Origin of the sequence: Pandoraea sp. NE5 (assembly GCF_024363545.1) — a bacterium.
Lineage (GTDB): Bacteria > Pseudomonadota > Gammaproteobacteria > Burkholderiales > Burkholderiaceae > Pandoraea > Pandoraea cepalis.
The window spans coordinates 4,860,259-4,917,627 of record NZ_AP025517.1; the positions used below are offsets into that span (position 1 = coordinate 4,860,259).

The 57,369-nt window shown below is 64.4% G+C and carries 51 protein-coding genes, 1 other RNA gene and 1 pseudogene (1 of these 53 only partly in view); 28 read left to right on the forward strand and 25 right to left on the reverse strand.

Annotated elements, in window-relative coordinates:
- The 4 genes from rplS to rpsP form a co-directional block, all read right to left on the reverse strand.
- A protein-coding gene (gene rplS, locus PanNE5_RS22030) for a 50S ribosomal protein L19 (protein ID WP_017234868.1) crosses the window boundary here: on the reverse strand, nt 1-69 show its 5' portion. The gene continues 318 nt to the left of window position 1, outside the view; 69 of the gene's 387 nt are visible here — the first part of the coding sequence; its start codon is at nt 67-69; its stop codon lies beyond the left edge, outside the window.
- A 103-nt stretch (nt 70-172) separates the two neighbouring features.
- Nucleotides 173-943: a tRNA (guanosine(37)-N1)-methyltransferase TrmD gene (gene trmD / locus PanNE5_RS22035; RefSeq protein WP_150563103.1), complete on the reverse strand. Its 771-nt coding sequence runs from the start codon at nt 941-943 to the stop codon at nt 173-175.
- Between the two features lie 60 nt (nt 944-1,003).
- Nucleotides 1,004-1,654, reverse strand: coding sequence for a ribosome maturation factor RimM (rimM, locus tag PanNE5_RS22040; protein ID WP_232424674.1), 651 nt, complete (start codon nt 1,652-1,654; stop codon nt 1,004-1,006).
- Between the two features lie 129 nt (nt 1,655-1,783).
- The gene (rpsP, locus tag PanNE5_RS22045) at nt 1,784-2,035 is read right to left on the reverse strand and encodes a 30S ribosomal protein S16 (RefSeq protein WP_017234865.1); all 252 of its coding nucleotides are present in this window, start codon (nt 2,033-2,035) and stop codon (nt 1,784-1,786) included.
- 328 nt (nt 2,036-2,363) lie between these two features.
- Here rpsP and PanNE5_RS22050 point away from each other — a divergent pair, with 328 nt between their 5' ends.
- From PanNE5_RS22050 to PanNE5_RS22070, 5 genes are all read left to right on the forward strand, one after another.
- Nucleotides 2,364-3,440: a PQQ-dependent sugar dehydrogenase gene (locus PanNE5_RS22050; RefSeq protein ID WP_261939890.1), complete on the forward strand. Its 1,077-nt coding sequence runs from the start codon at nt 2,364-2,366 to the stop codon at nt 3,438-3,440.
- A 196-nt stretch (nt 3,441-3,636) separates the two neighbouring features.
- A complete protein-coding gene (locus PanNE5_RS22055; protein ID WP_198288715.1) occupies nt 3,637-4,437 on the forward strand; it encodes an META and DUF4377 domain-containing protein in 801 nt (266 codons plus the stop codon).
- 9 nt (nt 4,438-4,446) lie between these two features.
- Entirely contained in the window at nt 4,447-4,896 is a 450-nt protein-coding gene (locus PanNE5_RS22060; protein WP_130025498.1) for a hypothetical protein, read from the forward strand.
- Nucleotides 4,897-4,905: 9 nt separating this feature from the next.
- Complete coding sequence (locus PanNE5_RS22065) at nt 4,906-5,838, forward strand: Rossmann-like and DUF2520 domain-containing protein (protein WP_261938813.1); 933 nt, start codon at nt 4,906-4,908, stop codon at nt 5,836-5,838.
- Between the two features lie 187 nt (nt 5,839-6,025).
- Nucleotides 6,026-7,180, forward strand: coding sequence for a PA0069 family radical SAM protein (locus PanNE5_RS22070; protein WP_261938814.1), 1,155 nt, complete (start codon nt 6,026-6,028; stop codon nt 7,178-7,180).
- A gap of 66 nt (nt 7,181-7,246) precedes the next feature.
- On the opposite strand, the gene PanNE5_RS22075 is transcribed toward PanNE5_RS22070, so the two are convergent.
- Nucleotides 7,247-7,735 (reverse strand): Lrp/AsnC ligand binding domain-containing protein, encoded by a 489-nt coding sequence (locus tag PanNE5_RS22075; RefSeq protein WP_017234859.1) that lies wholly within the window; start codon nt 7,733-7,735, stop codon nt 7,247-7,249.
- A gap of 104 nt (nt 7,736-7,839) precedes the next feature.
- On the opposite strand from PanNE5_RS22075, the gene PanNE5_RS22080 reads away from it, so the two are divergent.
- The 6 genes from PanNE5_RS22080 to ssrA all read left to right on the forward strand — a co-directional run bounded on the left by PanNE5_RS22080 (nt 7,840) and on the right by ssrA (nt 16,513).
- On the forward strand, nt 7,840-9,126 hold the full coding sequence (locus tag PanNE5_RS22080; protein ID WP_017234858.1) for a D-amino acid dehydrogenase: 1,287 nt from the start codon (nt 7,840-7,842) through the stop codon (nt 9,124-9,126).
- A gap of 105 nt (nt 9,127-9,231) precedes the next feature.
- Entirely contained in the window at nt 9,232-10,365 is a 1,134-nt protein-coding gene (gene ald / locus PanNE5_RS22085; protein ID WP_261938815.1) for an alanine dehydrogenase, read from the forward strand.
- 217 nt (nt 10,366-10,582) lie between these two features.
- Nucleotides 10,583-11,281, forward strand: a complete 699-nt coding sequence (gene ubiG / locus PanNE5_RS22090; RefSeq protein WP_026132131.1) for a bifunctional 2-polyprenyl-6-hydroxyphenol methylase/3-demethylubiquinol 3-O-methyltransferase UbiG — start codon at nt 10,583-10,585, stop codon at nt 11,279-11,281.
- Nucleotide 11,282: 1 nt separating this feature from the next.
- Nucleotides 11,283-12,008 carry an HAD-IA family hydrolase gene (locus PanNE5_RS22095; protein WP_261938816.1) on the forward strand — a complete coding sequence of 242 codons (726 nt, stop codon included), beginning with the start codon at nt 11,283-11,285 and terminating at the stop codon, nt 12,006-12,008.
- 111 nt (nt 12,009-12,119) lie between these two features.
- The gene (locus PanNE5_RS22100; protein ID WP_261938817.1) at nt 12,120-16,124 is read left to right on the forward strand and encodes a DUF748 domain-containing protein; all 4,005 of its coding nucleotides are present in this window, start codon (nt 12,120-12,122) and stop codon (nt 16,122-16,124) included.
- A 30-nt stretch (nt 16,125-16,154) separates the two neighbouring features.
- Nucleotides 16,155-16,513, forward strand: a transfer-messenger RNA (tmRNA) gene (ssrA, locus tag PanNE5_RS22105).
- 172 nt (nt 16,514-16,685) lie between these two features.
- Here the strand turns inward: ssrA and PanNE5_RS22110 are convergent.
- From PanNE5_RS22110 to PanNE5_RS22130, 5 genes and pseudogenes are all read right to left on the reverse strand, one after another.
- A pseudogene (locus PanNE5_RS22110) lies at nt 16,686-17,138 on the reverse strand (Fic family protein); the annotation flags it as partial.
- 153 nt (nt 17,139-17,291) lie between these two features.
- Nucleotides 17,292-18,914, reverse strand: coding sequence for an acyl-CoA synthetase (locus PanNE5_RS22115; protein WP_261938818.1), 1,623 nt, complete (start codon nt 18,912-18,914; stop codon nt 17,292-17,294).
- Entirely contained in the window at nt 18,911-20,080 is a 1,170-nt protein-coding gene (locus PanNE5_RS22120) for an acetyl-CoA acetyltransferase (protein ID WP_150564655.1), read from the reverse strand. Before PanNE5_RS22120 ends, PanNE5_RS22115 begins: the two co-directional genes overlap by 4 nt.
- 34 nt (nt 20,081-20,114) lie before the next feature.
- Nucleotides 20,115-20,873, reverse strand: a complete 759-nt coding sequence (locus PanNE5_RS22125; protein WP_261938819.1) for an SDR family NAD(P)-dependent oxidoreductase — start codon at nt 20,871-20,873, stop codon at nt 20,115-20,117.
- 114 nt (nt 20,874-20,987) lie between these two features.
- Nucleotides 20,988-21,809 (reverse strand): SDR family NAD(P)-dependent oxidoreductase, encoded by an 822-nt coding sequence (locus PanNE5_RS22130; protein WP_261938820.1) that lies wholly within the window; start codon nt 21,807-21,809, stop codon nt 20,988-20,990.
- 253 nt (nt 21,810-22,062) lie between these two features.
- Between PanNE5_RS22130 and PanNE5_RS22135 the strand changes: the two genes are divergently transcribed.
- The 7 genes from PanNE5_RS22135 to PanNE5_RS22165 all read left to right on the forward strand — a co-directional run bounded on the left by PanNE5_RS22135 (nt 22,063) and on the right by PanNE5_RS22165 (nt 31,257).
- On the forward strand, nt 22,063-22,956 hold the full coding sequence (locus PanNE5_RS22135) for an IclR family transcriptional regulator (RefSeq protein ID WP_261938821.1): 894 nt from the start codon (nt 22,063-22,065) through the stop codon (nt 22,954-22,956).
- A 71-nt stretch (nt 22,957-23,027) separates the two neighbouring features.
- The gene (locus tag PanNE5_RS22140; RefSeq protein ID WP_261938822.1) at nt 23,028-23,930 is read left to right on the forward strand and encodes a DNA-binding protein; all 903 of its coding nucleotides are present in this window, start codon (nt 23,028-23,030) and stop codon (nt 23,928-23,930) included.
- Nucleotides 23,927-26,269 carry a molybdopterin-dependent oxidoreductase gene (locus PanNE5_RS22145; RefSeq protein WP_261938823.1) on the forward strand — a complete coding sequence of 781 codons (2,343 nt, stop codon included), beginning with the start codon at nt 23,927-23,929 and terminating at the stop codon, nt 26,267-26,269. Before PanNE5_RS22140 ends, PanNE5_RS22145 begins: the two co-directional genes overlap by 4 nt.
- A 55-nt stretch (nt 26,270-26,324) precedes the next feature.
- Nucleotides 26,325-27,344 (forward strand): TRAP transporter substrate-binding protein, encoded by a 1,020-nt coding sequence (locus tag PanNE5_RS22150; RefSeq protein ID WP_261938824.1) that lies wholly within the window; start codon nt 26,325-26,327, stop codon nt 27,342-27,344.
- A 58-nt stretch (nt 27,345-27,402) separates the two neighbouring features.
- Nucleotides 27,403-29,265 (forward strand): TRAP transporter large permease subunit, encoded by a 1,863-nt coding sequence (locus tag PanNE5_RS22155; RefSeq protein ID WP_150564648.1) that lies wholly within the window; start codon nt 27,403-27,405, stop codon nt 29,263-29,265.
- Nucleotides 29,266-29,374: 109 nt separating this feature from the next.
- Complete coding sequence (locus PanNE5_RS22160; protein ID WP_261938825.1) at nt 29,375-30,232, forward strand: transketolase; 858 nt, start codon at nt 29,375-29,377, stop codon at nt 30,230-30,232.
- A gap of 50 nt (nt 30,233-30,282) precedes the next feature.
- Nucleotides 30,283-31,257: a transketolase family protein gene (locus PanNE5_RS22165; protein WP_217425922.1), complete on the forward strand. Its 975-nt coding sequence runs from the start codon at nt 30,283-30,285 to the stop codon at nt 31,255-31,257.
- A 127-nt stretch (nt 31,258-31,384) separates the two neighbouring features.
- On the opposite strand, the gene PanNE5_RS22170 is transcribed toward PanNE5_RS22165, so the two are convergent.
- The 4 genes from PanNE5_RS22170 to PanNE5_RS22185 form a co-directional block, all read right to left on the reverse strand.
- Nucleotides 31,385-32,497, reverse strand: a complete 1,113-nt coding sequence (locus tag PanNE5_RS22170; RefSeq protein ID WP_217425921.1) for a linear amide C-N hydrolase — start codon at nt 32,495-32,497, stop codon at nt 31,385-31,387.
- A 168-nt stretch (nt 32,498-32,665) separates the two neighbouring features.
- Nucleotides 32,666-34,066 carry a c-type cytochrome gene (locus tag PanNE5_RS22175; RefSeq protein WP_410007600.1) on the reverse strand — a complete coding sequence of 467 codons (1,401 nt, stop codon included), beginning with the start codon at nt 34,064-34,066 and terminating at the stop codon, nt 32,666-32,668.
- A gap of 14 nt (nt 34,067-34,080) precedes the next feature.
- Nucleotides 34,081-35,856, reverse strand: a complete 1,776-nt coding sequence (locus tag PanNE5_RS22180; RefSeq protein WP_261938826.1) for a GMC family oxidoreductase — start codon at nt 35,854-35,856, stop codon at nt 34,081-34,083.
- Between the two features lie 3 nt (nt 35,857-35,859).
- Nucleotides 35,860-36,582, reverse strand: a complete 723-nt coding sequence (locus PanNE5_RS22185) for a gluconate 2-dehydrogenase subunit 3 family protein (protein WP_017235146.1) — start codon at nt 36,580-36,582, stop codon at nt 35,860-35,862.
- A gap of 33 nt (nt 36,583-36,615) precedes the next feature.
- On the opposite strand from PanNE5_RS22185, the gene PanNE5_RS22190 reads away from it, so the two are divergent.
- On the forward strand, nt 36,616-36,780 hold the full coding sequence (locus PanNE5_RS22190) for a hypothetical protein (protein ID WP_157211532.1): 165 nt from the start codon (nt 36,616-36,618) through the stop codon (nt 36,778-36,780).
- Nucleotides 36,781-36,905: 125 nt separating this feature from the next.
- On the opposite strand, the gene PanNE5_RS22195 is transcribed toward PanNE5_RS22190, so the two are convergent.
- Both PanNE5_RS22195 and PanNE5_RS22200 read right to left on the reverse strand, forming a co-directional pair.
- Nucleotides 36,906-38,567, reverse strand: a complete 1,662-nt coding sequence (locus PanNE5_RS22195; RefSeq protein WP_261938827.1) for a hypothetical protein — start codon at nt 38,565-38,567, stop codon at nt 36,906-36,908.
- Nucleotides 38,568-38,752: 185 nt separating this feature from the next.
- A complete protein-coding gene (locus PanNE5_RS22200; protein WP_261938828.1) occupies nt 38,753-39,595 on the reverse strand; it encodes a helix-turn-helix domain-containing protein in 843 nt (280 codons plus the stop codon).
- 415 nt (nt 39,596-40,010) lie between these two features.
- On the opposite strand from PanNE5_RS22200, the gene PanNE5_RS22205 reads away from it, so the two are divergent.
- The 6 genes from PanNE5_RS22205 (at nt 40,011) to PanNE5_RS22230 (ending at nt 46,205) form a co-directional block, all read left to right on the forward strand.
- The gene (locus tag PanNE5_RS22205) at nt 40,011-41,063 is read left to right on the forward strand and encodes a porin (RefSeq protein WP_261938829.1); all 1,053 of its coding nucleotides are present in this window, start codon (nt 40,011-40,013) and stop codon (nt 41,061-41,063) included.
- 168 nt (nt 41,064-41,231) lie between these two features.
- Entirely contained in the window at nt 41,232-41,558 is a 327-nt protein-coding gene (locus PanNE5_RS22210) for a hypothetical protein (RefSeq protein ID WP_232424694.1), read from the forward strand.
- Nucleotides 41,559-41,818: 260 nt separating this feature from the next.
- Entirely contained in the window at nt 41,819-42,970 is a 1,152-nt protein-coding gene (locus PanNE5_RS22215; RefSeq protein ID WP_232424696.1) for an MFS transporter, read from the forward strand.
- Nucleotides 42,971-43,019: 49 nt separating this feature from the next.
- The gene (locus tag PanNE5_RS22220; RefSeq protein WP_246174161.1) at nt 43,020-43,952 is read left to right on the forward strand and encodes a dihydroorotate dehydrogenase electron transfer subunit; all 933 of its coding nucleotides are present in this window, start codon (nt 43,020-43,022) and stop codon (nt 43,950-43,952) included.
- Nucleotides 43,945-44,895 (forward strand): dihydroorotate dehydrogenase, encoded by a 951-nt coding sequence (locus tag PanNE5_RS22225; protein WP_017235153.1) that lies wholly within the window; start codon nt 43,945-43,947, stop codon nt 44,893-44,895. The genes PanNE5_RS22220 and PanNE5_RS22225 overlap by 8 nt, the downstream gene beginning before the upstream one ends.
- Nucleotides 44,896-44,951: 56 nt before the next feature.
- Nucleotides 44,952-46,205 carry a hydantoinase/carbamoylase family amidase gene (locus PanNE5_RS22230; RefSeq protein WP_261938830.1) on the forward strand — a complete coding sequence of 418 codons (1,254 nt, stop codon included), beginning with the start codon at nt 44,952-44,954 and terminating at the stop codon, nt 46,203-46,205.
- 117 nt (nt 46,206-46,322) lie between these two features.
- Here the strand turns inward: PanNE5_RS22230 and PanNE5_RS22235 are convergent, their stop codons facing one another.
- From PanNE5_RS22235 to PanNE5_RS22270, 8 genes are all read right to left on the reverse strand, one after another.
- Complete coding sequence (locus PanNE5_RS22235) at nt 46,323-47,783, reverse strand: M20 family metallopeptidase (protein WP_261938831.1); 1,461 nt, start codon at nt 47,781-47,783, stop codon at nt 46,323-46,325.
- 241 nt (nt 47,784-48,024) lie between these two features.
- Complete coding sequence (locus PanNE5_RS22240) at nt 48,025-48,360, reverse strand: hypothetical protein (RefSeq protein WP_157211533.1); 336 nt, start codon at nt 48,358-48,360, stop codon at nt 48,025-48,027.
- A gap of 29 nt (nt 48,361-48,389) precedes the next feature.
- A complete protein-coding gene (locus PanNE5_RS22245) occupies nt 48,390-48,557 on the reverse strand; it encodes a hypothetical protein (protein WP_017235157.1) in 168 nt (55 codons plus the stop codon).
- Nucleotides 48,558-49,776: 1,219 nt separating this feature from the next.
- Nucleotides 49,777-50,058, reverse strand: a complete 282-nt coding sequence (locus PanNE5_RS22250; RefSeq protein WP_017235159.1) for a hypothetical protein — start codon at nt 50,056-50,058, stop codon at nt 49,777-49,779.
- A 106-nt stretch (nt 50,059-50,164) separates the two neighbouring features.
- Nucleotides 50,165-51,097, reverse strand: a complete 933-nt coding sequence (locus tag PanNE5_RS22255) for a DNA/RNA non-specific endonuclease (protein WP_232424695.1) — start codon at nt 51,095-51,097, stop codon at nt 50,165-50,167.
- 51 nt (nt 51,098-51,148) lie between these two features.
- A complete protein-coding gene (locus PanNE5_RS22260) occupies nt 51,149-51,307 on the reverse strand; it encodes a hypothetical protein (RefSeq protein WP_017235161.1) in 159 nt (52 codons plus the stop codon).
- 118 nt (nt 51,308-51,425) lie between these two features.
- Nucleotides 51,426-52,070, reverse strand: a complete 645-nt coding sequence (locus PanNE5_RS22265; RefSeq protein WP_261938832.1) for an FMN-binding negative transcriptional regulator — start codon at nt 52,068-52,070, stop codon at nt 51,426-51,428.
- 109 nt (nt 52,071-52,179) lie between these two features.
- Nucleotides 52,180-53,802 (reverse strand): restriction endonuclease, encoded by a 1,623-nt coding sequence (locus PanNE5_RS22270; RefSeq protein ID WP_017235163.1) that lies wholly within the window; start codon nt 53,800-53,802, stop codon nt 52,180-52,182.
- Between the two features lie 573 nt (nt 53,803-54,375).
- Between PanNE5_RS22270 and PanNE5_RS22275 the strand changes: the two genes are divergently transcribed.
- The 3 genes from PanNE5_RS22275 (at nt 54,376) to PanNE5_RS22285 (ending at nt 56,331) form a co-directional block, all read left to right on the forward strand.
- Nucleotides 54,376-55,065 (forward strand): phosphatase PAP2 family protein, encoded by a 690-nt coding sequence (locus PanNE5_RS22275; RefSeq protein WP_017235164.1) that lies wholly within the window; start codon nt 54,376-54,378, stop codon nt 55,063-55,065.
- Between the two features lie 137 nt (nt 55,066-55,202).
- Nucleotides 55,203-55,733: a glycine cleavage system protein R gene (locus PanNE5_RS22280; RefSeq protein ID WP_017235165.1), complete on the forward strand. Its 531-nt coding sequence runs from the start codon at nt 55,203-55,205 to the stop codon at nt 55,731-55,733.
- A complete protein-coding gene (locus PanNE5_RS22285) occupies nt 55,702-56,331 on the forward strand; it encodes an SRPBCC family protein (RefSeq protein ID WP_017235166.1) in 630 nt (209 codons plus the stop codon). Before PanNE5_RS22280 ends, PanNE5_RS22285 begins: the two co-directional genes overlap by 32 nt.
- Before the next feature lie 105 nt (nt 56,332-56,436).
- Here PanNE5_RS22285 and PanNE5_RS22290 read toward each other — a convergent pair whose 3' ends face one another.
- Nucleotides 56,437-57,195 carry an IclR family transcriptional regulator gene (locus PanNE5_RS22290; protein ID WP_017235167.1) on the reverse strand — a complete coding sequence of 253 codons (759 nt, stop codon included), beginning with the start codon at nt 57,193-57,195 and terminating at the stop codon, nt 56,437-56,439.
- Nucleotides 57,196-57,369: the final 174 nt, after the last annotated feature.

Here is a 57,369-nt window from a genome sequence, read left to right on the forward strand (position 1 = left end):
TTCGGGAATCGTCTTGTTCGCGGTCAAACGCGCGATTTCTTCCTGCTCGATCTTGGCGATCAGATTCATTTACCACTCCTTGTGCCATCGTATCGGCGTTATATACCGGCATGCCGGCCCCGACAGAGGATGGGTGCAAACCGAATGCCGTCCCCATGACGACACCCGCTACCTACTTGGCCGACGTATCGACCCGCAGGCTTGCCAGCCATGCCTCATCGGCACGACTGAGCAATCCGTTGGCGCGTGCGCTCTCGATCAGATCGGGGCGTTTGCGCCAGGTATTGGTCAACGCCTCGCGGCGTCGCCATTTTTCAATCTCTGCATGATGCCCGCCCAACAGCACGTCGGGCACGCGCACTCCTTCGTACTCTTCGGGTCGCGTGTAATGCGGACAATCGAGCAGGCCATTGACGAAACTGTCCTGCTCGGCCGACTGCTCGTCGTTCAGTGCCCCCGGCAGCAGCCGGATCAGCGAGTCCATCAGTGCCATGGCGGGCAACTCTCCGCCCGACAGCACGAAATCGCCAACACTGACCTCTTCGTCCACGACGCGATCGATCAAACGCTGATCGATGGCTTCGTAGCGCCCACAGAGCAGAATCAACCCCTGCTCCTGTTCGCGCAGTTCCACGACACGACGATGCGTCAGTGGCTTGCCTTGCGGCGACATCAGCAACACCCGGCCGCGCGGTACGCCGGCTTGCGCCTGCGCAGCCTTTGCGGCCTCGATGGCGTCGTCGAGCGGCTTGGCGAGCATCACCATGCCCGGGCCGCCGCCGTACGGTCGATCATCGATCGTCCGGTAGCTGTTATGCGTGAAATCGCGAGGATTCCAAAACCGCAGACCGTAGCGCGACTGCTTGAGCGCCCGGCTGGTGACGCCCCAGTCGGTCAGTGCCCGAAACATCTCGGGAAAGAGCGTGACGACGTCAAACTGCATCAAACCGGTTCCGTCCAGAGGTGCCCGGACACCACAGCGGCCGGGCGATCAATCGGTATCTCAGTAGTCAAGACCCCAGTCGACCACAATGCGCCCCGCCTCGATATCGACGGATTGCACATATTTGGCGACGAACGGGATCAGACGCTCAGCGGTCTTCGCCGACTTGTCGTCGACGGCAGGCGCCTCGTAAGCGACACGCAACACAGTGTGCACGCCGTTGTCGAGCAACCCGACGACCTTGCCCAGCGATTCGTCCTGCAGATTCGTTACCTGGGCGCCAATGAGGTCCACCCAGTAAAACTCGTCTTCACCGGCGGTCGGAAACGCACTGCGCGGCACCCAGACCTGAAGGCCCTTGAGCGCCTCGGCGGCCGACCGGTTTTCGCTGCCGCGTAATTGCGCGACCACGGTACCGGAATGCCCTCGACTGTGCAGTACATTGGCCTTGGTGTAGGCCGACTCACCGGGACGACGAAAATACCAACAATCGGCGGACAAGAGCCCTTCGCCCTCGCCCGTATGCGGCTGCACCTTGATCCAGCCACGAATTCCGTAGGCGTCGCCAATGTAACCCAGCTCGACGAGATCGTCGGGCACTTCGGTCACCGGGGCGAGCACCTGCTCGGCACGCATGCCGGCGGCGCGGCGCGCCTCAGCACCGATTTTCAGCGGTACCCGCTCACGTGCGGGTCGAGCGGAACGAACCATGCCAATCCAACGTTGTGACGAACACACGGCGATGACCGCCCCAGATCGCTCGGGAGCAGGCACCGCCGTTCAATTCTCATGCCATCGGCAAACCGACGGCAATGCTGATAGCTTGACTAGCCGAAGCGCTTAGGCAGCGGCCTTGGCGCCTTGCTTGATCAGACGAGCCACGGTCGGCGACAGTTGTGCGCCAACGCCTTGCCAGTACGTCAGACGGTCTTGAGCGATACGCAGACCTTCCGTGCCTTCGGCAGCGACCGGGTTGTAGAAGCCAATACGCTCGATGAAGCGACCATCGCGACGGTTACGCGAGTCGGTTGCAACGATGTTGTAAAACGGGCGCTTCTTCGCGCCGCCGCGAGCCAGGCGGATAACGACCATAATAAATCCTTGTGAATCCAGAAGTGTTCGGACAGAAAACGCGACATTATAGCGCAAAACCCTCGTCAAAACAAACACTTCCCCGGACACCGGCGGCGCCCCGCCAAGCCGCGCCCGGATTGGGGGACAAGACCGCCGCGTTGGCTCCGGGAGGCACTGGTCTACAATGCACGCATTCTGTGCGTGAAGCGAGTCCAGCATGCAACGATTGACCGGTGGATGGCAACGCCCCGCTCGGCCGCAATGGCCAGTGCGGGTCGCCGTGCGAGTCATCCATCTTGTGAAGCATGTGCGTCGGGTCGGTTTGTTTTTCGGCGCCGCGCTGGCGATGGCCCCATGCCTCGCCACGGCGCGCGACGCCCTTCCCATCGAACGTCTCGTCCTGCCGCCCGGCTTTCACGTCGAAGTCCTCTCCGACCGGGTGCCCGGCGCCCGCGGCATGACGCTTGGCCCGAAAGGCACCTTGTTCGTCGGCAGCCTCGCACAAGGCGTTGTCTATGCCATCACACTCGATCCGTCGCGCGCCTATGCGGCCAGGGTCCAGACCATCGCCTCCGGGCTGAACATGCCCGTCGGCGTGGCATTGCGCAACGGCGCACTCTATATCTCGGCCGTCTCGCGCATCGTCAAGCTCGACAATATCGAAAGCCGGCTCGACAATCCCGGCAAACCGATCGTCGTCTACGACAAGCTTCCTGGCGAAAGTCACCACGGCTGGCGGTACATCGCATTTGGCCCCGATCAGCGCCTGTATGTCGGCGTGGGCGCACCGTGCAATGTCTGCAAGCGCGACGGCGACCGCTTCGCGATGATCGGCAGCATGAAGCCGGACGGCACCGACTGGCAGGTCGTCGCCCGTGGCGTGCGCAACACCGTAGGCTTCGACTGGCAACCCAGGACACGCACGCTCTGGTTCACCGATAACGGTCGCGATCAACTCGGCGACGACGTGCCGGACGACGAGCTGAACCGCCTCACACGCATCGGCGAACACTTCGGATTCCCTTACTGCCATGCCGGCGACATCGCGGATCCCGAATACGGGCGAGAGAAACGCTGTGCGGACTTCACGCCCCCCGTGGCAAAGCTTGGCGCCCATGTGGCCGCGCTCGGCGTACGCTTTTACACCGGCAAACAGTTCCCCAAGGACTATCGCGGCAGTCTGTTCATCGCAGAGCACGGCTCCTGGAACCGGAGCCGCAAGGTCGGCTACCGGGTCGTACGCGTCGTGCTCGACGCCAAGGGCAACGTCGCCAGGCAGGAAATCTTCGCGCAAGGTTGGCTGGGCGACGACGAGTCGGTCTGGGGCCGCCCTGTCGACCTCCTTACGTTACCAGACGGCTCACTGTTGATCAGTGACGATGAGGCCGGCGCGATCTACCGCATTACTTATCGGAAACCGTGACGCGGCCGCACGACGACGACCGACATCGACTCGGGAATCTCACCGCAATGACGATGCAAGGAACTGCACTGACCGGCATTCGGTCAACCTTTCATGGACTCAGGGCTGCGCACGGCGTCCGCCGCCTCCGTGTGCCGCGACACTTTCGCTGATCGTGCCCTCCCGGCACGCTCGGCAATTCCACCAAGACATGATCATGACCCAACGCCGACTCTCTTTCCTGCCCGCCTCGTTCGCCACCTATATGGCAACGCTCCTCGTGCCGGCGGCCATGTTGGCCGGCTGCGCCGCCCCGTCGGGCGGCGCCGGTCCATCGCAGGCGTCGCCCGGCGCGCCAGCCGCCGCCACCGCCCCCGCCGACATCCTCGGCACCTGGCAACTGATGCGGTGGGAAGGTGTCGACGATTTGCCAAGTCTGCCGGAAAGCCGCGCCATCAACCTGACCTTTAACGACAAAGGAGCGTTCTCTGGCTCCGGCGGATGTAACCGGATCTTCGGCCAGTACTCGGTGGGGCCGGCCAAGGGCCAGGTCAGCCTTCAGGCGCCGGCCGCCACACGCATGGCTTGCCCGGACTCGATGGCCTTCGAAGCCCGCTACCTGACGACGCTTCCCCGCGTCACCCGTTTCGAACGCCGCGACACGCAGTTGATTTTGCGCACTCCGAATGGCGAGACCCTGACCTACGCCTCGCAGACGTTGCTGGATCGTCCGGTCGCCAGCGCCACCAAGACGGAAGACCGTATTGTCGACGTCGATTCGCAAATGGCGGATTGCGTGGGCGCCGCGCCGCGAAAGTGCCTGCGCGTGCGCAACGCCGACGATTCCGGGAAAGCGCCGTGGGAACTCTGGTACGCCCACATCGATGGCTTCTCGTGGAAGCCCGGCGTAGAATACCGCGTGAAAATCCACGGCGAACCCGTCGTCAATCCGCCCGCCGATGCGTCGAGCATGCGCTGGACGCTGGTCGAAGTCATTCGCGAAACGCCAGCCCGATAACCCATCCCAATGAATGCAGTCGCCTATAAATCCAAGACCCTGACCGCGGGCCTGGCAATGCTGTTCGGCACGCTGGGCCTGCATCGTTTCTATCTGTATGGTCTGCGCGATCGCTTCGGGTGGGCCCATGTCGTGGGATCGGCCTGCGGTGTAGCGGGTTGGGGGCTGCTGGTCACGAGTGAGCTGCAGTCTCCCGCCGGATGGGGCCTGACGATTCTCGGCGCCATCTCGCTGTTTTCCGCATTCCTGGCGGCGATTGTTTACGGACTTCGGCCCGACGAGCGCTGGGATGCCCAGTTCAACGCCAGCGCCCAGCGCAAATCGCGCTCGGGGTGGATCGCCGTCATCATCGTGAGCGTGTCGCTGTTCGTGGGTGCGATGTTGATGATGGTCGGTCTCGCCGTGGCGTTCCAGACCTATTTCGAAACGCACGACACGCCGAACCGTCTGTCGCAGTAACGCGTGAGCATGACCACACTCGTCGTCGCCCCCTCCCGACCGACGCTGGGCTTCATCGGCGCCGGTCGCGTTGCATGCGCCCTCGCGCTCGCGGCGGCACGTGCGGGGTATGAGGTGACGGCGATCGCAAGCCGACGCCTCGATGCGGCGCAACGCGTCGCGGTCGCCTTGCCGGCGTGTAAGGCCCTGCCAATCCACCGGCCGAACGACATGAACGCGGTCTTCGCCCACGCGGACCTTGTCTTCCTGAGCGTTCCCGACGACGCCATCGCCACGTGCGCCGCACATCTGTCGCCGCGCGCCGGGCAGGCACTGGTGCATTGCAGCGGCGCCTCGGAGGTTGGTCTGCTCGCGGCCGCCACCCGACACGGTGCGCAAATTGGCGGCTTCCACCCGCTGTTTCTTTTTGCCGGTCTCGATGACGACGCGATACGCCTGTCGGGCAGCGCCATCACCATCGAAGCCGACGCACCGCTGAACGCTACGCTCCACGCGCTTGCCAGCGCGATGGGGTGCCGCGCCCTGTCGATCCCGGCGGGCGAACGGATGCGATATCACGCCGGCGCCAATTACGCCGCCAGTTTTCTGCTGTGCCTGCTCGATGAAGCTATCCAGCTCTGGCACGCAATCGGCATGCCGGAAGCCGACGCCCAAGACGCCATGTGGCCGCTGGTCATGGGTACCCTCACCGCCGCCCGCGACCGCGGACTTGCCGGCGCGCTCTCCGGCCCGGTGTCGCGGGGCGACGCAGGCATCGTCACCCGCCACACCGAAGCGCTTGCCTCGCTGGGCGGCAATCACGCGACGTTGTATTCGCTGCTGACGCTCCGGGCGATTCACCTCGCCCGTCAACGCCCGAACGCTGACGGCGCCGCACTCGACGCCATCGCACGCGCCATCGCGCCATATTTGCCGCCGTCCGCCCCAGAAAGCGACGCATAAGCACATCCAGCGTCCCCAGCCCATCCAGTCGCTCGACGCCGTCCACCCGCGCCACCTCGCCTCGCCCGCCAGTCCGTTCCGCGTCATGCTCGCCTCTCATTTACTGTATAAAAACACAGTATAATGACAAGCATTCCTCGCGAACGACCTGCCTTCGCGCCCCGGACTGCCATCAAGGAGACAAGTCATGGCTTCCTCATTCGCGCCGCCCCCGTCGCGTAAGGGCCGAGGCGCTACCGCCAATCTCGAATCGCGCTTTTCCGAATTCCGGCGCGAAAGCGATGAGACCCGACTTGAATCGGATGCGGCCCAAGAATGCGAGGTCAAGTTCGTCACGCAAGTCGCGCTGGAAAACGCGCGAACGATCATCTCACGCAATCAATCGACGGACATTCCCTTCGACCGTTCGATCAACCCGTATCGGGGATGCGAGCATGGCTGCGCGTATTGTTTTGCGCGTCCCACGCACGCCTATCTCGGCCTGTCGCCGGGGCTCGACTTCGAAACCCGCCTTTACGCGAAACACAACGCCGCCGAGCGCCTCGACGCCGAGTTGCGCAAGCGCGGCTATCAGCCCGCCCTGCTCGCACTCGGCGCAAACACCGACCCGTACCAGCCCATCGAACGTGAATACGGCATCACTCGAAGCGTGCTGGAAGTCCTCGAGCGTTTCGGCCATCCCGTCGGCATCACCACGAAATCCGCGCTGGTCGCGCGCGACATCGACATCCTGTCGCGAATGGCACAGCGTGGTCTGGCCCGCGTATTCATCTCAGTGGGAACGCTCGATGCGGAGATCGCACGCAAGATGGAGCCGCGCGCCAATACCCCGGCACGTCGCATCGAGGCCATCCGAAAGCTGACGGACGCGGGTATTCCCACCGGGGTGATCGTGGCGCCCATCGTGCCGGCGCTCACCGATTTCGACATCGAACGCGTACTGACGACGGCGGCGCAAGCCGGCGCAACGTACGCGGGCTATGTGATGCTGCGACTGCCGCGCGAAGTTCACGATGTTTTCGTGACGTGGCTCGAAGCACATTACCCGCTGCGGGCACGCCACGTCATGAGCCTGATCGAGCAGGTGCGCGACGGCAAGCACAACAGTTCCGAATTCGGCACGCGCATGCGCGGCACCGGTTTGCATGCGGAGTTGATCCGTCAGCGCTTTCATCTGGCCGCCCGCAAGTTGGGTCTCAATCAGGCGCGACCACCGCTGCGTAACGATCAGTTCAAGGTCCCCGCACCGGCAACTTCGGCCGTCGCCAACGGATGGCAAACCGCCGCGCAAGCCCCTGAGGCCGGGACCGACAAGGCCGACCCGCAAATGCCGCTCTTCTAGAAAGCGACGCCGGACGCAACCGCAACTTGAGCCTATCGACGCTCTCCCGCCCTCCCGCCGCCGCGCTCACTCCTCGACGTGGATGGTGAGCGTCTCCTTGATCTCCTCCATCACGACGTAGCTCTTCGACTGCACGGCCCCCGGCAGTTGCAGCAGGATGTCGCCGAGCAACTTACGGTACTCGGACATCTCTCGAATGCGCGCCTTGATCAGATAGTCGAAGTCGCCCGAGATGAGATGGCACTCCATCACCTCCGGGATCCGCAGCACTTCCCGCCGAAACTGATCGAACATGTTGCCTGACTTGTGATCGAGCGTGATCTCGACGAATACCAGCAACGCGGCGCCCAGCGCGGCCGGATTCACCCGGGCGTAGTACCCCATGATCACCCCGTCGCGCTCCATGCGTTTCACGCGCTCGATGCAGGGCGTAATCGACAGGCCGACCTGCTCGGCGAGGTCTTTCATCGACATCCGCCCGTCTTGCTGAAGCAGCGCGAGAATGCGCCGATCGAGCCGATCCAGCGTTCGGATCGATTGCTGTTGGACTCTCATTATTTATTCCTGAATTTCCAATATATACATTAACTAAACCTACTAATCAGATAATACTATGCCAATTATTACTGGATAAACATGGTTTTACAGGAGTCAACGCAATGAAGGTCATCGTTCTCGGTAGCGGCGTCATCGGCGTCACCAGCGCCTACTACCTGGCGAAGGCCGGGCACGACGTCACGGTGCTCGATCGTCAAGCCGGACCGGCGCTCGAGACCAGCTTCGGCAACGCCGGCCAGATTTCGCCGGGCTACGCCTCGCCGTGGGCCGCGCCGGGCATTCCGACGAAGGCCATCAAGTGGTTGTTCCAGAAGCACGCCCCGCTCGCCATCCGTCCGGACGGCACGCTCACGCAACTCAAGTGGCTCTATCAAATGCTGCGCAATTGCACGCCCGAGCGTTATGCCGTCAACAAGGAACGCATGGTGCGGATCGCCGAGTACAGCCGCGATTGCTTCCGTGCGTTGCGCGCGGAGACGGGCATTCCTTACGAAGGTCGTCAGGCGGGCACGTTGCAACTGTTCCGTACCGACGAGCAACTGGCGAACGCCGCGCGCGACATGGCGGTGCTTGAAGAGGCCGGTGTGCCGTTCGAGTTGCTCGACCGCCAGGCGCTTGCCAGCGCCGAGCCGGCATTGGCGGCCGTCGCTCACAAGCTTACGGGCGGCCTGCGCCTGCCCAACGATGAAACCGGCGACTGCCAGTTGTTCACCACGCGTCTGGCGGCGATGGCCGAGGCACTCGGCGTGAAATTCCGCTACGACATGCCGATCGACGGTCTGAACGTTGTCGGCGACAAGATCGATGGCGTGGTCTGCGCAGGCACGGTGCAGCGCGCCGACGCCTACGTCGTCGCCCTCGGGTCATACTCCACACCGTTCCTGCGCGGCCTGGTCGACATTCCGGTGTATCCGCTCAAGGGATACTCGATTACGGTGCCCATCGCCGATGCATCGCGCGCGCCGGTGTCGACCGTGCTCGACGAGACCTACAAGATTGCCGTCACTCGCTTCGACGACCGCATTCGCGTCGGCGGCATGGCCGAAGTGGTCGGCTACGACAAGACGCTCAACCCGGCTCGCCGCGCCACGCTGGAAATGGTCGTGAACGATCTGTATCCAGGCGCCGGCAACACGGCCGACGCCTCGTTCTGGACGGGGCTGCGCCCGATGACGCCCGACGGCACGCCGATCGTGGGCGCCACCGCCCTGCGCAATCTGTTCCTGAACACGGGACACGGCACGCTGGGCTGGACGATGTCCTGCGGCTCAGGCCAGTTGCTGGCCGATCTGATGTCGGGACGGCGGCCCGCGATTCTGGCCGACGATCTGTCGGTGGCGCGCTACAGCCGCGCGCCCGACGCGCAGGCCCAACCGGCCTTCGCCTGAGCTTCCAGACGGCACCTTCGGGTGCCGTTTTGATTGGCGCCGCCGAAACGTTGGCATGCGCTGTCGTCACTTTTTGCTGTCACATCACAAAAAAGGAGACGCATCATGAAAATCGGTGTACCCAAGGAGATCAAGAACCACGAATACCGCGTCGGCATGACGCCCGCCGCTGTGCGCGAAGTCGTCGCCCGCGGGCACGAAGTGTGGATCGAAACCCAGGCCGGGTCCGGCATAGGCATGGACGACACGGTCTACGCCGCCGCCGGTGCACGCATTGCCGCAACGGCGGTCGACGTGTTCGATCGCGCCGAACTGATCGTGAAGGTCAAGGAGCCGCAGGCCGTCGAACGCGCCCGGCTCCAGCCCCATCACACACTCTTCACGTACCTCCATCTCGCCCCCGATCCCGACCAGACGCGTGACCTGCTCAAGAGCGGCGCCACGTGCATTGCCTATGAGACGGTGACGTCTGCGAACGGCGGACTTCCCCTGCTCGCCCCCATGTCCGAGGTCGCCGGACGCATGTCGATTCAGGCCGGGGCCACCGCGCTCGAAAAGACGCATGGCGGACTGGGTCTGCTCCTCGCCGGTGTACCGGGGGTGGAAGCCGGCAAAGTCGTGATCCTGGGCGGTGGCGTTGTGGGCACCAATGCCGCGACGGTGGCCGTGGGCATCGGCGCGCAGGTGACGGTGATCGACAAATCGGTCGACGCGTTACGCCGCCTCAATGCGCAGTTCGGTGGCCACGTCCAGACGGTCTACTCGACGCAACACGCCATCGAAACGCATTTGCGCGCCGCCGATCTCGTCATCGGCGGCGTCCTCATTCCGGGCGCGGCGGCGCCGAAACTCATCACGCGCGCGATGCTCGGCCTCATGCGCAAGGGCGCTGTCATCGTCGACGTCGCGATCGATCAGGGCGGTTGTTGCGAGACCTCTCACGCAACGACGCACGCCGATCCGGTCTATGTCGTGGAAGGAATCGTGCACTATTGTGTGGCCAATATGCCGGGTGGCGTGCCGCGCACCTCCACGTTCGCGCTCAACAACGTGACGTTGCCGTTCATTCTGCAACTGGCCGACCATGGACCGGTCGCCGCGATGCGCGCCGATCCGCACCTGCTTGCCGGACTCAATGTGGCGCGCGGCAGGGTGACCAATCGTGGTGTCGCTGACGCGCTGGGCTTGGTCTATCACGATCCGCATGCCGTGCTGGCGAATTTACCGGCTGCGGCGTAGGCACAACGACGTGAACGCGTAGGCGCGTAGATGCATCGGCGCGACGCCGGGGCGCTTCACACCCGGCGCCGCGCCACGCCTCGCGCTTTGGACATGGGCACACTCCCTTCGTTATACTTGCCTCATCTCGACGGCGCCCGCCGGTCAAGCCGGTACCCAGGCACGTGCTGCCGCGCGGCATTCTGCCTGTCCCCAAGCCGTCCCTGTCCATGAGCAAGTGATGAACGCCGACCCGCAAGAACTCAATAAATTCAGTGAATTGGCCCACCGTTGGTGGGATCCCCACAGCGAATTCAAGCCGCTGCACGAGATCAACCCGCTGCGGCTCGACTGGATCGAGCAGCATGTGCCGCTCCAGGGCAAACGCGTGCTGGACATCGGCTGCGGCGGCGGCATTCTCTCCGAATCGATGGCGCGCCAGGGCGCACACGTCAAGGGAATCGACCTGTCGAAAAAGGCGCTCGGCGTGGCCGATCTGCACAGCCTCGAAGCCGGCCTGTCCATCGACTATGAAGAGATCTCCGCCGAGGCGCTCGCCGCGCGCGATGCGGGAACGTACGACGTGGTGACCTGCATGGAGATGCTCGAACACGTGCCGTCACCGGCATCCGTCGTGGCGGCCTGCGCAACGCTCGTCAAACCGGGCGGTCATGTGTTCTTCTCCACGCTCAACCGCAACCCGAAGGCCTGGCTGCTGGCGGTGGTCGGCGCCGAATACGTGCTGCGCATGCTGCCGCGTGGCACGCACGACTACGCCAAGTTCATCCGACCGTCGGAACTCGCGTCGTTCGCCCGCGCCAGCGGCCTGACGGTGCGGGATCTGCGCGGCATGACCTACAACCCGCTGAGCAAGCGTTACGCGATCAACCGCGACACCGACGTCAACTACATGATCGCGTGCACCCGCGATGCCTGATATGTTCGAGCCCCCCGCCCGAGTCCCCGCCACGCCCTTCGGCGCCGATGCACAACTGCTCAATGGCAACGTTCGCGCCGTGCTGTTCGACCTGGACGGCACGCTGGCCGACACGGCGCTCGATCTCGTCGCCGCCGTCAACAAGGTGCGCACCGACCGCGGTCTGGCGCCGGGTCCCTATGAGACGCTGCGCTTGCAAGCGTCGCACGGCGCGCGCGGACTGATCGGCAGCGCCTTCGGCGTCGCCCCTGAGGATGCGGCGTTCCCTTCCTTGCGCGATGCCTTCCTCGCCAATTACGAAGCCGCCTTGTGCGTGCAGAGTCGACTGTTCGACGGGATTCCCGCGCTGCTCGAGGCCTTGGCTGCGCGCGGCATGCCGTGGGGCATCGTGACCAACAAGGCCGCGCGTCTGACCGATCCGCTCGTCAAACTGCTCGGGCTCGCCGAGGGCGCCGCATGCGTGGTATCGGGTGACACGACGCCGCACAGCAAGCCTCACCCCGCCCCCCTACTGTACGCCGCCGAGTGCATGGGCATCGCGCCCGGGCGCATCGTGTACGTCGGCGACGACCTGCGCGACATCCAGGCGGGCAAGGCGGCAGGGATGGCGACTGTCGCGGCAGCCTATGGCTATTGCGGCGACTCGCTGACCCCTGCCGAGTGGCAGGCGGACGCTGTCGTCGAACACGCGGGGGCGATCGCCCCGCTGGTAATGTTGCCGGCCTGACGGGTCGGGTCATTACCGCCCGGGACAGGGCCACCGCAGCCGATCCCGGGTCTGTCTCGCCGCGCAACAGAGGCGCGGCGCCTGCGTCACTGGCGACTTACGGGAGACCGCATGGCCGAGCAAGAGAACGATCGCAAACCCCCTTCAGCCTCGCCGGAATCGTCCGCCGACGGCACTCGTCTGCAACAAGGTCTCGTTCGTGCCCGCGCGCTCGGGCGCGACCCCAACGTGCGCCGCCGTGCGCGCAAGACCAGCCTGTGGACCGCCGGGGTGATCGCCGTGTTCGGCGTCATCGGTTATTTCACTGTGCCGGCGGTGGTCAAGCATTACGCCGTCGAAAAGCTCTCGGCCTATCTGGAACGACCGGTGAGCGTGGGCGACGTCAGCTTCAACCCGTACACACTGCGCCTCGATTTGCATCAGGTCCATATTGGCGACAAAACGCCGGGGCAGCCATTCGTGGACGTGGGCATGCTGCGCGTAAACGCCTCGTGGGGTTCGCTGTTCCGCTTTGCACCGGTCGTCGACGAGCTTTACGTCGACACGCCGGTGCTCAACATCGTGCGCACGGCCCCACAGCGCTTCAACTTCTCGGACATCATCGATCGCGCAACGTCGGGACCGCCGTCCCCCGAGCCGTCGAAGCCCGCTCGCTTTGCGCTGAATAACGTGCAGATCAAGAACGGTACGGTGCGCTTCGACGACGCCGTGCAGAACGAAAAGCACGTCATCGATCATCTGCAGGTCGGCGTGCCGTTCATCGCGAACCTGCCGGCGGACACCGACATCTTCGTGCAGCCGCTGCTGCAGGCCTCCATCGACGGCTCGCCGGTACGGATCTCGGGCCAGACCAAGCCGTTTGCCGATTCGCTGGAATCGACGGTCGACATCAAGCTCGACCGGTTCGATCTGACCAAGTACCTCGGATATTCGCCGGTCAACGTGCCCGCGCAGATCAAGAGCGGCGCCATCAGTACCGATCTGAAGCTGCATTTCACCCGCGACAAGGACGGCAATCACGTGCTGCTCACGGGCACGGCGGGATTGTCCGACGCCGTGGTCAACGAGCCGGATGGCTCGCCGCTCGTCGCGGTCAAGCAAGTCGACGTGAAGCTGGGCAAGGTCGAGCCGCTTGGCAATGTCTATCACATCGATAGTGTGCGAGTCGACGGTCTCGACCAGCACGTCACGCTGGAAAAAGACGGCTCGATCAACGTCGCCAAGGCGCTGCTGCCGCAGCGTCAGGTCATCAAGGCGGTAGGCAAGGCGGTGGATCAGGCTGCGGCGTCGCCGCAAGCGAGCGAAGCGGCCAAGGCGGCACCGAAGGTGCCGGCCGAGCAGACGGCACGTCCTGCGTCGCCGGCGTCGGCGGCCGAAGCGGCCCAGGCGAAAGCGTTGGCCGCTGCCGAACCCGCGCCGCTCGACCTGCTGGTCGGCGACGTCTCGCTCGTCAACAGCAAGGTGCGCTTGACCGACGAGCGCGGCGCGAAACCAGCGAGCCTCGCGCTGGAGAATATCCAGATCGGCGTGAAGCAGTTCTCGACGCTCGGCAAGGACCCCGCGACGTACGACGCGTCGCTGGGCATCCAGAGCGGCGGTTCGCTCAAGGCGCACGGCCAGTTCAGCCTGCCCGCGTACAACGCTAGCGGCGAACTCGAGGCCCAGTCGATTGCGCTCGCCGCCCTGCTGCCCTTCGCGCAAGGCGCGCTCGCGGGCGAGCTCAAGAGTGGCACGCTCGGCGCTCAGGCCAAGTTCAGCGCGGCGTTTGCCCCCGACAAGCAGCCCAACGTCCAAATTGCGCCTGCCACGGCCACGCTCGAGAAGATCGAATGGCTGACCGGACTCAAGGGCGACGCGCCGGTCAAACTGGCCAAGGCTGAAGTGAAACTCTCACACTTCGATCTGGGCGCGCGGCAAGCGGCGCTCGACGAGGTCACCGTCAACGGGCTGCAGGTGTCGGCGCGTCGCGACAAGGACGGCAAGATCAACCTGCTCGCCCTGACCGGCGACGGCCAGCCGAAAGCCGCCGCAAACCAAGGCAAAGGCAAAGATATAAAGGCGCGCGTGGGCACGGAGCGCGGCCGGCGGACGTCCGCCGCATCGACTTCATCGAACGCGCAGGCGAGCGCGGGCGGCTGGCAATGGACTGTCGGCAAGGTGGCGTTGGAAAACGCCAGCCTCGGGTTTGAAGACCGCGACGTCAAAGGCCGTCCGATCAACGCGACGTTCGCACCGCTCAACGTCAAGGTGCAAGGTGCGTCGCAGGACATGAGCAAGCCGTTGCAGGTGGACATCAGCGGCACGCTCAATAAGAAAGGGTCGCTCAACGCCACGGGCCACGTCACGCCGCAACCGCTCGCGGCCGATCTTCAGATCAAGACGCAGCAGCTCGATCTGGCGGCGTTCGATTCGTACATGAGTGACCAATTGAACGCGAGCATCGCGAGCGCGCTGCTCTCCAGCAACGGGCGGGCCACGTTCGCGATGAAGGGCGACACCCCGCAGGCAACCTACCGCGGCGATGCCACGCTGGGCAACGTGCGTCTGCTCGACAAGGTCACGACGGATGACTTCATGCGCTGGAATGCGCTGGCGGTGCAGCAGATCAATCTGGCGGTGGGCAGCGGCAAGCCTAACGTCCAGTTGGGCAGCATTGCGTTGTCGCGCTTCTACGCGCGTTTGATCATCAACGCGAACGGGCGCTTGAATCTGGCCGATGTGGTCGGCAACAAGGAAGCGGCACCGCGTTCGCTGACGCGTGCGAACGAAGGCGTGCCGCTCGGTGGATCGACGGCCAAGCCACCGCTCGATGCGGCGGCGTCCGCCGTGGAAGCGGGACAACCGACGGCCGTCGAGACGCCAGCGCAGAAGCCTGGCGAGACGACGGCACAGCGCGGCCCGGGCTACGGGGCTGGCAAGGCGTTGCCTGCGGACGTCCACATCGGGCGTATCACGTTGCAAGGCGGCAACATCAACTTCACGGACAACTTCGTCAAGCCGAACTACACAGCGAACCTGACGGATATTGGTGGGCAAATCGGCGCCTTCGGCACGGCGACGACCGAGCCCGCTGCGGTCTCGCTGCAAGGCAAGGTCAACCGGAATTCACCGATCGGCATCAACGGCAAGATCAATCCGCTTGCGCCGATGGCGTTCGTGGATCTGAGTGCCAAGGCCGACGGCATCGAGCTGACCAATCTCACGCCGTACTCCACGAAGTACGCGGGCTACCCCATCGACAAGGGCAAGCTCACGGTCGATGTGCACTACCTGCTCGATCAGGCGAAGCTGACGGCGAACAATCACATCTTCATCGACCAGTTGACGTTCGGGGATCATGTGGACAGCCCGACGGCGACCAATCTTCCGGTGCGTCTGGCGGTATCGCTGCTGAAGAATTCGCGCGGCGAAATCGATGTGGACATCCCGATCTCCGGCTCGCTCGACGATCCGCAGTTCAGCCTTGGCGGGGTGATTTTCCGGGCGTTCGTGAACCTGATCGTCAAGGCGGCGACGGCGCCGTTCAGTTTGCTGGCGTCGGCGTTTGGCGGCGGTGACCAGGAGCTGGGCTACGTGGAGTTCGCGCCAGGCAGCGCGCGTCTGACGCCGGAGAGCGAGAAGCGGCTGGAGACGCTGGTCAAGGCGCTGACGGATCGCACGGCGTTGAAGCTGGATATCGAGGGCCGGGTCGATCCGGCGAAGGATACCGACGGTCTGCGCAAGGTAGCGGTGGAGCGCGCGATCAAGGCGCAGAAGGTCAAGGCGATGGTCGGCAAGGGAGAGAGCATCGACGTGGACACCGTGAAGGTAAGTCCGGAGGAGCGCAGCAAGTACTTGACGGCCGCCTACAAGGCAGCGGACTTTGCCAAGCCGCGCAACATGATCGGGTTTGCCAAATCGCTGCCGGACGACGAAATGGAAAAGCTCATGGAGACGAACATCAAGGTGGGCGACGACGATCTGCGGGCGCTGGCGGATCGGCGGGCGCAGCGTGTACGGTCGTGGCTGGACGGCAAGATCGCGTCGGATCGGATGTTCGTGGTGGCGCCGAAGCTCAACGCGGACGGTATCAAGGACAAGGGGGCGACGACACGGGTGGACTTTGAACTTAAGTAGGCCATTTGTGTCATAATCAGCGTTACCACTGGGGCCGACATGGTTTCGACGTGGGTAGCGAAGCGAATCAGGGCATACCGAGGACCCGTCACCTCGTTAATCAATGGGAAAATTAGTAACTGCAAACGATAACTCGTACGCACTGGCTGCCTAAGGGCGCCTGCCTCGCACTAGCTCTCTGACGGGTTAGGGTAGCAATACCAAGCGAGGTTATTCACGTCAGATAATCTTCGGTGGTGCCACGGCGCCGGAGCCTAAAATCAAGTGGATCGCTGTTGCGTAGCGTGTTCGTCCGCGACAAAACGGTTAAATCAAATGACTGAACTAAGTATGTAGAACTGATCGTAGAGTACTTGCGGACGCGGGTTCGATCCCCGCCGGCTCCACCAATATTGAAGCCCCAACTGATCTCAGTTGGGGCTTTTTCTTTTCTGGTCTCGTCCAGGGTCCGGCCCCAGGCGCTCGCAACGCCCCAATACATGCGCGAGGCGTCGAGATGACGGTGCACGTCAGCCGATTTCGCCCGACCTCAGGCGTTTCTTGTCCGGGTCGACTCGACCCTCACCCTCGCGATTCGCTCAACTCGTAGCTAGTGCTGCGTCCACCCGCATCCGATTTGCGCAGGACCCCACGGGCCAGCAATTCGGTAACGTCTCGTAGCGCTGTGTCCTGTGAACACTTGGCAATCGCCGCCCATTTGCTGCTGGTGCGCTTACCCTCGAAGCCATCGAGTAGCCGATTGACCACCTTCACCTGTCGCTCGTTCATCGGCGTTGCCGCCCAACGCGGCCAAAACCGAGTCCTGGATAGCACGGCGTCAAGTGTGTGCTGTGTCTGATCGACAGCACGATGCAGTGTCTCGAAGAACCAGGCGAGCCACTCCGCGACATCAAGCGATCGCTTCTGCGTGCGCTCCAGGATGTCGTAGTAGGCCTTGCGGTCGCGTTGGATTTGCGCCGACAGACTGTAAAAGCGCTGAGGACTGCCATCGGCGCGGGCCAGACTAACCAGATCGTAGCGCCAACATGGCCAGTCGCCAGCCTGCCAGATACAAGTGTAATCGCCGCTTTTCATGCGGAGATTATGGGCCGTAATCTCCGCAAACGTACGCTATTCGCCGCATGTAATGCGGTGATAGTGCGGCCCATTCACCGCACCGCCCCCCCCTCAATCCGACCGCATCTCCACCTCCTGAGAGGCCTCATCGCGCCGCCTCAACTCATCGAGCACCATCCGCTTCGGCACCTTGCCGTAGCCCGACTTCGGCAGCGCGTCCCAAAAGACAATTCGCTTGGGAACTTTGTACTTGGCGATTCGGGTCTTAAGCCAATCCTGCAGCGCCGATTCGTCCAGCCCCTCCGCGGCATGCAAAACGCAGACGGCCACACCGACCTCGCCCCACTGCGCATCCGGCACGCCAACCACCGCAACCTCGGTGATCGCCCCGTGCGTCAACATCAATTCCTCGATCTCGCGCGGATACACATTGGACCCACCCGAGATATACATATCCGAAGCGCGACCGGTCAGATACACATAACCGTTCTCGTCCATATGCCCGATGTCCCCCGTGCGGAACCAGCCATCGCGGAACGACTTGGCGTTGGCTTCGGGGTTGCGGTAATAGCCCGCGAAAACCGCCGGACCGATAACGCAAACCTCGCCCGTCTCACCCGGCCCAAGCTCGTTGCCGTCATCGTCCTGAATCGTCACCTGCATGCCGCTGCGCTCGACCCCACAAGTCCGCGGTCGCAACGCGATGGTCTCGTCGTTGTGGTCGTATGTCGGCAACACGGTAATGTTGCCCGTGACTTCCCCCAGGCCGTAATACTGCACCAGCACCGGCCCCAGCTTGGCCAGCGCGCGCTTCTGATCCTGCTCGTACATCGACGCGCCCGCGTAGATCACGTAACGCAGACTCGCGTGGTCGTACGCGTCGACAGCCGGGTGCTCGACCAACATCTTGAGAATCGTCGGCACCGTGAACATATTGGTCAGCCGATACCGCTCGATCAGCGCGAACGCCTGCGCAGGATCGAGCTTCTGGGCCGGCATGATCACCGTCGTGCCGCCACGCGCCATCACGTTGAGCTGATGCATGCCCGCGCCGTGCGAAATCGGCGCGACCACCAGCGAGCCATCCTCGTGCGTCAGGCCCGGCATGAGATCACACAGGTGGTTGTTGATGACGAACGCAAGCTGCCCATGCGTGAGCACCGCCCCCTTTGGACTCCCGGTGGTGCCCGAGGTAAAGAACAGCCAGCACGGCGTGTCGCGCTCGACCACCGCGTTGGCCATCGGGGCCGACAGGTGGCGATCGATCAGCGCGCTCACGTGCGGCGATTCGTCCGGCACCGCATTGTCGCCAGTGAACCAGACGATGCTGCAGCCCGGACGCTCCGCGACAACCGCCGCAGCATGTTCCGGGTAATCCGTCTGGCACAGAAATACCGTCGGTTCCGCCACGCGGGCCATGGTGGCCACCTCGCCCGGCGCGAGCCGGAAGTTGGTCGGCACCCAGACCGCCCCCAGACGAAACACGGCGACCATCGCCTCGATCATCTCGTTGCTGTTTCGCGAGTGGGCAAGCACGGTATCGCCGGCGCCCACACCGACCGCGCGCAAGCCCGCCGCGAGCGCCGAGACGCGTGCGTCGAACGCTTGCCACGTCCATTGCTGTTCGCCGAAAACGATCGCGGAATGATTCGGAAAACGACGCGCGTTGCGCGTCGCGAAATACGCAAGGTTCATCACTCGTGCCGAGGTCGGCGTCATGTGGATGAAGCTCATTTGGCGCGCTCCATGATCGAGACGTAATTGGCCACTGCGGCGCCCCCCATGTTGAAGACACCCGCGAGCGCGGCGTCAGCGATCTGCATGTCGCCCGCCTCCCCCGTGAGCTGCATCGCCGCCATCACATGTTGCGAGACCCCCGTCGCGCCCAACGGGTGGCCGCGCGACTTGAGCCCGCCCGACGGGTTGACCGGCAAGCGCCCGTCGCGCAACGTCACCCCCTCCTCGATCACCCGCCAACCCTCACCGGGGGCGGCGAGCCCCATCGCCTCGTACTCGATCATCTCGGCGATCGTGAAGCAGTCGTGCGTCTCGACAAGACTCAGATCCCCCAGCGTCACCCCAGAGCTGCCGAGCGCCTTGCCCCACGCGCGACGCGCCCCTTCGAACGCGATCGGATCGCGCTTCGCGAGCGGCAGGAAATCGTTGACCTGCACGCGGGCGCGAAATCGAATGGCACGTTGCATCGTCATCGCGACCTCGGGCGCGGCGATCACCATCGCTGCGGCGCCATCGGAGACGAGCGAGCAATCGGTGCGGCGCAGCGGTCCGGCGACGAATGGATTCTGTTCCGACGGTGTATTGCAAAACGCAAACCCCAGATCCTTGCGCAAGTGCGCATAGGGATTGCGCACACCGTTCGCATGGTTCTTGGCCGCGATCATCGCCAACGCGTCGCTGTGGTCGCCATGGCGCTCGAAATACGCCTGCGCGATCCGTCCGAAAATGCCGGCGAAGCCGTCGGGGTTGCTTTCCTCGCGACGATAACACCCGCTCATCAGGATGTCGGGAATGGCCCGCCCCGGCACGGCGGTCATCTTCTCCGCCCCGATCACCAACGCGAGCTTGCCACGCCCTGCCGCGATGAAATCCATCGCCGCATGAAGCGCTGCAGATCCTGTCGCGCAGGCGTTCTCCACATGCATCGCGGGTGCGAAGCGCAGGCCCGGTTGCGCGAGCGAAGCGAGGGCGCCCTCGAAGCCCTGCGGTGTGAGGCCGTTGTTGTAGACCCCGACCATCACCGCGTCGATGTCTTCGGCCACGACGCCCGCATGCGCCAGCGCGTCGCCGATCACGTCCCGCATCAGCGTTTCCACGTCAGGCGCATCAAGCTTGCCGAAGCGCGAGTGCGCCCAACCAACCAGCATGGGTTGCGTATTCATCTTGTCTCTTCCTTGAGCTCGGTGCAGGCCAGCGTCATTCGTCGAGGATGCCCGCGGCAACGAAGCCGCCATCGACCGCGAGCGTCTGGCCGGTCACGAAACTCGCGCCCTCCGACGCGAAGAACGCGACCGCCGCGGCAATCTCGCTCGGCTGGCCGTAGCGCTTCATCGGCACCTGGCGCAGATAGGTCTCGCGCGCCTGCGCCGAGTGATGCCGGGTGAGCGGCGTCTCGACCGGCCCCGGCGCGATCGCATTCGCCGTGATCCCCGACTGGGCAAGCTCGATCGCGATCTGGCGCGTAAGCCCCATCATCGCGGTCTTCGACGTGCCGTAGCCGGTACGTCCGGCACCGGCGCGGATGCCGCTCGTCGACGCGATGTTGACGATCCGGCCCCACTGGCGCGCACGCATGCGACGCGCCGCGTGCTGCGCGAGCGCCAACGGACCGGTCACGTTGATCTCCATGATGCGGCGGAACGTGTCGAGCGGGAAATCGATGAATGGCTTGAGGCTGGCGATGCCGGCGTTGTTGACAAGCACGTCGCACCGGCCATGACGTTCGTCGAGCGCGGCGAAGAACTGTTCGATCGAATCGTCGTTACCCACATCGAGCGTCATGGCATCTGCGCGATGTCCGCGCGCCATGATCGCCGACGCCACGGCCTGCGCGGCCTCCAGTGCCAGATCGCTGACGATCACCGTGAACCCATCTTCGGCCAGCCGTTCGGCGATCGCCGCGCCGATGCCGCCCGCGCCGCCCGTGATCACCGCGACCCGTGACTCTGCTTCCATGTGTGGCTCCTGTCTCAAATTCGAGATGCCCGCGCCGAACGCCGCACGGGTCGATGAAATTGTGGAATCGATGATGGGCATTCGCGCGACGTCACGCATCGCCCACGTTGTGCGTCACGTGAGCGGAACCATCGAGCAGCTCTGGCCGCCATCGACGGGCAAACACACGCCCGTGATAAATCGGGCTTGCTCCGACGCGAGAAAGACGGCCGCGTTGGCCACGTCCCACGGGTCGCCCATGCGACCCATCGGCACCATCTGATTGCGTGCCTCGATCATGGCTTCCACGCTGCTGTACTGCGATGCGATCTGCGTATAGATCAACGGGGTGTGAATCGCGCCGGGAAGCACGCAGTTGGCGCGAATGCCGTGGCGTGCGTACTGCATCGCCATGCTGACGGTGGCCTGATTCACGGCCGCCTTCGAGGCCGAGTAAGCGAAATAGGGATAGCCGGTCCACCCCAGCGCTGCCAGCGACGAGATGTTGATGATCACGCCGCTGCCGCGCTCGATCATATGCGGCAAGACGGCCTTGGCCGTGCGATAGACCGAGCCCAGATTCAATTCGATGGCGAGATGCCAGGTCGCTTCGTCCAGCTCGACCGGGCCGCCCATGTGCGTCACGCCCACGTTGTTGTGCAGCACGTCGATGCGCCCCAGGCGCGACAGCGTCTCGGCAACCGCTTGTGCCACCGACGTGGCGTCCGTGACATCGGCACGCACGGCGAGTGCCGTGCCCCCCGCTTGCTTGATCGCATCGGCCGTGCCGTCGGCCAGATCGCTGTCGAGATCGACGCAACACACACTTGCGCCAGCACGCGCATAGGCGAGCGCCGCCGCTTTGCCATTGTTCCAGCCATCGCCGCGGCAGCCCGCGCCGAACACGATCACCGTCTTGCCTTGCAGCGACGCCGTGGCGTTCATGGATTCGTTCATACGCCACCTCGCGATCTCGTCAATTTCTTTAAATCCATAATGTGGACTTTTAATAAAACAGAATACGTTGAACAAAGGATAGGAGATTACCCGCATTTGTGGATAGTGCTCGTTAACCACGATTCATAAAGAAGAGCCAATCCCTATAATTTTCGCAGGGTTACGCACATAAGCCGTCCACAATGTGAATTAAGCAAGTGTTAATTCACACAGGAAATTCAGAATCAACAGTCCACAATGTGGAGTTTTATAAATGATTCAATCGTCAGCCGATGACATGCCGTCGCAAGGCGAAGACACGAAGGCCGCCGTGGTGCCGATCGAACGAGATGGCTCGCAAAGCATCGACCGCGCGATGGCGTTGCTCAGTCTTGTGTCGGCGCAGAGCCGGGTCGGCATGCCGTTGCGTGAACTGGTCGCACAAAGCGGCCTGAAGCAGCCCACGGTACACCGCCTGCTCGGCGCGCTCACGCGAGCCCGTCTGATCGAGCAGGATCCACAGAGCAAGCGCTATCACCTCGGCATCGAAAGCTACGTGCTGGGCACGCTGGCGGCCGAGCGCTTCGGCGCGCATCGCATCGCCGTGGGCAGCGTGGTGCGGCTCGCGCATCAGTCGGAGGACACCGCTTTTCTGACCGTACGCCGTGGCGATTACGCCGTTTGTATCCACCGTGAGGAGGGCGCGTATCCGGTGCGCGCGCAGGTGCTGACGATCGGGGACTGCCACCCGCTCGGCGTGGGCGCCGGCGCCATCGCGCTGCTGGCAGCCCTGGACGACGACGAGGTCGAGCAAACGCTGAGCGCGAACGCGGCGAGTTATCGCGAGCATTACCCGTCGATCACGCCCGAGGGGCTGTGGGCGCTGGTGCGCGAGACGCGCGAACGAGGCTATTCGATGCACCGCGGCTTGGTTCACCCCGGCTCATGGGGCCTGGGCATCGTGTTCCACGACGAATCGGGCACCCCGGCCGGCGCACTCTCGATCGGCGCGATCGAGAGCCGAATGGGCGAGGACCGTCAGCAAAAGCTGGTGCGCATGCTGCAGTCCGAGGTACGCAATATCGAGACACGCCTGAAACAACGGTCAGACGCCCGTCCCGCCGATGCATCGGTGCCGGCAGTTCGCGCCGGTCGCCGCGCGAAGTAAGTCAGGTCCGTCGCCAGACGGCGACGACAACGAGCCCCCTCGCACGCGCCAACAAAACGCCTGGAGACACCTTGAATCTGCCCTCCCATCGTCACCTGAAGCAGCCCGGCCCCCCGGCTGTGCAGCGGATCGAATCCATCGTCGGCGACGCCCTGTCGCTCACCTTCGCCCTGGCCGGCGGCCAAAGCTTGCGCGATGCCATTCTCGGCCCACTTGAAGCCGCCGGCATGGCCGCGGCGACCGTGCGCATCGAAGGCCTGCGAGTGCACTCGATGCGCTATGTCCGCCCAGCGGCGTCGCCCGACGACGAGCACGTGGCGTTCTATAGCGAGCAGCACTGCATCGACGAACCCGTCACGATCGAGCTGGCCTGCGCGACGGTCGGTCGCCGCGACGGCGGACCGTTCATCCACTGCCATGCCATGTGGCGCGCTGCCGACGGTCGTTGGCAGGGGGGCCATATCTTCTCCGACCAGGTGATCGTCGCGCAGGACACCGAGGCGCGCGCGTGGGGCATCGCCAACGCCGAGATGCGTGCGGACTTCGATGCGGAAACCAATTTCACGCTGTTCCGCCCGGTGCCCATCGAGGCTACGCACGAGCCAGTGCCGGCGTCTACCGGCCGCCGATGCGTGGTCGCGCGCATTCGTCCCAACGAGGATCTGATGCAGAGCATTGAACAGGTCTGCCACGAACACGGTCTGCGCGCGGCAACGATTCGCGGCAGTGTCGGCAGCATCGTCGGCGCGCGCTTCGAGAACGCCGCGCCGGTCGACGACATCGCCACCGAGATCTTCGTGCTGGACGGCGTCGTTGCCGAGGCCGCGAATGGACCGCGGGCGACGCTCGATATCGCACTGATCGACCCGCGCGGCAACATTCACCAGGGACGCGTGGTACGTGGCGACAATCCGGTGCTGATCTGCTTCGAACTGTTCCTGGAGGAGTCCCTCGACGTCGGGACCGCCGCATGACGCGATACACGCTCTCGCACTGGGGCGTCTACGAGGCCGGCGTCGACGACACGGGCAAGACCTGTCTTCGCCCGTATGCGAAAGACAGTGACCCTTCGCCAATCGGCACGTACCAGACCGCCGATTCGCTGCGCGCCCTGCGCGTTCGCCGTCCGTCGGTGCGGCGCGGCTGGCTCGAGAATGGACCGGGAAGCGCCACGCATCTGCGCGGCAAGGAGCCCTTCGTCGAAGTGTCATGGGACGTCGCGCTCGATCTCGTCGCGAAGGAACTTGCGCGGGTTCGCGAGACCTACGGCAACACGGCGATTTTCGGCGGATCTTATGGCTGGGCGAGCGCGGGCCGGTTCCACCACGCCCAGAGCCAGGTGCATCGTTTCCTGAACTGTGTCGGCGGTTATGTCCGCCATCGGGATTCATACAGCCTCGGCGCGGCGCACGTGATCATGCCGCATGTCGTCGACGACATGAACGAGTTGATCGGCTATCACCATTCGTGGGACGTGCTCGCCGAACACACGGAACTGTTCGTGACCTTCGGCGGCGTGCCACAGAAGAATGCCCAGTCGGCACCGGGCGGCGTCGGGCGACATCGCGTTCCTGGTGGACTGCGTGCGATGCACGACGCCGGCGTCAAGTTCGTGAACGTCGGCCCGGTCTCGGACAATCTCGACACCGGCGGCGAGGTCGAATGGGTCGCGTCGCGCCCCGGCACCGATACGGCCTTGATGCTTGCCCTCGCCTGGGTGCTGCGTCACGAAAATCTGCACAGCCCCGCGTTCCTCGCCTCGCACTGCACGGGATACGACGAATTCGAGCAGTATCTGCTCGGACATGTCGACGGCATTCCGAAGACGCCCGCGTGGGCGGAGCCGATCACCGGTGTGTCGGACGACACGATCACCGCGCTCGCGCGCCGCATGCACGCGAGCCGCACGATGCTCAACGTCGCGTGGTCGTTACAGCGCGCGCATCACGGCGAGCAACCGTTCTGGATGGTCGTCACCCTCGCCGCGATGCTCGGCCAGATCGGCCTGCCCGGCGGCGGCTTCGGCGTCGGCTACGGCTGCGTGAACACCTTGGGCACGCCGCACGACAAACTCGGCGGACCCACGCTGCCGCAAGGCCGCAATCCGGTCAGCGAGTTCATTCCCGTGGCGCGCATCGCCGACATGCTGCTCAAACCCGGCGAGCCGTTCGACTACGACGGCGAGCGCTATCGCTATCCCGACACGCACCTGGTTTACTGGGCCGGGGGCAACCCATTCCACCACCATCAGGACATCAACCGCCTGTTGCGCGCCTGGCAGAAGCCGGACACGATCGTTGTCCACGAGCAATCGTGGACCGCGACCGCGCGACACGCCGACATCGTGCTGCCGATCTCCACGTCGCTGGAGCGCGACGACCTCGGCTACGCGTCACAGGAAGCGATCCTGATGTGGATGGCGAAGATCGACGAGCCGGTCGGCGAATCGCGCGATGACTTCACCGTCTTCGCGGGTCTCGCGCAACGACTCGGCGTCTTCGCGGAATTTACCGAGGGCCGCGACGCCGACCAGTGGCTAAGGCACATGTACGAGGAGACGCGCAAGCGCTATGCGCGCGCCGACATCGCGTTACCGGACTTCGACACCTTCCGCGACGTGGGTATGGTCGATCTCCATTCACGCGCGCGGCCGGTGGTGATGCTCGAGGCGTTTCGCGCCGATCCCGCCGCTGCGCCGCTGAATACGCCATCAGGACGCATCGAGCTGTATTCGCGCGAGATCGCCGCGTTCGATATTCCTGACTGCCCGGGCCACGCGTGCTGGCTGCCGCCGGCCGAATGGCTCGGCGCACCGCTCGCGTCGACCTATCCGCTGCACCTGCTTTCGGACCAACCGCGCAACAAACTGCACAGCCAGCTCGACGGCAGCCCTTACAGCGCCGCCAACAAAGTTCGGGGCCGCGAGCCGCTCTACCTCCACCCGCGCGACGCCGCCGCACGCGGCATCCACGACGGCGACATCGTCGAGGTGTTCAACGCGCGTGGTCGCTGCCTCGCGGGCGTGCGCATCACCGATCGCATTCTGCCCGGCGTGGTGCGGATGTCCACCGGCGCCTGGTACGACCCGGAACCGGACACCGGGCGCGACAAGCATGGCAATCCCAACGTCTTGACGGCCGACGTGCCGGCCTCGGGCCTGTCGCAGGGCTGCGCCGCGCAGTCATGCCTGGTCGAGGTCAGCGCGCCGGTCACCCACCCGCCGCCGGTGAGTGCCTTCGATTTACCTCTCTTCACTACCGAGATCACGACCGACATCACTGCCGCAACCGCCGCACCGACCGAGCGCCTCTAGCGCCCGTTCGCATCAGGCACCCAAATCCAAAAAAGCAATCTTCAGGAGACACATCATGCAGAGCCTTTCCCGCCGTTCGATGCTGAAGCTTTCCCTGGGTACTGCGATCGCGGCCCCGGCGATCCTCAAGCACACGCGCGTCTACGCGGCCGACTTCACGCTGAAGTACGCCAACAACGCGCCGATCACTCACCCGCTGACGGTACGCATCACGGAGGCCGCCGAGGCCATCCGCAAGGAGACGGGCGGCAAGGTCGACCTGCGCGTGTTCCCGAACAACCAGCTCGGCGGCGACACCGACATGCTGTCGCAGTTGCGCGCCGGCGCGCTCGACTTCTTCACGCTGTCGCCGATGATCCTCTCGACGCTCGTGCCCAAGGCCGCCATCAGTGGCGTGGGCTTCGCGTTCAAGGGGTACGACCATGTGTGGAGCGCGATGGATGGCGAGCTGGGCGACTACGTGCGCGCGCAGATCGAGCGCGGCGGCCTGCACCCGTTCCCCAAGATCTTCGACAACGGCTTCCGCCAGGTCAGCTCGTCGACGCGAACGATCAAGACGCCCGACGACCTGAAGAGTTTCAAGATTCGCGTCCCCCCGTCGCCGATGTGGACGTCGATGTTCCAGGGCTTCGGCGCGGCGCCGCTCACCATCAACTTCGCGGAAGTCTATTCGGCGCTGCAGACGAAGATCGCCGACGGACAGGAAAACCCGCTGGTCACGATCAATTCGGCCAAGCTCTACGAAGTGCAGAAGTACGTGGCAAAGACCAACCACATGTGGGACGGCTTCTGGTTCCTGTCGAACCGCGCATCGTGGGCCAAGCTGCCGGCGGAAGTCCGCAAGGTGATCGAGGATCAGATCACGGCCGCCGCGCTCAAGCAGCGCACCGATGTCGCCGCGCTCAACGACTCCCTCGAAAAGGACCTCACCGCGAAAGGCATTGCCTTCAACTCAGTCGACGCCGCGGCCTTCCAGAACAAGCTCCAGACCGCCGGCTTCTACAAGGAATGGCAGGGCAAGTTCGGCGAGCAGGCCTGGGCACTGCTGCAAAAGAGTGCGGGCCGCACGCTCTGAGCCCCCATAGGCCTTTCGAAGGAGACAGCGTATGAACCGCGCCAGGCTGGAGACTCGCATGAACAAAGGCATACTGCCGGCAGCCCCTGCCCAGGAGGGGCTGATCGCCGCGCTGCAATTCACCTTGGCGAAGTGTGTCGAGCTGCCGGCCGCACTGCTCGTGCTGGCCGAGATCGTCACGCTGTTCGCCGGGGTCGTCAGTCGCGCCGTATTCCACAGCCCGCTGGTATGGTCGGATGAGCTGGCCTCGATCCTGTTCATCTGGCTGGCGATGCTCGGCTCCGTGATTGCCTTGCAGCGCGGCGAACACATGCGCATGACCGCCCTGGTCGGCCGCATGAACGCCGGCCGGCGCGCGTTCCTCGATGTGCTGGCGATCGCCACACCGCTCGCGTTCCTGCTGCTGTTCATGCCGAGCGCTTACGACTTCGCGGCGGACCAGGCCTTCATCACGACGCCGGCGCTCGAAATTGCCGACTCGTGGCGGGCCGCCGCAATTCCGGTGGGCTGCGCGCTGATGGTGCTGACCGCGCTGCTGCGACTGGTGCGTCACGGCAACTTGCGCATGGTCGTCACTGCCGCGGTAACGATCGGCGCGATCATCGGCGCGCTGCTGCTTGCGCAACCCGTGCTGCGTGGGCTTGGTAACGTGAACCTGCTGATCTTCTTCGTCGGCTTCGTGGCGCTGATGGTGCTTACCGGCGTACCGATCGCCTTCTCGTTCGCGCTCGCCACCTTCGGCTACCTGTCGCTCGGCACCACCACACCGGTCGTGATTCTGGCGGGCCGGATGGACGAAGGCATGAGCCACTTGATTCTGCTCGCGGTGCCGCTGTTCGTGTTCCTCGGCCTGCTCATGGAGATGACGGGCATGGCGCGCTCGATGGTGGCGTTCCTCGGCAGTCTGCTCGGCCACGTGCGCGGCGGCCTGCAGTACGTGCTGATCGGCGCGATGTACCTCGTCTCCGGCATCTCCGGTTCGAAGGCAGCCGACATGGCCGCGGTCGCGCCGGTGTTGTTCCCGGAGATGCAACGCCGAGGCGCCAAACCCGGCGACCTCGTTGCGCTGCTCGCCGCCACCGGCGCGCAAACCGAGACGATTCCGCCGAGTCTCGTGCTGATCACCATCGGCTCAGTGACCGGCGTATCGATTGCGGCCCTGTTCACCGGCGGCCTGCTGCCCGGCGCGATCCTCGGCGTCACGCTGTGCACGCTGGTGTGGTGGCGCTATCGCAACGAGAAGGTGGGCAGCGGCGCGCGCGCCTCAGGCCGGGAGATCGCGAAAAGCTTCGCCATCGCGCTGCCCGCGCTCGCGTTGCCTTTCGTGATCCGTGTCGCGGTGATCGAAGGAATTGCCACGGCGACGGAAGTGTCGACCATCGGTATTGTCTACTCGGCCGCGATCGGGATACTGATCTATCGCCGCTTCGACCCCAAGCGGGTCTATCCGATGCTGGTCGAGACCGCCTCGCTGACGGGCGCGATCCTCTTGATTATCGGTGCGGCGACCGGCATGGCGTGGTCGCTTACGCAATCAGGCTTCTCGACGATGCTCGCTGCAGCGATGCGCGACGTTCCGGGTGGTCCGGTCGGCTTCATGGCGATCTCCATCTTGGCGTTCATCGTTCTGGGCAGCGTACTGGAGGGCATTCCCGCCATCGTGTTGTTCGGCCCGCTGCTGTTCCCGGTCGCGCAGAGCGTGGGCATCAACGAAGTGCACTATGCGATGGTGGTCGTGCTCTCCATGGGCATCGGCCTGTTCGCGCCACCGTTCGGCGTCGGCTACTACTCCGCCTGCGTCATCAGCAAGGTTCATCCCGACGAGGGCATGCGGCCCATCGTCGGCTATATCGTCGCGCTGGCCGTCGGCCTGGTGCTGGTCGCCGCCGTGCCTTGGCTCTCGACGGGCTTCCTGACCTGATCTTCCCCGTTTCACGCCCGAAATCCGGTTCTGCCAACGCGGCGCGCGCTGCCATGCAGCGCGTGGCCCGACGCGCGCCGGGACACGTCCACTTTGCACAGGAGACTTTATGAGCACCGTTGCATCCCCACCCGCCGATACCCTGAGTACGCTTGCGCAGCGCGCGCATCGCATTCGCCACAACGCCATCACCATGGCCGAGGTTCAGGGCCAAGGCTATGTCGCGCAAGCCTTGGGGATCGCCGACGTGCTGGCCGTCGCCTATCTGCATGCGATGAACGTGCGGCCGCACGACCCGGAATGGGAGGCCCGCGATCGCTTCCTGCTGTCAGTCGGCCACTACGCCATCGCGCATTACGCCGTGCTCGCCGAGGCCGGCTACTTCCCGAGGGAGGAACTCGTCACCTACGGTTGCGACGACAGCCGCCTGCCGATGTCGGGCATGATGTCGTACACGCCGGGCGCGGAAATGTCGGGCGGCTCGATCGGTCTTGGCCTGCCGATGGCCGTCGGCATGGGACTCGGCCTCAAACGCAAGCAGTCGACGTCGTTCGTCTACACACTGATGGGTGATGGCGAGCTTGCCGAAGGCCCGACCTGGGAAGCGGCAACGTCGGCCTCGGCGTTCAAGCTCGACAACATCATTGCCGTCGTCGACGTCAACGGCGTGCAAGCCGACGGCCCGTCGACGGTCATCATGCCGACCGAGCCGCTGGTGCAGAAGTTCGAGGCGTTCGGCTTCTACACACAACGCGTGAATGGCAACGACCTGGCGGCCGTGCTCCAAGCCTTCGACAATGCCCGATCGCACGACCGGCCCGTGCCGCGCATCATCATCTGCGACACCAAGATGGGCAAAGGCGTCGATTTCCTCGAAGCCCGCGAAAAGAATCACTTCATCCGCCTCGACCCGCCCGAGTGGCAACGAGCATTCAGCGCGCTCAACGCGCAAGGGAGCGCAGCATGAACACGTCCGTAGCCGATCAACCGACGACAACCCAAACCCGTCAGAACGCCATGCCCGCCGCGCCCGCCATCATCGCGTCGTCGGTCGATGAGGGACACCGCACACGCGCTACACCGTTCGGCAAGGCGCTCGTGGCGCTGGCCGATGCGCGTCCAGAGATCGTCGGCATGAGTGCCGATCTCGCGAAATATACGGACATGCACATCTTTGCGCAGGCCTATCCGGAGCGCTTCTACCAGATGGGCATGGCCGAGCAGTTGATGGCGACCGCCGCCGGCGGACTGGCCAAGGAGGGGTTCATCCCGTTCGCGTCTACCTACGCGACCTTCGCCGCACGCCGATGCTACGACTTCATCTCGCAGGGCGTCGCCGAGCAGGATGCCAACGTCAAAATCATCGGCGGCCTGCCGGGCCTGACCACGGGCTACGGCCCCAGCCACCAGGCCACGGATGACATTGCGATCTTTCGCGCGATGCCCAACCTGACCGTGATCGATCCGTGCGACGCGCTGGATATCGAGCAGATCGTGCCGGCCATCGCCGACCACCCCGGCCCCGTGTACATGCGCGTGCTGCGCGGCAACGTTCCGCTGGTGCTCGACGAGTATGGCTATAAGTTCGAGCTGGGCAAAGCCAAGCCGATACGCGATGGCAACGATGTCCTGATCATCTCGACCGGCTTCATGACCATGCGCGCCCTCGACGCCGCCAAGGCACTGGCGGCGGATCGCGTCGACGTGGCGGTGCTGCACGTGCCGACGATCAAGCCGCTCGACGAGGCGACCATCGTGCGCGAAGCAGCGCGCGGCGGGCGTCTGGTGGTCATTGCGGAAAACCACACGGTGATCGGTGGTCTGGGCGAAGCGGTAGCGGGTGCGCTCATGCGCGCCGAGGTATCGACGCGCTTTCGCCACATCGGTCTGCCCGACCAGTTCCTGGACGCGGGCTCCCTCCCGGTGCTGCAGGATCGCTATGGCATTTCGCGCAACGCGATGATCGCATCGATCAAGCATTGGTTGGGGTGACGTGGACGGCGTGAGGTGCGGCAGGCCAGCGCGATGACGGATGCGCCATCCGCCTTACGTGCCCGGCGCATGCCGGGCACGTTGGCTATCGGCGACGGTCGACGCCGTCAGGGCGGCCGCGTGCCGTTCACAGGCCGGTGCTTCCTGACCGGTCTTTCGACGCAGGGACGGGACCGTCGCGCAACCCCAGAAACGGAAACGGCGGCGCCACCTTGAAATCGGCCGAGACCTCACCGCTGAAGGTATTGCGCTGATCCTTGCCGAGATCGAGCCGCTTCACGGGCGCCCCGGCCGCGAAATCAACCTTGTTCAGATCCACCCAGAACGTGTTGGGCGTGAGCGCCGATTCAAAGAAATAAAGCATGCGCTTGTGATCGACGACCGTGCGCCAACGCGTCGACGAAATATTCGGCTCGCCCGGCGTCGTGATGCCGAACGGCACCGACGCGTTGCGAATGACACTGAACACGCTCGCCAACGCCTCGACCGGCGATTCGGTCTTTGGAATCGCATTGATGTAGAACGACGCTCGCGCAAAGCGATCCGACGAGCGATTCGTCCCCGGAAGGAACGTCGTTCCGCCAATCTGCTTCCAGTAACTGTTCAACGCAAGCTGCTCGTCGAACGTCGGCGAATTGGTCATCACCTGATACTGGCGGCCGTGGTGAATCACCTGCCGACCGTTGATGTACTCGACGATGGCACTGTCGCCCGACTTGTCGGACATCGACAGATGCAGCGTCGCGATCCGATCCTCGCCGGGCACGTTGTCCGTCACGATCGTGAACGGCGTCTTCTCCAGCGCCGCCACGGCTTGTGCGACCGTCGCGAAGTTATCCAGCACGTACTGCGCCCAGGCCGCGATCGTCAGCCCCGGCTTCGACCCCTTGTCGAACGTCGGATATTGCGACTCCACCAACCAGAGCAACTGCGCCGATAGCCCCTTCTCGTTGACGCCGTCGGTCGTCGACACGTCGTAGCCCGTGGCCACCACGCTGCCGTACTTCGCCGTCCAGCGAAGCGAGTTGGGCCCCGCCTCGCCCGAGCGCGTCATGCCGCGCGGCAACACATAGAGATTGGTGGCGACGTCGACCCTCCAGTCCATCGAGCGCGCGGTAATCACGTCGTCGTTCGCGCCGAGATACACCACACGGGTACAGGCCAGTGCCGACAGCGGGGACAAGGCGAGCGTTGCGGCGGCGACGAGACACGGCAAGGTCTTGACGAACATTCGGGGCATGGTGATACCTCACGTTGGGGAGACGATTGCGCAAGAACCATCAGTATAACGATGGAATCCGCCCCCTCCCCCGCCCGATCGCAAACAACGAAGCCCCGCCAGCGATGCTGCCTGGCGAGGCCTCGACTTCCCCCCTGGGGCCGGTCACCGGCCCTACGATTTGCCGGCTCAGCGCTGCGGTTGCGCCGCTGCGCCAACCTCCTTGCGCACCTTGGCCACCTGGGTGGCTGTCACCGCCGGCGCCTTGTTGCCCCAGCTCGAGCGCACGAACGTCAGCACGTCGGCCACATCCTGATCGGTCAGCCGGTCGTCGAAGCTCGGCATCGCGTAATGCGTGGGCGCCGACTTCGTCCACGGCATTTCCGCGCCGCGCAACACGATGTGGATGAGCGAGGTCGGATCGGCCGAGTTCACCGTCGAGCTGAGGGCGAGCGTTGGGAACGTCTGCGTGTAGCCCTTGCCGGTGCTGCGATGGCACGCCGCGCAGTTGTCGAGGAACGTGAGCGCACCGTTGCCCTTGCCTGCGCCCGTACGCAATGCCTTGGCCACGGTGTCGTCATAGGCGAGCGCCTTGGCGTTCGGATCGACCGGCTTGAGCGTCTTCAGGTACTTGGCAATCGCCGTGAGGTCGTCATCGTTCATGTGCTGGGTGCTGTGCTGCACCACGTCCGTCATCCCGCCGAACGCCGCGGAGTGGTCGTTACGTCCGCCCTTCAGGAACGCCGTGATATCGCCTTCGCTCCAGTTGCCCAGACCGTCGGTGACATCGCCCCGCAGATTCTTCGCGAGGAAGTTGTCGACCACACCGCCCGACAGGAATGCGGTGCTGTCGTCGGTGAGCGCCTTCTCCTGAAACGCAAAGCCGCGCGGTGTGTGGCAGGCGCTGCAATGGGCCAGGCCTTCGACAAGATAGCGTCCGCGCGAGATGGGATCGTTATCGGTCGAGGCGGTATCGCCAACGACCGCGGGCGCGAACATGTTGCGCCAGATCGACAGCGGCCAGCGCATCGACATCGGCCACGGGATATCGGTCGACTTGTTGGTCTGCGCGACGGGCTTCACGCCGTTCATGAAGTAGGCGTACAGCGCCTTGACATCGGCCGGACGCACCTTCGCGTACGACGTGTACGGCATGGCCGGGTACAACGTCGCGCCATTCTTCGCGACCCCGTGGCGCACCGCCTTGTCGAAGTCCTCGAGGCTGTAGCTGCCGATGCCGGTGTCCTTGTCGGGCGTGATGTTCGTCGAGTAGATCGTGCCGATCGGCGAGGCGATCGGCAGGCCGCCGGCGAACGGTAGCCCCTTGGGCGCCGTGTGGCACGCGGCACAATCGGCCGCGCGCGCGAGGTATTCGCCCTGCTTCACGAGTTGCGCCTGCGGGTCGTTCGCGGCGGGCGCCGGGCTGCCGGCGGCCGTCGTGGCGGGTGCCATCGGCGTCGGCGACACGGCGGGTGCGGCCGGTGCCGAGGCCGGCGCCGCAGCATTCTGCGCCCACACGGCAACGGCCGCGAACGCCAGCGTCCCGGCGGCAAGTGCGATCGCGGAGCGTTTCATCATCGTTTTGCGGATCATGGTTGCGCTCCTCACGCCTGAACCAGCGGGCCGGCGTTCTTGAGGTACTGTTCGCGAATCGCCTTCGCAGACCAGTACGCCAGCGCCGCCACCACGCCCGTGGGGTTGTAACCCATGTTCTGCGGGAACGCCGACGCCCCCATCACGAACACGTTGGACACATCCCAGCTTTGCAGGTACTTGTTGACCACGCTGTTCGACGGGTTCGTGCCCATGATCGCGCCGCCGGTCGTATGCGTGCTCTGGTAGATCCGCGTGTCGTAGTGCGTGCCCTTCTTGCGGATCGCGCGGAACACCTTCTCCGGATTCATCGTGCGGCCGACCGCTTCCATGCGGTCGCCCATATAGCCCAGCATGGCGTACTCGTTGTCATGCCAGTCGAACGTCATGCGCAGCAACGGCACACCGTAGGCGTCCTTGTAGGTCGGATCGAGATCGAGACACGCGTCGCGATACGACATGACCGAGCCGGAAATGCCGATCGTCATGAACCGCTGATACGCGTCCGTCACACCCGCTTTCCACTTGCTGCCCCACGACGGCGTGCCCGGCACGCTCGGCGTCATCTTGATCGGGCGCCCGCCCGTGCGCACGTGACGGATGCTCGCGCCGCCGATAAAGCCCAGCGGCCCGTGGTCGAACTGGTCGCCGTTCAGATCGTCCATCGACACGCCGCCCGCGCCCGTGCCGATGAATGGATTCAACTGCGTGCCCTTGGGCAGCAGCACGTTCACGGCGCCGTTCATCTGGTACGCATAGTTCTTGCCGACAACGCCCTCGCCCGTCTTCGGATCGTAGGGCTTGCCGATGCCGGAGAGCAGCAGCAGGCGCACGTTGTGCATCTGGTACGCGGCCATGATGACGAGATCGGCCGGTTGCTCGACTTCGCGGCCTTGTGCGTCGATGTACGTCACACCCGTGGCCTTCTTGCCGTCGCTGTCGAGATTGACCTTGACGACGTATGAGTGCGGGCGCAACTCAAAATTGGGCTTCTTGAGCAACACCGGCAGAATGGTCGTCTGCGGCGATGCCTTCGAGTACATGTAACAGCCGTAGTTTTCGCAGAAGCCACAGAAGTTGCACGGCCCGAGACGCACACCGTACGGATTCGTATAGGGCTGAGAGGTATTCGCGGCGGGGGCCGGGTACGGATTGAAGCCGACTTCGCGGGCAGCCTTCTCGAAGAGCGTCGCACCATAGGTGGTCTGCAGTGGCGGCGTGGGGAATTCGCTTGACCGCGCCCCCTCGCGCGGGTTGCCGCCGGGCACGATCGTGCCGTTAAGGTTGCCGGCCTTGCCCGACGTCCCGAACACTTTCTCGGCGAAATCGAAGTGCGGCTCCAGTTCCTCGTAGCTCACGCCGAAGTCCTGGATCGTCATGCCGTCGGGAATGAATTTCTTGCCGTAGCGTTCCTCGTAATGGCTGCGCAGCTTCAGCTCTTCGGGCAGGATGCGGTAGTGCATGCCATTCCAGTGGAAGCCCGCGCCGCCCACGCCGTTGCCGAGCAGAAACGAGCCGTTCTGGCGGTAAGGCACAGCGAGATCGTCCGGCGTATGACGAATCGTAACGGTCTCGCGGGCCAGCTCCTGGAAGAGCTTGCCGCGCACCGAGTATTCGAGTTCGTCGATGACTTTGGGGTACTGCGCGTCGGTGGGCGTGTCGCGCATCGCACCGCGCTCGAGCGCCACGACGTTGAGCCCGGCATCGGTGAGTTCCTGGCCGAGAATGGCCCCGGTCCAACCGAAGCCCACGATGACGGCGTCGACCTTGTCTTTCTTGATGGCCATGAATTAGCCCCGCTTTCCGGAAATCGACACGGGCCCATACGGGTACTTGACGTTCGGCTGATCCGCCCAGTCGAGGAAGTCGGCGCGCGCGCCGGGGAAGCCCACCATCTTCCAGCCCACCATGTCCTTGTTGCCGCCGTGGATCGGATCCGAGAAGAAACCTTCCTTCGTATTGGCGAGCAGATAGGAGAAGAACGTGCGCGCCGGCACGCTATCGAACTCGACCTTCGCGTGCTCCAGATCGCCGAGCACGGTCTCCTGCGTGGCGTGATCGAGCTCGGCAAATGCCTTGTTGTACTGCTTTTTGCAGTAAGCGTCGCACGCCGCAATGCCGTGACGATAGATGTCGCGCGGCACGAGACTCAACTGGTAGCCCATCTCGGGAGGCTGATCGGTATGGAATGGCCCCTGCATATACCAGAGCTTGCCGTGCCCGAAGGGCGTTTCCATCTGACGGTCGATGAACTGTGGCACGTCGGCTTGAAGCGCCCCCGGGCCGAGGTCGTCGGCGGGAATCAGGCGGTCGACGGCGGCATTCACAAAACGCCATTCGTCGGCGGTGAAGTACTTGGGCTCATAGGGCGTGGTGGATGCGGCGGGGGCGGCGGGCTTGTCGCTGCTGCAGGCGGACTGACTCAGCGTGGCACCGGTGGCGAGGGTCGTGGCGGGTACGATCGCCAGCACCTGACGCAAAAAGCGCCGGCGCGGTTCCTTGTCCTGTGACATGGGGTTCTCCGTTTTGTGGGGGACGAATCACGCATGACAGTCAAGCAATGGGTCGCCATGCGTGAAGAAAACCTGACAGGCTATTCGCTTCGCGTAGCGTTTTTTAACGCGACCATTCTACTGACAAGCCCCCCGCATGGCAAAACCAGTGTGTTGCGTAAGGCTCGCAAGCCGTTGATTAAAAAGGCTTGCCAATAATTAAAGTATTTACTATTACGCGCGCACGAAGCGTTTTGTCACATAAAATCCTTCGCGCGGCTTTAGCATGAAAAAGGCCGCTCCATGTTCCGGTAGCGGCCTGGCCTGCCTAATGCAGCCGTGGATTACTCAGGGATAGGCGGCAGTGCCGACAACGGCGGCGGCGGTGGTGGCGACAATGGCGGCGGCGGTGGCAGTGGCGACGGCGTCGCGTCGGCTCGAGCGCTGCCGACGGGTCCGTGTCCGCCTGCAGCCTGTTCGCTCGGCGACGGCGCGGACACCATCGATCGAGCAAACATTGCCCGCAAGTGATGCTGCCTGCCCGGCTGCGCGTTGCAGAACGCCTCCGCAAAAATTTCGCGCCGGGAGCGTTGCGACGTCGCGCTGGCCAACGCCGGCGACCGTTCGGCTCGCATGACGCGCGCGTATTCGCTGCCGTCCGGCGCGACAAAGTGGGGCACGTCCGATGGGGTGCCTGACCTCACGAGGCTGGCGTAACCGTGCGCGTCCATCTCCGGTGCCTCGGAATCGTCGGAGTCCTCAGAATCGTCGAGCACCGGCTCGGCGGCGGGCTCGGCCAACGAGGGGCGAACGAGATCGGAAAACCGGGTGGCATCGATTGGATTGGCCGTAGTCCGACGCGACCGCTCACGACTCGGACTGCGTGGATCCGCGCCTGAGTCGAGTTCGTCGCCGAGCAGGCTGTCGTCGTGCGCAGGCGTTGGCGTGTCCGCCGGCGCGCGGTGCGTGTCGGACGGTGACAGGCCATCGTACACAGCGCGGGTGGCGGCCTTCCAAGTGTCGATGTCCAGCGCCCTGACGGCGAGCCAGGAACGCGCGGCGTCGCGTCCGCTGGATCTGGCGTCATTGAGCACGGTCGTGTACTCGTGCGCGCCAACCCCCCGGCTGCGAATCATCTTGAGCGTGACAGGCTGATCGGCCGGATAGCCAAGGAGGAGTGCCAGTCGGGCCGAATCATTGGCCGCCCGCGTCTTGTTCCTGGCGAACCAGGAGGTCGACGCAGCAGGTTTGAGGACCCAGTTGCCATCGCGCACCGCCAGGCGCAGCGGTACGTCGGCACCGCCGTTGGTCAGCTCGCGCTCCGCCTCGCGCGCCATGTCGTTCAGCGCGATCAGGGCGTTCAGTTCCGAACGCAGCAGATCGTCCTTCCTGCCATGCGAATTCATGGTCAATCGCGCCATCGCATCTCTGAGCGCAGCAAGGTCATCGCGATTTCTTAGCGCAATTTTCCTGGCGCTCCCGTCCGGCAACGACGGAATGGTCGCAGTCAGCTTGCCGACCTCATCGCTCAGACGCGCAATCTCGCCAAGTTGCGCGCGCACCGAGCCAGTGGCAAACGTTCGAACGAAACGGGTCGGCTCGGCGGGAATCCCGTGACGGACCCGCTGCATGGACGACGCACGGGCACGCTCGAAAGTCACGTCGGCGGCGACGGCGTCGGTAAACTGGGTGCGCCAGCGCCCAAGTCCCTCGCCGACGAATTTGGGCATCAGCGGGTCGGCGCGCAGGCGCTTGGCGTGAAGCACCTCGCGATCGCGCTCCCCGCACCATGTCCCCAGCGGAATGCCGCTGTTGGCTTGCGTGCTTCGCGGCCGCACGGGATAGGACTGCCAAGGCTTGCCGGTCGATCCAAGCGCCGACGTTGCAATCGATCCCAGTCTCTGAAAGTCCGAGCCGAAGCTGTTCCCATCATCAGGCGGCTTCGACCGGGTAATGGAAATGAGTTGCACCGGCGAGCCGCGCGATGCAGCGGAAATGGTTCCCATGATCGTCTCCAAGGTAAACAGACCGAATGGTCTTCAACCGCAAGGAGACTAGAGCGGTTTGCAGGGAAGCGATGTCGATTGTGTGGGAAGACTTCGTATTGTGGCACCGGCTCATCGTTTTCCCGCACGCAATGCGCGTGCACAACGAGGCCGTTCGAGGCGCCGGCCGCCCCTCGCCAGCGCCCTCAGAACCGCGCCAGCAGTTCCCCGATCAGCGCCGCACCTTCCCTGCCCTTGGCCGAATCGGCCCAGAGTCGGTCGATCATGGCGCGGTACATGCCGACGCCGTCGGGTGACGTCGTGATGGTGGCAATGCCGGTACGCAGGTTCGGTAGCTCGCCGAGACGGAACGGCGAGACCGCGACATAGGCTTCGCCCTGCGCCTCGAAGATCTGGAACGACTCATTGGGCATGTTGTCGCTCACGACGCCGATCTGCACGCCCGTCGTGTCGGCCTCGAGAAACTCGACAATTCGCGCGACCTCGCGACGTGCCGCCATCTTGCGCTCGAGCTGCACGCCCGGTGGCAGCCCCAGCCGCCCCACGAGACCGTGATGCAGGAACTGCTCGATCTGACGCAGCCCGATGAGGCTGGTCACGGCCAGTTGGTGACGCGAGAAACTCGACTTGCGCTCCTGCAAAATGCCCAGCACGCGATCGATCGTGTTCGCCCAGTGGCGGTCGGCGAGCGCGGGCGGAATGCTCTCCTCGAGCATGCGACGCAGCCACACGTCGTAGTCGTGCGATGTGAGCAGAAACGAAATTGGGTCGAAGTGCGCCACGACGCGCTCTGAGCGGCGTTCCAACTGACGCATCCGCTCGAAGTAGCTCACTGCCGAGTCGTGATATTCGACTTCCACCCCCAGCAGATTCGCCAGCGACACACCCAGCAGTGCCGCGAGCCGCTCGAGGGTGTCGATCTTGACGATCTCGCCGCGCTCGAGCTTATAGATGGCCGCGCGCGAGATATCGAGTTGCTCGGCCACATCCTCGCTACGTAACTCCGCCGCCAGCCGATAGGCGCGCAAACGTTCGCCAATGGCTCGGAAATTGAAACGCGCGCCTCTCGGCGCCCGGGATGTCGTCGCAGCTCGATTCAAATCGCCCCCTCTCGGATGCCAATGCCCGGTCCGGCCAAACGCGCCGCGCCCGCATTGCAGTGCCGGGATTATACCGGTCACCTGCACGTCTCGATGCCGCGCCTTTGCCGCCGAGACAGTGCCGTTCCCCCTCCCCGGCACTGTCGCAAACACCCCACATCGACTTGTCGAATATTTTTCTATTGTCTATTTTTTTAGACATCGGCACGATTCCGATCACGGGGATCCCATGGCACGGGCCTGCTCCGCAACGCGGGCAAACCCAATGCTTCGTGGAGGATGCCCCATATGCTCGCAGCGATAGCCTGCGCTTCGTCCATAAATTTAGACAGACAAAGAGGGAATGATGAAAACCTGGCACAAGGTGGCTGGCGCCGCCGCACTGGGCGCCGCGACGCTCGCAACCACGGCTCACGCGCAATCGAGCGTGAGCTTCTACGGCCTGGCAGACGCCTACGTCGGCTCGGTGAAGAACCCCGGCGGCAACGCGGCCGTCGTGCAGCAAGGCGGCGGCATGACGACGTCGTATTGGGGGCTGGCCGGCACCGAAGACCTGGGCGGCGGTAACCGCGCGCTGTTTGTGCTGGAAAGCTACTTCCAGCCGAACAACGGAACGTACGGCCGCTTTGCCGGCGACAGCTTCTTCTCGCGTAACGCATACGTCGGTCTGTCCAGCGCCATTGGCACCTTGCACCTGGGTCGCATCACCACCCCGCTTTATCTCGCCACGATCCGGTTCAACCCGTTCAACAATTCGTATACCTTCTCGCCGATGATCTTCCACACCTACAAGGGTCTGGGAACGCAAGGCGTGGTGGGCGACTCGGGTTGGAACAACGCCGTCGCGTATACGTCGCCGACATACGCTGGGATGGCGGGCACGCTGCTATACGCGACGGGCAACAGCCCGACCGACCATAGCGCGAAGAAGTGGGCCGCTGCGATCACCTACGCCAACGGCCCGTTCGCCGCGGCCGTGAACTATCAGTACGTGAACTTCAGCACGACGCCGGGAGACTTTGGCACGCAATTGCCGGGCGTCACCGGGCTGACCAACCAGAACACGGCACAGCTCGGCCTCTCGTACGACTTCGCCGTGGTGAAGGTCTTCGCTCAGTACATGCTCATCGCAAGTCAGGCCGCGAGCGGCAACTTCCATGCCAATACCGGACAGTTGGGTGCCTCGGTGCCGCTCGGCCGCGGAAGCGTGCTCGCCTCGGTCGCCTACACCGGCTCGAACGGTTCGGGCGACAATCAGCGTCGCACCACTTGGGCGCTCGGCTATGATTATCCGCTATCCAAACGTACGGATATCTACGCCGCGTACAAGTACGACCACATGAGCGATCTGTCGACCGGCCAGACCTACGGCGCCGGCCTGCGCATGAAGTTCTGAGCGAAGGCTGGTCACATCGCCGGCCTTCCCGAGGCAGGCAACGGCGGACGATTGCCGCCCGTGACGAACGCCATCGCACGGCCTCGATATCAGGGTTTGACCCAATTATTTTCGCCTTGCCTGCCTCACCGGGTTCGTTTAGTCTAAATATTTAGACAAATGGAGAGCATGATGGATCTGCAACTTGCATGCGTCTGGTTACAACGCGAGACGGTCGGTTTGTCCGACATCGAAGACTTTGCCGCGCGTTGTCTCAATGCGTCGAGGACAGCCACGCGCGAGTCCGCTGCGTTGTTGTTGCTGGCGCAGGCCGCGCAAACGTTCGCGGAACGCCAGTCGGGCATTGCCGCGAGCGGCGAGACCTTTCAGGCATTTCTCGCACGCAGCAAGGCCTATGCCACGATGTTGCGCGATGCGGCAGCCACCTCCGATGCCAGCTTCCTTGCCTCGCTGAACGGCTTCGCCGCGCAATTGACGACCGAGGTCTATGCGTGACGTTGCGTAACGACGAGCGAGTCTTGACGTGCATCCCAGGCGGGATTTTTTCACTTTATTGTCTAAAAATTTAGACAGATTGGCAAAATTGGACGAAACCGACGTAGCGGCTTCCGCCGCGTCGCTTCGCCGCCTCACAGGAACCGATCATGGAAGTCAACCTGAACACACCGGGTGCGCAACGCGCGGGCGCCACGTCCGACGATCTCGTCACCCCTTACGCATGGAAAGCGCTCGCGGGCTCTGCCATTGGGTATGCAATGGACGGTTTCGATCTGCTGATTCTCGGCTTCATGCTACCGGCGATTACGGCGGGGCTGCAGCTCTCCCGCGGACAGGCCGGTGCTCTCGTGACATGGACGCTGATCGGCGCCGTCGCCGGCGGCATTCTGTTCGGCGCGCTCTCGGATCGCTATGGCCGTGTGCGCATGCTCACGTGGACGATCCTGCTGTTCGCCGTCTTCACCGGGCTGTGCGCGTTTGCGCAGGGCTTCTGGGACCTGCTCGCGTATCGCACGATTGCGGGCATCGGGCTGGGCGGCGAATTCGGCATCGGCATGGCGCTGGCCGCCGAAGCCTGGCCTGCGGCCAAACGCGCACGCGTCTCGTCGTACGTCGCACTCGGCTGGCAGACGGGCGTACTTGCCGCAGCGCTGCTCACTCCGCTGCTGCTCCAGCACATCGGCTGGCGCGGCATGTTCCTCGTGGGGGTGCTGCCTGCGCTCATGGCATGGGTACTGCGTAACAAGCTGCATGAACCCGAAGTCTTCGTACGACGCACCGGCAAGACCGCGCAGCCCGGTCAGAGCAGCAGCGCCTTCCGTCTGCTCGTCAAGGACGCCAGCACCACTCGCGTGAGTCTGGGCATCGTGATTCTCTGCTCGGTTCAAAACTTCGGCTACTACGGGATCATGATCTGGCTGCCGACGTTCCTCTCGCAAAAGCTCGGTTTCTCGCTCACGAAGTCCGGCCTCTGGACTGCGGCCACCGTGATCGGCATGATGATCGGCGTCTGGGTTTTCGGGCAACTGGCCGACCGTATCGGACGCCGTCCCACGTTCCTGCTGTATCAGGCGGGTGCCGTGGTCATGGTGATCGTCTATGCCCAGTTGACCGACCCGACGGTGATGCTCTTCGCCGGCGTGCTGATGGGCATGTTCGTGAACGGCATGGTCGGCGGCTACGGCACGCTCATGTCCGAGGCGTACCCCACTGCGGCACGCGCCACCGCGCAGAACGTGCTGTGGAACATCGGGCGCGCCATCGGCGGGCTGGGGCCTATCGTCGTTGGTGCGCTCGCCGCCCGCTACTCGTTCCAGATTGCCATCGCGCTGCTCGCGAGCCTGTATGTGCTCGACATGATCGCGACGCGCTTCCTGATCCCGGAACTCAAGGGCGTCGAACTCGAATAACGAGATGCGCGACGTGCACAACGCCAGCCCCCACTCTCCGGAGCCCCCCATGTCAGTCTCCACTCTGACGCGTACCGACCTCACCCGCGCATTGGGTGGGCTGCCTTCGGACACACACGACCCTCGCGATGCGTCTTGCCGCGCGCTCACGGTCGCGACGCATCGCTGCCGCGTGCTCACGCATCACGCAGTCAATGCGCGTTACCGCTATCTGCGTTTGCAGGCCGATGCGCCCATCGCGCTCACGACACAGCCTGGCCAGTTCTACCAACTGAAGTGTCCGGTCACGGACAGCGACGCCCCCTTCTTGCTGCGCCCGATGAGCGTCTACGGCACCGGCCCCGAGCCGGACATCATCGAGTTTCTCTACAACGTCACGGGCGTCGGCACGCGCGCACTTGCCACCCTGCCGGAAGGCGCAACGCTCGATATCGTCGGCCCGCTCGGAAATACCTTCACGCTCGATACGCAGTCCGGGCAGTGGCAGCGCGTCATGCTGGTCGCGCGCGGCGTCGGTCTGGCGACGATGGCCCCGCTCGTGCAACGGGCGGCGGCGGCCGGGCTGAAGTTGACGGTCGTCATGTCGGCCCGCACCGACGCCGATTTGATGCGCGACGAATTCCTGCGCTCGCCCCAAGCACGCGCATTGGCCGACGTGCATTGCGTGTTCGACACCGACGGCTCGTCGGCCGTCGAAGCACTGGAGCCGCGCATACGTACCCTGCTCGACACCACACCGCACGACGCCGTCTACACCTGCGGCTCGCATCGTCTGCTGATGCTGCTCCAGCGTGTGCTGGGCACTCATCCGCACATCACGGCCGAGGTCGCGATGGAACAACGCATGGCGTGCGGCATGGGTGTATGCCTGTCGTGCGTGCGCCTGTTCGATCGCGATGGCGACAAGCAATTCCTGCGCGTGTGCCGCGAAGGCCCGGTGTTTCCGATTCGCGACGTCGTCGGGGAGGTGAATTTTGGCTGATCTTTCCGTACGCATCGGGTCGCTTGCGCTGCGCAATCCCGTCATGCCGGCCTCTGGCTGCTTCGCGCTCGAATATGCCGAAGCGCTGGATCTGACCCGGCTCGGTGCGCTCGTCATCAAGAGCGTCTCACCCGCAAGCCGTGCGGGTAACCCGACGCCGCGCGTGGCCGAGACCGCCAGCGGCATGCTCAACTCCATCGGCATTCCGAGCAAGGGGCTCGACGCCTACCGGCGCGACGTGCTGCCCGCCTATACGCGTTTCGATACGCCTGTGGTTGTGTCGGTGTCGGCCGACACGGCGGAGTCTTTCGGGCAAGCCTGCGAGACGTTGTCGCTGCCGGAAGTCGCGGCCATCGAGGCGAACATCTCCTGCCCGAACCTCGAGGCGGACGGCATGGCCTTCGCCATGCTGCCCGAGAGCACCTACAAGGCTGTGAGCGCCATTCGCCGACGCACCTCGCATCCGGTGTGGGTCAAGCTCACGCCCAACGCCGGCCAGGTCGCGTTGATCGCCAAAGCGGCGGAAGACGCTGGCGCCGACGCCATCGTCATGGGCAACACCGTGCTGGGCATGGCCATCGACGTGCGCACGCGCAAGCCCAAGCTCGGCAACGTGATGGGCGGACTCTCCGGCCCGGCGATCAAACCGCTCGCCGTTCGGCTCGTGCATCAGTGCCATCGGGCGGTACACATTCCGATCATCGGCTGCGGTGGCATCGAAACGGCAGACGACGCGGTCGAATTCATGCTCGCGGGCGCATCGGCCGTGCAAGTCGGCACAGCGTCGTTCCGCGATCCAGCCGTCATGGGACACATCGTCGATGGACTGGCGGCGTATTGCGATGCGCAGGCCGTCGAGCGCATTGCAACACTCACCGGCGCCGTCGCGCTCGACGCCCAACTGACCGACCGTTGGCTGCGATTCGCACAGCAATCCGGCTGAGCCGTCGCACGTTTTACGCAACCCTCGCGATGCTTTACGCGAAAAGAAGCACACTCATGGAACTGAACGCGCTGGCCCCGCTGGCCGAGCAACTCTTCACCGACCTGCGTCGCCTTGGCGACGATGGCGTCGGCATTACCCGTGACAGCTACGGCGAGGGCGAGAATGCCGCGGCCGCGTACTTGACGCAATGGGCCGGGCATCAGGGACTGGCCGTCTCGCGCGACCGCGCCGCCAATCTGGTCTTTACGCTGCCCGACGACACCGGCGACGCCCCCGCCACATGGATCGGATCGCATCTCGATTCGGTGCCGCAAGGCGGCAACTACGACGGTCTTGCCGGTATCGTGGGCGGTCTGTTGTGCCTCGTCGAACAACAACGCAGCCAGCGTCGCACATCCACGCCGGTGCGCGTACTCGCCTTGCGCGGAGAGGAAAGCGCGTGGTTCGGTCGCGCGTACATGGGGTCGAGCGCGCTGTTCGGCAAACTGAACGATGCCGATCTGGCCATGCCCCACCGCACGCATGGCCGCACGCTCGCGGCATGTATGGCCGAGGCTGGTGCCGATATCGACGCGATTCGTGACGGCGCCACGCTATTCGACGCCTCACGCGCCAAGGCGTGGCTGGAACTGCACATTGAACAGGGCCCGGTGATGATCGCGCGCGACCTGCCAGTGGCCATCGTGCCCGGCATTCGCGGCAACGTGCGGCACAACCGCGTGTCATGCGTGGGTGAAGCCGGCCACTCGGGCGCCGTGCCGCGCTGGCTGCGTCACGACGCCATGTTCGCGGTGGCCGATCTCATCACGCGTCTCGACGAGCACTGGAGCGCCCTGCTCGCGCGCGGCATCGATCTGGTGGTGACGACCGGTATCGTCGGCACCGATCCCGCCGAGCATGCCATCTCGCGCATTCCAGGCAAGGTGGACTTCAGTCTGGAAGTGCGCAGCCAGAGCGCTGATACGCTCGACGTGTTCTACGAGTTGATGCGTACCGAGTGCCGCGCCATCGAACGCGATCGTGGCGTGCAATTCGTGTTCGACCGGCGACTCGCGTCGCCCCCGGCGATCATGGATGCGCAGGTGTCATCGTGGCTGGTCGACGCTTGTCGCACGCTTGATCTTGCGCAGGAACGGGTGCCGAGCGGCGCCGGCCACGACGCCGCCATCTTCGCCAACGCCGGCATTCCTAGCGGCATGGTGTTCGTGCGCAACGCCAACGGCTCACACAATCCACACGAGAGTATGGATCTCGACGACTTCATGCGTGGGGTGCAGGTACTGGACGCCGTCACGCATCGACTCTGAGCGTGCGCTTGCGTCAACGCAAAAAAACGGGCCGCTGACATGCGGCCCGTTTTGTCATGCGTCGTCACTTCACTATCAAGGCGCGTCACCTTGACGGCCTTAAGAATCTTAACGGCCTTACGGCGCCAGGGCGATCACCTCGGCGACCGCAGCCGTCAGTTTCTTCGCATAGGGTACGTGCAGGAACTCGTTCGGGCCATGCGCGTTCGACTTGGGACCGAGTACACCGCACACCATGAACTGCGCCGTCGGGAAACCGGCTTGGAGCGTATTCATCAGCGGAATCGTACCGCCTTGGCCGATGTACGCCACATCTTCGCCATAGTGCCGTTGCGATGCGGTATTGAGCGCCGACGTGAGCCAGGGCGCCACATCGGGCGCGTTCCAGCCGGAGGCTGCGCCGGCATCGGACTTGAACGTCACCTTCGCGTTGTAAGGCGGATCGAGCTCCAGCAGCGACTTGAGTTCGGCCACGGCCTGCGCGGCGTCGACAAGCGGCGGCAGACGCAGCGACAGCTTGAACGCCGTGCGCGGACGTAGCACGTTGCCCGCATCCGACAGCGCCGGCAGGCCTGCCGCCCCGGTGACCGACAGCGACGGACGCCACGTCGAATTGAGCAGGGCCTCCTTCGGATCGGTCGTGGTCGGCAGCACCGAGCTGCCATCCTGACCGCACGCCCACGGCATCTTCTTCCAGACGTCGTCGCCAAGAATGCGCGCCGTCGCTTCCGCCTCTTTCAGGCGCTGCAACGGAATCGGCGTGTGAAAGCCTTGCGGCAGCACGTTGCCGCTGCCCGCGTCTTCCAGACGTTCGAACAACTGGCGCATGATGCGAAAACTCGACGGCGCAATGCCGCCGTAGCCGCCCGAGTGGATACCCTCGTCAAGCACCTGCACTTCAAGGCTGCCCGAGATCAGGCCGCGCAGCGACGTCGTGAGCCACAACTGATCGTAGTTGCCTGCCCCCGAATCGAGGCAGACGACCAGGCCGACACGCCCCAATCGTTCACGCAGCGCATCGACATACGGCAGCAGGTCGTAGCTGCCCGACTCTTCGCACGTCTCGATGAGACCGACGCAGCGCGGGCGTTCCACGCCCTGGGCATCGAGGGCGGCCAGCGCCGTCACGCTGGAATAGATGGCGTAACCGTCGTCTGCACCGCCACGGCCATAGAGCCTGCCGTCTTCAAACTTGGGCGTCCACGGGCCCAGGTCGTGACGCCATCCGTCAAACTCCGGTTGCTTGTCGAGGTGGCCGTAAAGCACGATGGTTTCGTCGCTGCCCGAGCGCGTGGCGGGGGCCTCGAAGAAGATAACCGGCGTGCGTCCGTCAAGACGAATCACTTCGAGCTTCAGTCCTTTCACCGGCTGGCGTTCGGCCCATTGCGCGGCGTCGCGCACGACGCGATCGATGTATCCATTGCGTGCCCAGTCGGCGTCGAAGCCCGGGCTCTTGGCCGGCACGGCGATGTAGTCGGTCAGCGCGTGCAGGATGTCTTCGTTCCATTTACGATCGACGAATTCGCGCAAGGCAGCGGTGTCGAGCGACGGCTGAGTCGGGGTGACGATGTCGTTCATGGGGGGCGTCCTTAGGGAGGGCTTGTTCGATGTGGCGGACCGGGCCGAGCGGATCAAGCGTGGCTCTGGGATCCTGCCAGGGCACGCGTCGGGTACGCCGACGGGCCGTATGACGACATCATAGCCATTCCCGGCGGCAGTGGCGACTGGCCGTCAGGACAGCGCGCGTCCACCCTGGGCACCGCGCCAGCATGCTCACGATACTTGCGCCATGCGAAGGGGAAGACGGGCCGGCGGGCGCTCAGTTGCCGGTGCCTGGCGGGCCGAAACGAAACACGATCTCTCCGGCGGCCCCTGCCGCCTTCAAACACGAGGTCGATTGCGCTCCCTTGCCGGGGATGTCCAGCGAATGCTCGGCATCCGCAGCGCTGCACCGCCAAAAGAACGAGACCGGACGGTCGCACCCGTTCGATGCCTCGTATCGGTATTGCGTGACGTCGGCAGGCAGCGCACGTAGCGCCCCGCAGGGGTTCCCGGCAGCATCGAGCGGTTCGGACGGCGCCGGCGTCGCGGATGACGTTTGGGCGTGAACCGACGCGCTCGCGGCGAGCGCGAGCCCCACCACCGTTGCCGTCATCCTCAAGCGGTGCGCTGCCGCGACGACCATCAGAGCCAGCGCCAGGCAATGGCGACGGCGCCGATGGCAATGCCAACGGAGATGACGACGCCAAACCATGCCAGTTGCGCACGCCGCGCCCGACGACGGCTCGATTCCGAAGTGTCGTAAAAACGACCCAATCCGCCCGAGTACAACTTTTCCCAGCGAATTTCCATGGCGCACCTCACAAATCAATCAAACCGGCCCGCGTGATAATCTTTTTTCTTCTTTATCGAAAATTCTGAGACGCAAGACAATTCGGATAAATCCGGGCAAATCCGGAACCCAGGACTACCCAAAATTCCGACACAGCGCCGTCGGTTCAAGATCGCACTATTCTTTCGATAACGCAATAGCGTGAACCCGCAGAATGCTGCGCCGGCGCCACGAGAGACCACGTCATCGACGATGGATATCAACGTGCTTAACGCGTTTTATCGCAGGCGGCTTCAAATCTTTAAGGGAAATGGCAGCGATTTGCCGCAATTCAGACGTGCCAGCCTTTCCGAAACGCCGTGCTCATGTAACAAAACGTTTCAAAACATCGCGGGTGTACCGTTGCATCGGGTGATTGAAGCGGCGCGGCGAACGTGCCGAAACCTCCGTAGCATAAGCTCGGGAGGTGGCATAGGCTTGGAAGTCGTGGAAAAGCGTTAGCCGAAGCAACGCGGCGCGGCCGTCCGCCGGAGGCGGTGCCGCGCACGAAAAGGAAGATGGGTGACTTTAGCGTCCCAGGAAGGCCGCACCGACCGACAAGAGCACGAATCCGCCGACGCTACAGGCGATCGCGATTGTCAAAAGGCGTTGAAAGAGCTGCTCGCGCTCGCTCGCGCTGCGATGGGAACGGGGTGCATCGTGATGAATCGTTCCCCAACCACTCGAATACACTTTTTTCCAACGGATGTGCATAAGTTACCTCGCGTTGTTTAGTGTTCTTAGCCTTGCCCGCCATCGATTCACACTGTCGGAATCGACGAGACGCAGGGCTAGTATGCGCTTCGCCGAGCCGCCGTAAACCCCCCATCCGTGCTGCGTCGCCGCAAGCCAACGGCTTGATTTCGATGGATTCCGAGACGAGAGCAAGTGAGGTTGAAGACCGCTCCTCCGACGCAACTCGAGATTTATGAGATGACGTGTCAATGCGACACAATGTCGCAGGTGCGACAAGTTGTCGCGCAACCCGCATGGATCTTGGAATTATGGATTTCAACCGGTGCGACGGGGCCAGTCATGTCGCAGGTGTGACAGCGGTGGCCGGCCGGACGACCCGGGTGTTCGAAGCAGCGTAGGCGTGTCCGGTGCGCGGTATCGTGCAGCGCAACATCGATTATTCGAATAAGCGACAAAGCTGGGGTAAATCCGGGGGAAGGAAATGCGCCCCCCTCCCCGCCAGGGTCACGATTCGAACGGATTTTTCACCTGTCGCGCCGTCGTGCCGCCCGGCGCGCCCGCCTGGGCCGGCAGATCGGCGCGGGAGAGCGTCGCGACCACGGCGTCGAGCACCGCCTTGAGCGTCTGCGCCTGACGCAGCCCTTCGGCATCACGGCGAATCTCAAGATTGCCGAAGAGCGCGACGTGGTCCGTATGGTTTTCGACGTTCAGCTCACCCAGCGTGAGCGCGTCGGCATCATTGGCGAACGGGACGAACGCGTCATTGGCAGAAGACGACGTGGACATTCGGGACTCCTGAATCGAGGGATAGTCAGTCAGTTGAGATCGGCCGACGGGGTGGCCATCCTCAGTGGCGGTGCAAGGACAACGCCCGTGGCGATCGGCGTCGTGCTTAGCGAATGATCGTACGCAAGAAATCGAGCACCGTCTGCACCTCCCGATACGACGGCACGCTCGGATCACGCTTGCGCTTGCCGCCCGCCGCCTTGGGCGCGGGCAGGCGCATAGCCGTGCGCTTGACGTCCGACGGCATGCCCGGGAAGAAGTCGATGCCGGCGAGCGTCTCGAGTTCCGCCACGCTCACCACCGAATAATCGCTCGTGGCCTCGTTCGCCACCAGGTAGGCACCGGCCTGTTTGCGCTTCGGGTCGTAGACGACCTTGTAGAGCTGCGTGGGCACCATCACCCGATCGCCGACCTGCGTGATCGACTTGCCCTTGAACAGCGGGCCCGTAATGACGAACAACTCGCCCCGATCCTGCGCAAGCTTACGCACGCTCGACTCGATGCCCGCCCACAAATATCGATTGTTCTCACTGTTCTGCGGCACCATGTTCGACAGCGAAAAGCTTTCCGACTGCGCTTGCGCATCCGGCATGTCGGCCGAGGGCGCCATGTGCCCCCGGTCGTATCCCGAACGCACGTAATCGCGAAGCTCGGCCCGCTCATCGGCGGGAAGGCGAGATTCGGCATGGAAATTGTTGACGCGCGAGATCTGGCGCGCGTCACGCAAGCCCGCTGCGCTCAGGTGCTCGGCCGACCAGAGCGGGGTACGTGTCACCCCCGAATGCATGACACCGAACGCGCTGAAGCACACTTCGCGCACGTCGCGCTTCATGGCGGACAGGGTAATGTCGGGCGCGGTAGCGGCCCAGTAATGATCCCCGCAGGCCGAAGCGGCGGCGATTGCATGGCCCGACAAAGTCATGACGGACGTCACGACCCCGACTCGGGTAAGGGGGGCCAGAGAGGCGGCCAACTGCCCGGCCATCGCGCGCAAGCGGCTCGCGCGCACCGTGGTGACCGTCCATCGAGACTGCTTCATCGCACTGCTTACGGTAAGACGTGAGGGGGTGCGATTGTAGCGGATGAACCGCTATTCGGGGACGACACTGCTCACACCGTAAGCGGCGCATTGCAGGGTCTGGGCGGGACCGAGGTTGTCGCACTCGTCGGCGTGCGCACTCGGCAGCCACGCCTGCGCCAGGAACAGCACGCAGAGCACCAGCGCGAGCACGAGGAGCAGCGTCTTCATTGCGGCATCCGAGTTGGGATGCCGCATTGTATGCGGGGACGCCCCCACACAACCGGTCCGGCGCGCCCGAGAATTGTTTCGTATCGTTACCGCGCCGCGGGCTGGACGTTCGCCGCCATCACCCCCCGGACACCTCGCCTCGCAGCGCAACGAGCGCGGCCAACGGCTCGCTCAATGCGCCTTCGGCTCGCAGGCCGTCCACCACGCCAACACGATCGGGCATCGCGCGATTCTGCGACATCTTGAATTTGCCTTCGATGCGGCGAATCGGAATTTCCACGCCGACGATAGCGCGCAGCATGCCGTCGATGTAATCGGCCGGCGCCTCTTCCACCGCCCACGGCGCGGCACGCCGCTGCTCCTGCGACTGCGTGAGATCGCCGACGAGACGGCGCAACCACGAGGTATCGTCGATCACACGAGGTTGGCCCCACACATGCACCGCGGCGTAGTTCCAGGTCGGCACGACTTTGCCGTGCTCCGCCTTGGCGGCATACCACGAGGGGGTGATGTACCCTTGCGGGCCGGTAAATGCCACGAGGCAATCGTCGACACCGCGCAGCGCCGCAGCATGCGGATTGGCCCGCGCCAGATGCCCACGCAAGAGGCCGAACTCGCCTTCCTCCGGATACATCAGAAACGGAATCGAATCGGCGATCAGCCCGTGCGAACCGGCGCTGACGAGCAGGCCAAGCGGATGGGTGCGAATGAGGTCGTGCAGGATTTCAGGGCGATCCTCGGCAAAGGCGACGGGCTGGTACATCGACGACTCCGGACAAAAGCAGCGGGAAGGGAATGACGCCGAGCCTACGCCCTTCCATGGCCCTTGGCAAAGACCCAAAACCGATCATTTTCTTGGTGCCACAATACGGTCAGAGCGGCGCGGCGGCGGGGGCGAGTGCCTCGGGCACCCCGACGCTGGCATCGACGCCCGCGTTCTCCTTGAGCAGGAAGACCAGATGATGTCCGGCGAGCAGCTCGATGCGACGATCGCGTGCGAACTCTTCCACCCCATCGTCGAACGCCCCCGTGGTAATCAACATGCCACGGGCGGCGCCAATCTTCTGCATCTCGGCGAGCATGGTGCGCGCGGCGGCGATCTCCAGACGTGCGCCGTGGTGCATGTCGCGATAGACGTGCACGACAACGTCGCCCCCGAAAATCGGATGCGGATCCCACGCACGGCAGGTCAGCATGCCCGCCTGCTCGCCGGGCAGCAGCGGCGGCCCTTCGAAACCGTGCGAGCGCAGCAGGTGGAACATCACCTGCGTGAAGTCCTTGTCGGTGAGTGTCATCAGATTGAAGCGGCGGTCGACGGCGACGTCGGCGTCCGTGACGACCTTCGTCATGTCAACGCCGGCCACCGGCGCGACCGCCTCCAGCGCCTCGGGGCACGCTGATACGCGCGCCCCCAGCGCCGCCAAATGTTCCGCCGGATCGCCCTCGGCCAAGGTGAGCGCCGCGAAGTCGGCGCGCGCCACATGGACGCTCGCCAGACACACGCGGGTATCGCCATCGCTGGCGTACGCATTGAAGACGATGGCGTTCACCTGACGCAGCGGATCCGCCGAGAACAGCTCGTGCAGCGAGCGGAGCACGAGCTGGCGCAACGCGTTGGCATACACCTTCGCGCGGACCGCATCGCTTGCCGGCACGCCCTCCACGCGCCCCTGCGCGGCATGGTAGTGATAGTCGAACGCGACGGGCACAGCGGCGTCGAGCGTCGGCACGTCATAGCCGATGGCGAGCAGCTTGTGATTCTCGACGTAGTGCGCCGCGAGCGTCTGCGTGAACGCTTCGGGATACGGACTGCGGCTGAGCACGATGCGCGCATAGCCCGTGATGGCCGCCGCTTCGCCGCGCAACAGTGCCCCTTCGAAATCGGCCACCGCCGCGTTGTGACGTGCACTCTCGGCCCGTGCAGCTTCCGTGGCCTTTTGCTGCGCGATCTGGAGAATCATCGAACCCTGCGCTCGGCGAACCTTCGATGCCTCGTGCTCGCGTTCCGCATGCACGAACTCGCCACGCGCCTTGGCGACGGCTTGCTCGTAACGCCCCGACGCGCCCGGCATGGCCAGCGCGAGCCGGCCCGGCTTCTCGGGCGCGAAGGCTTCCCACTCGGGCTTGGGCAAAATCTTCGGGAGATGCCGGGTATCGAGCACCGGCGGCGTGGTGCTTGCGCGCAGGTCGGCCGGCGCAATGCGCAGATCGCGCGCGAGACCGTCGGCGAGCAATCGCTCCAGCCGCGCGACCTCCAGTTTGGCCTGAGCGCCCTGCGCGGCCGCTTCGGCTTGTCGCCACGCCACTTGCGTGCGCTCACGCGCAGCGGCGTCGGCGACCGGCGCCGCTTCCATGGCGCGCAATGCCTGATCCACGGCGCGGACTTCCGCCAGCGAGCGCGCCAGCGTTTGCGCATGCTGCTGCTCGCGCACGTGCGCGGCGCGCCAAAACTCACGCGCCAGACGATCAATGATGCTCTCGAATCCCCGGTTCACTACTGCCCCCGCAAGCGATATTGGTTTTGTTTTGTCAAGCCCACTACAACATCCACGACGATCGGAACGACGCCACTCGGTCCGCGCCACGCCGGAAGCGGAAATGCTCACGCAGCGTCGTCGTCGCCGTGGTGAACGCCGCCCCGTGCGCGTTTCGGCAGGTGCCACAGGAACGATGGGCAAAGGGGCCGGGAAACGGGGCCGCTTCATAGGCGTCCGCGCCGCACAGACAACGGCCTTTCATCACGCCCTCCCCCTGAAAACCGCCCGCTGTGCCTTGTGACATCAGGCTGGCACACGACTTTTACGTAGGGGACGATTGTAGGACGATGGCCGCTCGCCAAGCAAAGAATCTTTCGTTTCCTTGCCGGGCGAGCATCTCATGCGCGCAACACGGGTGCCCTGATCGTCATCAAATCGCAATGACGGCACAGACCGGCACATACGCCCCCCGTCCGGGGAAAACGTTGCCCCATTGTCATCAATGACGGTTACCATGGCGCGGTTTCGCCGACGGTCGATTCCGCCGGGGTCCACTCGGATCCGGTTCCATTTTTCTACCGACATCGCGTCATGAACGAGCTAGCGCCCGCCTCCGCCGCCCCTGCCGTCGCCTCGCTTTGCCTGCGTACCGCTTGGCTGAGCGCGTTCGCGTGCTTGTTGCTGGCACTGTTCGCCATCCCGTGGATCGACCGTCCGGTGGTGGACTTCGCGCACGTGCATACTCAAGGTACGCGGTGGATTCAGCACATAGCGGAGTTGCCCTCGCCGCTGTTTGTGCTGGCCTGGCCGACGTTTGGGATCGTTGGCGCCGCGCTCGTCTGGCGACACCGCCTCCCGGCGTGGGCGACGACGCTGTGGCTTGCGGCGGGTGCCGTAGGCGTTGGCAGCGTGCTCAAGCAAGGCCTGAAGTTCGCTTTCGGGCGGACGTGGCCGGCCACGTGGGTTCATGACAATCTGTCTTATCTGCGCGACGGCGTGTTCCAATTCCGGTGGTTCGGCGGCGATGGTGCCGCGTATGCGTCGTTCCCCTCGGGGCATCTCACCGTCATGCTGGCGTTCGCCACCGTGCTCGCGCTGCGACACCCTGCGCTGCGCTGGCCGTGCGCCGTTGCCGTTGTGCTGACGGCCTTCGGCCAGCTCGCCGCCGCTTATCACTGGACGAGCGATGCGCTCGCAGGGGCCGCGCTCGGCATCGCAGTGGGCACGATGTTTGTCGAGGCTTGGCAACGCTGGACCACTCGGCACGGGGTTGCGGTGTAGATGGATTGGCGGGCATGCCGTAGCGGCGCACCGCACGATTGCACTACACTTGAACCTGCTGCGCGCATCGCTCCCCATTGGAGAACGAGCGCGCTGTCTGCGCCGCCTCTTGCCCCTCAGTTTCGACGGAGCCTGTGATGACGACGTCCCTGATTCTCAATGTGATTGGCCCGGATCGTCCGGGTCTGGTCAACGCGATCGCCGATCGCGCGAGCGCCGCCGGCGCCAACTGGCTGGAGAGCCGTCTGGCCAATCTGGCCGGCCAGTTCGCCGGCATCATCCACCTGCAAGTCCCCGACGAACACGCCGACGCGCTCACGCAAGCCCTGCAGGCGATGGAAACCCAGGGCCTGCGCATCGCCGTCACGCGCGCCCAGAGCGCCGCCGCCGACCCGGCCGCACGCGCGCTTCAGCTCGATCTCGTCGGGCAGGATCATCCGGGGATCGTCAGGGAAATCTCACACGTGCTCTTCTCGCGCGGCATCAGCATCGATGAACTCGCCACGGAATGCGTCGAAGGATCGATGTCGGGCGGCACGCTGTTTCGCGCGACTGCCCGCCTGCACGTTCCCGCGAGCGTCAGCACGGAATCGCTGCGCGAGACGCTCGAAAGTCTGGCCGACGACCTGATGGTCGATGTCGAACTCGATTCGCCTTCCGGTGCGTGAGCGCGCACCGATGAAGCGGGTCTTCCTGTTCTTCCTCGGGGCGGCCGTCGTCGTCGCCCTGCTCTCGCTGCTGCCCCTGCCGTTCGAGCGCCAGACCCACATCGTGAGCACGGTCACGGTGCAGGCGCCGCCGCAGGCCGTCTACGACTACGTGACCACGCCGGCCAATTGGCCGAAATGGCATCCGGCGTCGCTCGCCGTGCAGGGCGCGACCGATCACTCGCTCGTCGTGGGGGAAAAAGTCGCCGAAGAGTTTCGCCTCGCGGGACGTCACGGCATCATTCACTGGAAGGTCGTCGAGGCGAAGCCGCCGCTCGAATGGCGCCTCGAGGGCGAGATGAACCGACGTCCGTCGGGAGAAGTCCGCTACACGCTCACGCCCGACGGCACGGGTACGCGCTTCGAGCGCGACGTCGTCTATCGCACGCCGAATCTTCTGTTATTGATGCTCGATCCGATCTTCATCGGCCCGCGCATGCGCGCGGAGTCGGCGCAGGGCGCGAAGCAACTCGAACAAATCTTCGCGACCGCGACGGCCGACACCCCCGCGCCGGCGTCGATGTCGTCGGTCGCCACAAGTTCCGCGCAGGCCCACTAGCGGTAGGTGTCGTGATGGCTCGGGGTGGCGTCGTGGTGTCGTAGCGTGCCAGTGGCGTGGTGGCGCGGCGCCGAGGCGTCTCGGTGTCGCCTCGCAGCGCCCAGCCTACTCGTTGAACGTGGCCGCCATCGCCTCGGCCGCCGCCTGAAGTTCCGGCAGAAACGTCATGAGCGCGTCAAGCGTGCGGCGCTGCGCGCTCGCCTGCACCGCGATGGCCGCGCACGCGCGATTGCGGTCGAGCATCACGGGCACGGCCACGGCGATCATGCCCGGCACATGCTCTTCGTTGTTGGTGCCGACCCGGCGCTTGCGCGTCTCGCTCAACTCCTCGCGCAAGTCCTCGAGATCGGTGATGGTGTTCTCCGCACGCGGTCGCAGCGGCAGATGCGCGATCAACTTCTCGCGGCGCGCGCGAGGCAGGAACGCCAGCAGCAGCTTGCCGCTCGCCGTGCAATGCAACGGCACACGCGAGCCCGGCGCGAGCTTGAGCTGACGCGACCAATCCGTCTCGACTCGGTCGAGGTAGACCAGGTCGTCGCCCGAGAGCATCGACAGATTGCACGTCTCACCCAGCTTGTCGACCAGTTGCTGAAGAATCGCATGGCGCGCAGCCGCAGGGCCGACGTGCATCAACGCATTGACGGCCATCGCGCGCACCCGCGACGACGGCTCGTAATGCCGACTGCCGGCTTCGCGCGACACGAGAAACGCCGCTTCGAGCTGCTTGAGAATGCGATGCACCGTCTGCTTGGGCAGACCGATGGCGGCGACAATTTCCGCCAAGGTCATTGGCGTGCCTGACGCACTGAGAATTTCGAGAATGCGAAATGCGCGGACGGCCGCGGCGTTCGACTGATTGCTCATGTCGGTACTGGGGTCTCGGGGTCGAGTTGTGTTCTGAATCGTTATCGCTCGCGGCGGTCTCCCTGCTGCTCAACGTCGACACGCCACCGCCCCAGCCCGCTCCCAAGCTGCCACGCCGCCATGCCGTCGCACCGCGACGTCCCGTTTTCCGCATTCTAGTGCCAATCGGCCTTC

Excerpts from the sequence above, each read along its gene's own strand:
- trmD (WP_150563103.1), bottom strand. The coding sequence starts at position 943 with ATGCAGTTTGACGTCGTCACGCTCTTTCCCGAGATGTTTCGGGCACTG.
- rimM (WP_232424674.1), bottom strand. The coding sequence starts at position 1,654 with ATGGTTCGTTCCGCTCGACCCGCACGTGAGCGGGTACCGCTGAAAATC.
- rpsP (WP_017234865.1), bottom strand. The coding sequence starts at position 2,035 with ATGGTCGTTATCCGCCTGGCTCGCGGCGGCGCGAAGAAGCGCCCGTTT.
- PanNE5_RS22050 (WP_261939890.1), top strand. The coding sequence starts at position 2,364 with ATGGCCCCATGCCTCGCCACGGCGCGCGACGCCCTTCCCATCGAACGT.
- PanNE5_RS22055 (WP_198288715.1), top strand. The coding sequence starts at position 3,637 with ATGACCCAACGCCGACTCTCTTTCCTGCCCGCCTCGTTCGCCACCTAT.
- PanNE5_RS22060 (WP_130025498.1), top strand. The coding sequence starts at position 4,447 with ATGAATGCAGTCGCCTATAAATCCAAGACCCTGACCGCGGGCCTGGCA.
- PanNE5_RS22065 (WP_261938813.1), top strand. The coding sequence starts at position 4,906 with ATGACCACACTCGTCGTCGCCCCCTCCCGACCGACGCTGGGCTTCATC.
- PanNE5_RS22070 (WP_261938814.1), top strand. The coding sequence starts at position 6,026 with ATGGCTTCCTCATTCGCGCCGCCCCCGTCGCGTAAGGGCCGAGGCGCT.
- PanNE5_RS22075 (WP_017234859.1), bottom strand. The coding sequence starts at position 7,735 with ATGAGAGTCCAACAGCAATCGATCCGAACGCTGGATCGGCTCGATCGG.
- PanNE5_RS22080 (WP_017234858.1), top strand. The coding sequence starts at position 7,840 with ATGAAGGTCATCGTTCTCGGTAGCGGCGTCATCGGCGTCACCAGCGCC.
- ald (WP_261938815.1), top strand. The coding sequence starts at position 9,232 with ATGAAAATCGGTGTACCCAAGGAGATCAAGAACCACGAATACCGCGTC.
- PanNE5_RS22095 (WP_261938816.1), top strand. The coding sequence starts at position 11,283 with ATGTTCGAGCCCCCCGCCCGAGTCCCCGCCACGCCCTTCGGCGCCGAT.
- PanNE5_RS22100 (WP_261938817.1), top strand. The coding sequence starts at position 12,120 with ATGGCCGAGCAAGAGAACGATCGCAAACCCCCTTCAGCCTCGCCGGAA.
- PanNE5_RS22115 (WP_261938818.1), bottom strand. The coding sequence starts at position 18,914 with ATGAGCTTCATCCACATGACGCCGACCTCGGCACGAGTGATGAACCTT.
- PanNE5_RS22120 (WP_150564655.1), bottom strand. The coding sequence starts at position 20,080 with ATGAATACGCAACCCATGCTGGTTGGTTGGGCGCACTCGCGCTTCGGC.
- PanNE5_RS22125 (WP_261938819.1), bottom strand. The coding sequence starts at position 20,873 with ATGGAAGCAGAGTCACGGGTCGCGGTGATCACGGGCGGCGCGGGCGGC.
- PanNE5_RS22130 (WP_261938820.1), bottom strand. The coding sequence starts at position 21,809 with ATGAACGAATCCATGAACGCCACGGCGTCGCTGCAAGGCAAGACGGTG.
- PanNE5_RS22135 (WP_261938821.1), top strand. The coding sequence starts at position 22,063 with ATGATTCAATCGTCAGCCGATGACATGCCGTCGCAAGGCGAAGACACG.
- PanNE5_RS22145 (WP_261938823.1), top strand. The coding sequence starts at position 23,927 with ATGACGCGATACACGCTCTCGCACTGGGGCGTCTACGAGGCCGGCGTC.
- PanNE5_RS22150 (WP_261938824.1), top strand. The coding sequence starts at position 26,325 with ATGCAGAGCCTTTCCCGCCGTTCGATGCTGAAGCTTTCCCTGGGTACT.
- PanNE5_RS22155 (WP_150564648.1), top strand. The coding sequence starts at position 27,403 with ATGAACAAAGGCATACTGCCGGCAGCCCCTGCCCAGGAGGGGCTGATC.
- PanNE5_RS22160 (WP_261938825.1), top strand. The coding sequence starts at position 29,375 with ATGAGCACCGTTGCATCCCCACCCGCCGATACCCTGAGTACGCTTGCG.
- PanNE5_RS22165 (WP_217425922.1), top strand. The coding sequence starts at position 30,283 with ATGCCCGCCGCGCCCGCCATCATCGCGTCGTCGGTCGATGAGGGACAC.
- PanNE5_RS22170 (WP_217425921.1), bottom strand. The coding sequence starts at position 32,497 with ATGCCCCGAATGTTCGTCAAGACCTTGCCGTGTCTCGTCGCCGCCGCA.
- PanNE5_RS22180 (WP_261938826.1), bottom strand. The coding sequence starts at position 35,856 with ATGGCCATCAAGAAAGACAAGGTCGACGCCGTCATCGTGGGCTTCGGT.
- PanNE5_RS22185 (WP_017235146.1), bottom strand. The coding sequence starts at position 36,582 with ATGTCACAGGACAAGGAACCGCGCCGGCGCTTTTTGCGTCAGGTGCTG.
- PanNE5_RS22190 (WP_157211532.1), top strand. The coding sequence starts at position 36,616 with ATGACAGTCAAGCAATGGGTCGCCATGCGTGAAGAAAACCTGACAGGC.
- PanNE5_RS22195 (WP_261938827.1), bottom strand. The coding sequence starts at position 38,567 with ATGGGAACCATTTCCGCTGCATCGCGCGGCTCGCCGGTGCAACTCATT.
- PanNE5_RS22205 (WP_261938829.1), top strand. The coding sequence starts at position 40,011 with ATGATGAAAACCTGGCACAAGGTGGCTGGCGCCGCCGCACTGGGCGCC.
- PanNE5_RS22210 (WP_232424694.1), top strand. The coding sequence starts at position 41,232 with ATGATGGATCTGCAACTTGCATGCGTCTGGTTACAACGCGAGACGGTC.
- PanNE5_RS22215 (WP_232424696.1), top strand. The coding sequence starts at position 41,819 with ATGGACGGTTTCGATCTGCTGATTCTCGGCTTCATGCTACCGGCGATT.
- PanNE5_RS22220 (WP_246174161.1), top strand. The coding sequence starts at position 43,020 with ATGTCAGTCTCCACTCTGACGCGTACCGACCTCACCCGCGCATTGGGT.
- PanNE5_RS22230 (WP_261938830.1), top strand. The coding sequence starts at position 44,952 with ATGGAACTGAACGCGCTGGCCCCGCTGGCCGAGCAACTCTTCACCGAC.
- PanNE5_RS22235 (WP_261938831.1), bottom strand. The coding sequence starts at position 47,783 with ATGAACGACATCGTCACCCCGACTCAGCCGTCGCTCGACACCGCTGCC.
- PanNE5_RS22240 (WP_157211533.1), bottom strand. The coding sequence starts at position 48,360 with ATGACGGCAACGGTGGTGGGGCTCGCGCTCGCCGCGAGCGCGTCGGTT.
- PanNE5_RS22245 (WP_017235157.1), bottom strand. The coding sequence starts at position 48,557 with ATGGAAATTCGCTGGGAAAAGTTGTACTCGGGCGGATTGGGTCGTTTT.
- PanNE5_RS22250 (WP_017235159.1), bottom strand. The coding sequence starts at position 50,058 with ATGTCCACGTCGTCTTCTGCCAATGACGCGTTCGTCCCGTTCGCCAAT.
- PanNE5_RS22255 (WP_232424695.1), bottom strand. The coding sequence starts at position 51,097 with ATGAAGCAGTCTCGATGGACGGTCACCACGGTGCGCGCGAGCCGCTTG.
- PanNE5_RS22260 (WP_017235161.1), bottom strand. The coding sequence starts at position 51,307 with ATGAAGACGCTGCTCCTCGTGCTCGCGCTGGTGCTCTGCGTGCTGTTC.
- PanNE5_RS22265 (WP_261938832.1), bottom strand. The coding sequence starts at position 52,070 with ATGTACCAGCCCGTCGCCTTTGCCGAGGATCGCCCTGAAATCCTGCAC.
- PanNE5_RS22275 (WP_017235164.1), top strand. The coding sequence starts at position 54,376 with ATGAACGAGCTAGCGCCCGCCTCCGCCGCCCCTGCCGTCGCCTCGCTT.
- PanNE5_RS22280 (WP_017235165.1), top strand. The coding sequence starts at position 55,203 with ATGACGACGTCCCTGATTCTCAATGTGATTGGCCCGGATCGTCCGGGT.
- PanNE5_RS22285 (WP_017235166.1), top strand. The coding sequence starts at position 55,702 with ATGTCGAACTCGATTCGCCTTCCGGTGCGTGAGCGCGCACCGATGAAG.
- PanNE5_RS22290 (WP_017235167.1), bottom strand. The coding sequence starts at position 57,195 with ATGAGCAATCAGTCGAACGCCGCGGCCGTCCGCGCATTTCGCATTCTC.